A 42,470-nucleotide genomic window follows, 5' to 3' on the forward strand; every position below is an offset into this window, starting at 1 on the left:
TTTTTCGGTAATTCCCAAAAAAATAGCCAAAATCAACAGCCTAGGCAGAGCCTCTTTTAAATACATTCCCAGCCTGGAAGCTGGGAACGAGACGACACAAGCTTTTGGGCTGATATTAGTGCCATTCTGCTCGTACCATTAATTACGAATTACGAATTACGAATTATTTGGTCAAGTATGCTCACCGCGACGGTGGTTCGCAGCTTGTAATAACAGAGATTCTGCAAAAGCGATCGCATCACTTGCAGATTTACCACCAGCTAACTGTGCTAATTCTTCCCGGCGAGTGGTTAAATTATCCAAAGTAGTAACTCTGACAACAGTACGCTGTTCAGCATTTACATTGTTGGCTTTTTTACCCTTACCTGAATTAATAGTTTGCTTATCTACGCGGAAATGCCGATCAGCCATTGCCGCAACTAAAGGCTGGTGGGTAACACATAATACTTGGTTGCGTTGACTTAGCTGGTGTAATTTTTCCGCGATCGCTTGGGCTACCCTTCCCGAAACCCCGACATCAATTTCATCAAAAACCATCGTTCCAGCCACGTCAACTTGAGAAAAACAAGCTTTTAGCGCCAGTAAAAAGCGGCTCATTTCCCCGCCAGAGGCAACTTCCGTTAAAGGTTGCAGTGGTTCTCCAGGGTTGGAACTAAATGTAAAAGTAATTTTATCTGCTCCCATCGCAGTTGGGAAAGCTGGTAATATTTCAACCAGAAACTTCACCTTTTCCATCGCTAGGGGCTTGAGTTCAGCTATCAAACGTGATTCTAAATTAGCAGCCGCCTTACTCCGCAGTTGAGTTAACTGATTACTTGCTTGGGTGAGTTTTTCAAAACACGCCTTTTCTTGCTGTTCTAAGTTTTCAATAGATTGTTCGCTGTCGTTAAGTTGGGCCAATTCCCCTTGGATACGTTGGTAATAAGCGATCGCTTCTGTAAGTGTCGGCCCATACTTGCGGCAAATTTGCTTTAATTCCTGAATCCGTTCTTCCACCTCTTCCAACCGCTGCGGATCGGCTTCCAAACCATCCCCATAAGCATTAATTTGCCTTCCCACTTCCATTACCGCAGCTTGCGCGTCCCGCACCAATTCCAACAGATGTTGTAGTTGGGTATCGTATTCCACCATGTCATTTAATATCGCCTCACTGTCTCCCAATAAATCACCTGCGGCGGGAGTTTCATGATCGTTTTGATACAAAGCCTGATAAACTTTGTAACTCATTTGTTGCAAATCAACGACATGATTTAGGCGTTCCCGTTCTTGTCCCAACTGTTCCAATTCATTAGGCTCACTGAGATTGGCTGCTCCCAATTCCTGCACTTGATAAGTCAGTAAGTCGAGTTGTTGCAACCTTTCCCGTTCTGATGTTCGGCGTTTTTCTAGTGCTAAATGCGCCTGTTGGTAAGTACTAAAGCTCGTGGCAACTTTATGACGTTGCTGCATTAGAGAGTCGCCGCCATATAAATCCAACCAGTCCCGGACTTGGGCAGATTGTCCTACTTGTACCGTTTGACCTTGGGCTGTAATTTCCACCAAGCGATCGCGCATTCCTCCCATAATCTGCCGATTTACCAACACACCATTCACCCGTGATCGACTGCGGATATTACTAGCAGTGGCTGTGATTTCTCGGCTAATGACTACGGAATTTTCATCAAGTAAATCTATTTCTTGTTCGGTCAACCAAGCCGCTAGAGGGGCGTTTGAGGTGAAAGTCGCTTCCACCATCGCCCGACTTGTTCCTGTACGAATGACTCGACTAGAAACTTTACCTCCTAAAGCGGCATCAATGGCATCCAAGATAATCGATTTTCCAGCGCCAGTTTCACCTGTCAACACATTTAGTCCCGCACCAAATTCCAATTCCAGTTGGTCTATTAAGGCAAAGTTTTCGATTCGCAGACAGAGCAACATCAAGCCAAATTCTCCGTGAGGGCAGATGCCGGATACTTCCAATTTACAGGACAATAAGCATGGTTTTTCAGCAACTAGCAATACCTACTACTATTGAACTAGTATGCCCATTTAAGTGTAGCAGACCTATTGTTACTGGCGAGTTGTTACTGGCGAGTCGGGGGAGCAGGACAGCAAGTGGGAAATAACCAATGCCCATGCCCAATCCCTCAACATATTGTTACAATACTTAATGTGATCGTTCTGAACTGGTAGCCTTCTTCATGATTGTTAAGACACTTCCCCCTAGTTCCCAACTGATTCAGGAGGACAGTCGCAACGGCACAAATCGCCGAGGCGAACTGGACGTTATCGATATAGTGCCAGAAGAAAATGGTACACAAGGCTTGGTAGTGCGTAGGCGTAGCCCATCGCAGACATCACCATCCCTCTTAGCTGCTCAAAAGCTCAGGACAACTGCTCAACCGGAGACGCTTTACGATCCCGTAGGCATAGCCGCGCATTACCAAAACAGACCCCTGCAAGTTGTACGGCGGATTTTCGCCGTGTTGGGGCCGACCCTATCTTTTGCTTTTGGGTTGTGGTCGGATAGTAAACGGGGAATTGTCGTCAAAAATGATCGCCGCCGAGCCACTCAGTTACGAGAATTACTGACGCAACTGGGGCCTGCTTACATCAAAATTGGACAAGCTTTGTCCACCAGACCGGATCTAGTTCCTCCTGTATACCTAGAAGAATTAACTAGGCTACAAGACCAATTACCGCCTTTTCCCAACGAAATTGCCTACCAGTTTATCACAGAAGAACTAGGTGCACCTCCAGAAGAGGTTTACGCCGAACTCTCAGCCCAACCAATTGCTGCGGCTTCGTTGGGGCAAGTCTATAAAGGTAAGCTAAAAACTGGTGAAGAAGTCGCTGTTAAAGTTCAACGCCCTGACTTAAGAGAGGGGATCACCATTGACTTGTATATCTTGCGTAATCTCGCTGCTTGGGTGCAGAAAAAGGTCAAACGGGTAAGAAGTGACTTAGTTGGGATTCTTGATGAATTAGGCGATCGCATCTTTGAAGAGATGGACTACATCCATGAGGGCGAAAATGCCGAACGATTTTTTGAGCTATATGGTCACATAAAAGACATATACGTACCGGAAATTTACTGGGAATACACCAACCGTCGCGTCTTGACGATGGAATGGATTAACGGCACTAAATTAACCCAGACAGAAGAAATTAGCGCCCAAGGTATAGATGCTCGTTATCTAATTGAAGTGGGTGTGCAGTGTTCCCTGCGCCAACTGCTAGAACATGGATTTTTCCATGCAGATCCCCACCCTGGTAATTTGTTAGCAACAACTGATGGCAAATTGGCTTATCTCGACTTTGGAATGATGAGCGAGATTAAGCCACCACAGCGTTATGGATTGATCGAAGCGATCGTCCACGTCGTCAACCGCGACTTTGAAGGATTAGCAAAAGACTACGTTAAGTTAGATTTCTTATCACCAGAAACCGATTTAACACCAATTATCCCAGCTTTTGCAAGAGTCTTTGCTGATGCCGAAGGAGCCAGTGTTGCCGATCTTAATATTAAAAGCATCACCGATGAACTATCTGCTTTGATGTACGAATATCCTTTCCGCGTACCGCCCTACTACGCTTTAATTATTCGCTCCCTCGTGACACTGGAAGGTATTGCAATATTTATAGATCCGAACTTTAAAGTCCTCAGCGAAGCTTATCCCTACGTTTCTAAACGCCTGTTAACCGACCCAGCACCGCAATTAAGAGCATCATTGCAAGATTTGCTATTTAAAGATGGCAGATTTCGCTGGAATCGCTTAGAAAACTTGTTAAAAAATGCGCGTAATAGTCAAGACTACGACTTTAATTTAGTGCTGAATCAGGGGATAGAATTTTTGTCATCTGAACGCGGTGCTTTTATTCGTGACAAACTAGTAGATGAATCTGTCAACGGACTCGATGCTTTAGGTAAAAATGTTTTGCATAACTTTACCTCCCTGTTGCGGGAACGGGTAGGATTGACAGCAGTTAATGAAACTCCAGCGGCCACAGTTGAGCAACAACAAACGTTGCAGTATATCAAACGTATATTGGGCATTCTTCAAGAAACAAGAGGCTTTGACCCAGTGCAACTAGCGTCCCAAATTGCCCAGTTATTGGTAAATTCAGATGTACAGCGTTTGGGTCAACAAATTGCTAGCCGCTTCACGCAAAAAGCAGTAGCCAGGTTAATTCGGCAATTATTGATAACGTAGTAAAAGTTATGAGTTAAAAACTTTTTTTAACTCATAAATTATTCACTTTAGCAGTTGTATAGCCCAACTCTTCCAGCTTTTCTAAAACCTTAGTTGCACTTTCAGCAATGCTTTCTTGGTTAGTTTTGCATTCGACTTCAGGACTGAATGGTATTTCATAAGGATCATCAATACCAGTGAAGTGCTTAATTTCCCCGGATCTAGCTTTTTTATATAATCCTTTCACATCTCGCTGTTCACAAACTTCTAATGATGCATTGACGTACACTTCAATGAAAGATGGAATACTTTGGCGCACTTCTTCTCGAATTTTGCGGTAGGGGGAAATGGCTGAAACCAATACAATTACATTATTTCTGGCCAGAAGGCTAGCTACAAAGCCAATGCGCCGAATATTCTCTTCTCGATCCTCTTTACTGAAACCCAACCCTTTGCATAAGTTTTGACGTACCGCATCGCCATCCAGAACTTCAACTCTATATCCCTGTATCCGCAGTTCCTTCTCCACAAATTGACAGATAGTAGTTTTACCTGCACCACTTAAACCAGTGAACCATATTGTCATACCATATTCTTTTTGTCTCATCCTACCTCCGCTGTAGACTTCAAATGGCACACCCAAAAAAGCTTTTTTGGATAATATCAGGTCAAATAATAATTTTATTTTTATAATCCTTTTTTAGCAGGAATTTTGGGCGTCGCTTGGCGACTGGTGTCAGTCTTGCTACTTTTACTCTACTAATTTTGAGCAAAGGAATCGCATTTACACGTATATTGCTTCAATATTTAATACAGCGATTGGCGATGTCTACGATGGGCTATGCCTACGCACTTGCTCAAGCCTAACAACGGGCTTTGTGGCTATAAAAAACAAAAATTGCTAACCTAGGCTTCAAATTCTTGAAGTTTTGACTAAGCTTTATGTTCAGTACATATACAGATTTATTTTAAAGAAATAGTCTTTATTATGACAGTAGTCTATTAAATAAGACTTAGCATTAGGACATTATAAAAAACTAAGTTCAAAATGTTTACAAAGTTAAATACAATGCAGCTTTATAGCTGTGCGAACTTTCATCAGGGGGCGATTCCTTTGGATTGCTTTCCTAGTAAAGGTTTGTTTTTTGACAATGATGGCGCACTTAGTGGTCTATCTCATTAATTTTACAGGGTTCGTTTGCCACGGATGGCATACTTCACAGGCGACCTCAACATTCACGACCTGGAATTTGGCAGATGTGGATTGTTAACACCCACTTTTTCTGCCTTAAGTCCAGACTTCAGCTTTGTACCACGCTGGCATCCCAAATTTATTTCCCAATTAGTATCAGAAGATTGGTGCCACCTGAATGGGTTAGCGATGGTTTTGAATTAGGAACGAAAAGAAATCCGCCAAGCATTTACTGCACCAGTGTTGAACTATTTGCGACCAAGTGCGGTGATTCCTAATGACTAAGAAATCTGTTTAATCAGACCGTAATTGTTGAAATCAAATTTTTAGTTTTTTTCAGAGGTTTTTCATGGCTGAATTCCAAGTCAATACTGAGAACGCTAGTAATCAAAATAACTCCACAGTGGCAATTGATGCAGATGGGGATTTTGTGATTTCCTGGGCTAGTGATGGTCAGGACGGTTCTGGAGATGGGATATATGCCCAACGCTACAACAGTGATGGGGTGGCTCAAGGTAGTGAATTTAGGGCCAATACCACCATCACCGGCAGTCAATCTAACCCCACAATAGCGATAGATGCAGATGGGGACTTTGTGATTTCCTGGGCTAGCAATGGTCAGGATGGGTCTGGCTTTGGAATATATGCCCAACGTTACAACAGTTCTGGGGTGGCTCAAGGGGGAGAATTCAAAGTCAATACCTACACCCTTGACAGTCAATCTAACCCCACAATAGCGATGGATGCAGATGGGGACTTTGTGATTTCCTGGCAAAGTTATGGTCAGGATGGGTCTGGCTTTGGAATATATGCCCAACGTTACAGTAGTGCCGGGGTGGCTCAAGGTAGTGAATTTAGGATCAATAGCACCATTGATGGCTTTCAAAATAACTCCACAATAGCGATGGATGCAGATGGGGACTTTGTTATTTCCTGGCAAAGTTATGGTCAGGATGGGTCTGGATATGGGATATACGCCCAACGCTACAACAGTTCTGGGGTAGCTCAAGGTAGTGAATTTAGGGTCAATGACACTACCGACAACCCTCAATATAACCCCACAATAGCGATGGATGCAGATGGGGACTTTATTATTTCCTGGCAAAGTTATGGTCAGGACGGGTCTGGAGATGGGATATATGCCCAACGTTACAGTAGTGCCGGGGTGGCTCAAAGTAGTGAATTTAGGGTCAATAGCACCATTGATGGCAATCAATCTAACCCCACAATAGCGATGGATGAAGTGGGGAACTTTGTGATTTCCTGGACTAGCAGTGGTCAAGACGGTTCTGGAGATGGGATATATGCCCAACGTTACAGTAGTGCCGGGGTAGCTATTGGGGGGGAATTTAAGGTCAATACTTACATCACTAACAATCAATCTAACTCTACAGTAGCGATGAATGCAGGAGGAGATTTTCTCATTTCCTGGACTAGCGATGGTCAAGACGAGTCTGTTAGTGGGATATATGCCCAACTAAACATTAACGCTGGGGTTCCCCCGACAATCACCTCTGCTTCTGGCTCTGCACTGGCATACACCGAGAACGCCACTACAGCAATCGACTCAGGTATCACCGTCAGCGATGTAGACTCAGACAACCTGGCTAGTGCCACCGTCAGCATTACCAGTGGCTTTATTTCTGTTCAAGACACTCTCGCCTTCACCAACCAAAATGGAATTACGGGCAATTACAACAGCAACACAGGCGTTTTAACCTTAACTGGCAGTTCCACTGTTGCTAATTATCAAACTGCACTGCGTTCCGTTACTTATAGTAACAGTAGCGACAACCCTAATACTACACCTCGTATCATCAGCTTTATAGTTAATGATGGGACTTCTAATAGCACCACCTTTACTCGTAATATTAATATTACGCCAGTAAATGATGTACCCATTGCTACTGCCACCAACTTGGCCCTGGCATACACCGAGAACGCCACTATAGCCATCGACTCAGACATCACCGTCAGTGATATAGACTCCGCTAACCTGTCCAGTGCTACCGTCAGTATTACGAGTGGCTTTATTTCTGCTCAAGACACCCTCGCCTTTACCAACCAAAATGGAATTACGGGCAGCTACAACAGCAGCACAGGTGTTTTAACTTTAACTGGCAGTTCCACTGTTGCTAATTATCAAACTGCACTGCGTTCCGTTACTTATACCAACACCAGTGACAACCCCAGTACTACACCTCGTACCGTCAGTTTTATAGTTAATGATGGGACTGCTAATAGCACCACTGTTACCCGCAATATTAATATTACGGCAGTGAATAGTACGCCCATTACTACTGCCACCAACTCTGCCCTGGCATACACCGAAAATGACACTACAGCCATCGACTCAGGCATAACTGTCAGCGATGCAGATTCACCCAACCTTTCCAGTGCCACTGTCAGTATTACCAGTGGTTTTGTCTCTACTCAAGACATCCTCGCCTTCAGCAACCAAAATGGAATTACGGGCAGCTACAACAGCAGCACAGGGGTTTTAACTTTAACTGGCAGTGCCACTGTTGCTAATTATCAAACTGCACTGCGTTCTATTACTTATATCAACAGCAGTGATAACCCCGCTACTACACCTCGTACCGTCAGCTTTCTAGTTAATGATGGGACTGCTAATAGCACCACCGTTACGCGCAATATTAATATTACGGCAGTTAATGATGCTCCCGTCGCTGTTAACGACAGCATCACCACAAATAAAAACACACCCATTATCATTAGTGGTACTACTCTGTTAGGCAATGATACAGATGTCGATGTTAGTGATGTATTGAATATCACTGACTTCACTCAACCTAGCCAAGGAAGCTTAGTTAACAACAACAACGGTACTTACACTTATACCCCCGTCGACAACTATTATGGCTCCGACAGCTTCACTTACACCATAAGTGATGGGCAAGGAGGCAGTAGCACTACTACCGTTAACTTGACGATTAATGAAATCACCCCTCCGATTAATGGCACTTTAGGTGCAGACAACCTGACTGGTACAGGGATCATGGATATCATCTCAGGGTTGCAGGGCAATGACACCCTCAACGGACTAGGTGATAACGACACCCTCGATGGCGGCGATGGAAATGATTTCTTAGATGGTGGTACAGGAGATGACAGTCTCATTGGTGGTAAAGGCAATGACACTTATATTGTGGACAGCATCGGTGATATTATTACTGAAGCCGCCAGTGCAGGCACAGATTTAGTTAAATCTTCAGTAAGTTGGGTATTGGGAAATAACCTGGAGAACTTGACCCTGACTGGAACCGAGGCAATCAATGGTACTGGTAACAGCCTTAAGAATATTTTGATTGGAAATAGTGCCGCTAACACCTTGAGCGGAGAAGGTGGCAATGATAGCCTCGTTGGTGGTGCAGGCAATGATAGTCTGATTGGCGGTGCAGGCAATGACACCTTGGATGGAGGTTTGGGATCTGACACTCTTGATGGTGGAGCAGGCAACGACATTTACACTGTAGATGATCCGAATGATGTTATTGTTGAAGGCTTAAATGCAGGCACAGATTTAGTCAATTCTTCAGTGAGTTGGGTGTTGGGAAATAACCTGGAAAAGTTGACCCTGACTGGAAGTTCGGCAATTAATGGTACTGGTAACAACCTTAATAACATCCTGATTGGAAATACTGGCGCTAACAACTTGAGCGGAGGAGATGGTAACGACAGCCTCTTCGGTAGCTCAGGTAATGACACTTTGTTGGGCGGTGCAGGTAATGACACCTTGGATGGAGGTGCAGGGATTGACAGTCTTGATGGTGGAGCAGGCAATGACATTTACACTGTAGACAACCTCAGCGATGTTATTGTTGAAGGCTTAAATGCAGGTATAGATTTAGTTAAGTCTTCGGTGAGTTGGGTGTTAGTAGATAACCTAGAGAACTTGACACTCACTGGAAGCTCGGCAATCAACGGTACTGGTAACAGTCTTAATAATATCCTCATAGGAAATACTGGCGCTAACAAATTGAGTGGAGGAGATGGTAACGACAGCCTGATTGGTGGTACAGGTAATGACACCTTGTTGGGTGGTTCCGGCAATGACACTTTGGATGGAGGTGTGGGAATTGACAGTCTTGATGGTGGAGGTGGTGACGACATTTACAGTGTAGACAGCCTCAGCGATGTTATTGTTGAAAGCTTAAATGCAGGTATAGATTTAGTCAAGTCTGCTGTGAGTTGGGTTTTGGGAGATCACCTGGAGCATTTAACGCTGACTGGTAGTAAGGTAATCAATGGTACTGGTAACAGCCTTGATAATATTCTTACGGGAAATGGTGGCGCTAACAACTTGAGCGGAGAAGGTGGCAATGATAGCCTCTTTGGTGGCTCAGGTAATGACACTTTGTTGGGTGGTGCAGATGATGATATCTTGGATGGGGGTGCAGGGATTGACAGTCTTGTTGGTGGAGCCGGCAATGACATTTACAGTGTAGACAGCCTCAGCGATATTATTGTCGAAGGCTTAAATGCAGGCACAGATTTAGTCAATTCTTCGGTAAGTTGGGTGTTGGGAGATAATTTGGAGAACTTGACCCTGACTGGAACCAAAGTCATCAATGCTACTGGTAATAGCCTTGATAATATCCTTACGGGAAATAGTGGCGCTAACATTTTGAGCGGAGGAGATGGTAAAGATCGCCTCTTTGGTGGCTCAGGCAATGATATCTTGGATGGAGGTGCAGGTGACGATGAACTCACCGGTGGAATTGGTCGAGATACGCTAACTGGTGGAACTGGGCGAGATAGCTTATATCTGACTGATACCCGCACTGGTGGCTATGATACTATTACTGATTTTACTGTTGGAGATGATACAATATTCATTTCCAAGGCAGAATTCGGACTGAGCCAATCTCAGGATACTGTACTTGATTCTGGCTTGTTCCTACTTGGTACTATTGCTACAACCGCAAGCGATCGCTTTATCTACAATCAAACTACGGGGAACCTATTCTTTGATAAAGATGGGGTTGGTGGTACAGCACAAGTTCAAATAGCTCAGTTCTCGAATCAGGCAATGCTTACTAATGCAAATATTACTGTGATTGCCTAACTTTGCTTAGACAATTAATCTAGAATCAACCTAATGTAGAGACGCAAAATTTCGCGTCTCTACACGCTTGTGGGTACTGTGGCTTTATAGGCTAATACGCTTGGGTTAAGGGCTACTGGCAACAATTTTGGGTTTTTGAGACGCGATAAATCGCCGTCTCTACAAGTGTTTTGTTGCTCATTCTGAACTGTATTGCTTTATAGGTAACACAACTGCAAACTTTTAACTTTCCTCTTGGGAATAACCATTTTTCTCGCGTTTGAGGCTTTCTTCTAAGGCTTGAATTTGTTCACGTCTGGCTTCCAATTCCAATGAACGCCTTGCTAAGTCTTGGTTTTGCAACGTCAGGGATTGTCGCCAATGTTCTGCTCGCTCGGCTTCGTGCTGCAAAAATTCTGGGGTAATGCCAATGGTGAGGTAGCTTTGTACCAGATGGAGTACCCAGTTGGTGGCGTCTTCTATTCTTTCAATATCGCCTGTAGAGGAAAGTTCCACTAAAACAAGCAAGTTCTCACTCATGATCTTTCCCTTTCCCAACAGAATGAAAGCCTCTTCGGGAATTATCGCCCACAAGTTATCAGCTTCTTGGCGCGCCAATAAGCGTAACTGGTGCTGGTCTAAAAAATCGTTTTTACGCACCTGGGCTAGATATAGCATGAGGGTCGCTTCGCTCCACAATTCAAAATTAAAAATTCAAAATTAAAAAAAATTAATAAAAAATTAAGTGCCAGAATTGATATTTGGATATTGTTAATTGGTAATGGGTAATTGGGAATTATTAACACTCTCATTACCCATTACAGTTATCCTAAGGCACGTAGCCCATGTCTAAGACAACCCTTTCAAACGATCGCGCAAAATTTCTGCTTGCTTCTGTGCTTCTGCTAAGGCGTCCCGCGCTCCCTGTACTACGTCGGCTCTAGCTCTATCTACAAAACTAGGATTGTTTAATCTGGTACTCAGGGATTGAACTTCCGCTTCGGCTTTACTCAAGCTTTTCTCTAGTTTGGCACGCACAGCTTCAATATCCACTACGCCGCTCAGAGGAATTAGCACTTGTATTGTACCAATTACACCTGCGATCGCATTTTCTGATTCTTGTGGTTGTTCTAATTCTCTCTGCGGGAAAAAGCGTCCCCATAACCTAAGTCTCGCTTGAGCAGTTAGTAAATTTTGGCTAATAAACCAAGCTGTGTAACCAAAACCAACTAGTTCAAAGAAAGTTCCGACAATGGGAATGTCATCAATGGCATACCCAACAGCTAAACCCAATCTACCAAAGATAATAGCCACAATAATTAAGCCAATTGTCTTCAAACCCCTTTGAGGTTTTTTGGGAGCAACAGTTTGGTTTTCTTGTTTGTCAGTAATGCTTAAAGTTTCAACCTTAGCCAAATCTTTAATATAAGACTGTCCCGCAGTGAGGATTTCCCGCTCTTTTTTGCTTTCAGTTTGCAAATTTGCTGTTACTTTGACTCCTGGTTTAATATCCGCTTCAGCACGCAAGTTCCGAATTGTACGGATAGTAGCAATCAGCAATTCAAATTGTTCTTCTAAAGCTGGATCAATCAAGTTTGCATCTATCTGGGGATAGATTTGTAATGGTAAAGTTAGCGGTGAATCTGCTGGTTGTTGGGTGAGAGTCTGCCAAATTTCTTCGGTAATATGAGGCATGAAGGGATGAAGCAGTTTCATAATCCCTTCTAGTATGTAGCCGAGGGTTTGCTGTGCTACCCGGCGCGATGCTGGGTCGGCATCTGCTTGCAATCTGGATTTCACCAGTTCAATATACTGATCGCAGAAATCACCCCAGATGAATTCGTAGAGTCCTTTTGCTGCTTCCCCTAAACCGTAATTATCAATGTAATTGGTGGTTTGTTTGATAACTTGATGATACCGCGAGATAATCCAGCGATCGCTCAATTCTGTAGCTACTGGGTTCCCTAATTGTTGCGGTGTCTGTCCATCCAAATTCATCATCACAAATCGGGCTGCATTCCACAACTTGTTTGCAAAGTTGCGGGACGCTTCCACCGATGCTGATTCATCCTTTTTGCGATCGTATTCCAGTCGGATATCTTGACCCGCACCAGCCACTTCTCTAATTAAGGTATACCGCAGGGCATCTGTGCCATATTTGTCAATTAATAACAATGGGTCAATACCATTACCTTTGGTCTTTGACATCTTCTGACCTTTCTCATCCAGCACCAAGCCGTGGATGTAAACGGTTTGGAAAGGCATTTGCTCAGTAAAATGCCCAGCCATCATTGTCATTCTAGCTACCCAGAAAAAGATGATGTCAAAGCCTGTTACCAAAGTTGTAGTCGGGTAGTAAGTTGCTAAATCCTGAGTTTGTTCCGGCCAGCCCAAAGTCGAAAACGGCCAAAGTCCAGAAGAAAACCAAGTATCTAGCACATCTGGGTCTTGTTCTAACTTGACATTTTCGCCAAATTGCGCCTTAGCTTTCTCCCAAGCTTCAGTTTCCGATTTCGCCACCACAAACGGCGTGTTATCGGTAATTTGCCCACCCGTTTCACTGATAGCGTACCAAGCCGGAATTTGGTGCCCCCACCATAATTGGCGAGAGATACACCAATCTTTGAGTTTTACTAGCCAATCACGATAGACCTTTGTCCAGCGTTGGGGGACAAACTCTGGAGAAGTTTGCTGGTCGAGAAATTCGAGAGTGTTGTCAGCTAGGGGGCGAATTTTGACGAACCATTGAGTTGAGAGGAGGGGTTCAATAGGTACTTTACCGCGATCGCTGTAGGGAACGGTATGCTTATAATCTTCTATCTTCACCAGAAAGCCATCTGCCTCTAGGCGAGAAACCACATTCTTTCTGGCAACAAAGCGGTCTTGTCCTTGAAACTCCCCGGCATTGGCGTTGAGAGTGCCGTCTTTATTCATAATGTTGATAAAGGGCAGATTGTGACGCTTACCCATATCAAAATCGTTCGGGTCATGGGCGGGAGTCACTTTCACGCAACCCGTGCCGAAAGTAGGGTCAACGAATTCATCGCCAATGATGGGAATTTCTCGTTGTAAAATGGGCAGAGTTACAGTTTTGCCGATGAGGTGTTTGTAGCGATCGTCATTGGGATTAACTGCTACTGCTGTATCGCCCAGCATCGTTTCTGGTCTAGTTGTCGCCACCTCGACAAAACCGGAACCATCGGTGAGAGGATAGCGGAAGTGCCAGAGATTGCCATTAACCTCTTGATTTTCTACTTCTACATCAGACACAGCCGACTGAGAAGCTGGACACCAGTTAACTAAATATTCACCACGATAAATTAAGCCTTCCTCGTAAAGACGAGTAAATGCCTCGACAACAGCTTTAGATAAACCCTCATCCAGGGTAAACCTTTCCCGTGACCAGTCCACCGAGACACCCAAGCGTCGTAGCTGATTCAGAATCGTTCCCTCAGACTCCGCTTTCCATTGCCAAGCGCGTTCTAGGAACTTCTCACGCCCCAATTCGTAGCGAGTTTTACCCTCTGTCTTGAGTTGCTTTTCCAGCATACTATGCACAGCAATGCTGGCGTGGTCAGTTCCGGGTAGCCACAGGGTATTGCGCCCCCGCATCCGGTGGTAGCGCACAAGAGTATCAATCAACGCACTTTCAAATGCGTGTCCCATGTGCAAACTGCCGGTGACATTCGGCGGTGGGATGACGATGCAGTAAGGTTCGCCGCCTTTGTTGGGGTCAGCTTTGTAAACTTGGTTGTCTTCCCAGAATTTTTGCCACTTGGCTTCAGTGGAAAAAGGGTCGTAGAGACTGGGAAGATTGGGAATGGTTGCGGTCATGCGGGGCAAACTAACTATGGAAGGACTCTAATAAATTTTGCCACAGGGTTGGAGAGGGTTTGATGGAAACGTAGATATCAAGGGTCTGTCTTCTCTGCAAGAGGCTACGCTTTGGCGAAATGTCTCGCAGAGAAGACGCCATCTGTAACCCGGATTTCTCACCACACCTCTCAAAGCCTGCGCTTGTGCAGGGGAGCAAGGGAGCAGGGGAGCAGAGGAGAGTTCAATGTGCCAAGTTCAATCCCCTCTGCTCCTCTGCCCCTCTGCTCCATCAAACGCCTGAAGCTTGTGAGAAATGCGGGTGTAAGTATTGCCATGTTTTTGGGCAACCTAAATACTGAGGTCTCAAAGATTAAGCCCTATGGTCAGCATTCCCGGATATCACGTTAGCAAAGAACTGTACAATGGTTCTCGAACCTTAGTTTATCGTGCTAATCGAGAAACTGACCAAAAATCTGTGGTGATTAAGCTGATGAAAACTGCTTATCCCAGATTCAGCGAATTGGTACAGTTTCGCAATCAGTTCACCATTGCTAAAAATTTGAATCTACCTGGAATCATCCAAACCTATAGTCTGGAACCCTATCAAAATGGCTATGCGTTAGTGATGGAAGACTTTGGGGGAATTTCCTTGAAGGAATGGGGAGTGAGGGGAAGGGTAGAATCTCTGATAGAGTTTTTACGAATTGCGATCGCTCTATGTAATGCATTAGATATTCTAATTCGTTATCGGATCATTCACAAAGATATTAAACCCGCCAATGTTTTAATTAATCCAGAAACTAAAGAAGTTAAGTTAATTGACTTTAGTATTGCATCTCTGCTGCCACGGGAAACTCAAATCCTGATGAGTCCTAATGTGCTAGAAGGGACACTCGGCTATGTGTCTCCAGAGCAAACTGGGAGAATGAATCGGGGAATTGACTACCGTACTGATTTTTATTCTTTGGGTGTAACTTTTTACGAATTACTAACAGGGGAATTACCATTTAAATCGCAAGACCCGATGGAATTGGTACATTGTCATATTGCAAAACTTCCGCCACTTTTAGGAGAGAGGGGAGAGATTCCTCAAGTTCTCTGTGACATTGTGATGAAATTGATGGCGAAAAATGCTGAAGACCGCTATCAGAGCGCATTAGGACTGAAATATGATTTAGAAAATTGTTTGGCTCAACTCAAGGAGACGGGGAAAATTGTAAGTTTCCCAATTGCTCAACGTGATGTGTGCGATCGCTTTATTATCCCAGAAAAACTCTATGGGCGTGAGCATGAAGTTGAAACTCTGCTGAAAGCATTTGACCGCGTTACCAACAATCAGACAGAACTAATGCTGGTGGCTGGTTTTTCTGGTATTGGTAAAACAGCAATTGTTAACGAGGTTCACAAACCCATTGTCCGGCAGAGGGGCTACTTCATCAAAGGCAAATTTGACCAATTTAATCGTAATATTCCCTTCTTTGCTTTTGTGCAGGCGTTTCGAGACTTAATGGGGCAATTGCTGAGTGAAAGCGATGCCCATTTATCAACTTGGAAAAACAAAATTTTACAAGCACTGGGTGAAAATGGGCAAGTCATTCTTGAAGTAATTCCAGAACTAGAACAAATTATTGGTCAACAACCATTTGCAACGCAACTGTCACCAAGTGCAGCACAGAATCGGTTTAATTTGTTATTACAAAGGTTTGTTAAAGTATTCACTACCAAAGAACACCCCCTAGTCATTTTTTTAGATGATATGCAGTGGGCAGATTCAGCATCCATGAAGTTGATCCAGTTACTAATGAATGAGTCAAAAGAAGGATATTTGTTATTAATTGGAGCTTATCGAGATAATGAAGTGTCTGCTGCTCATCCATTGATGTTGACATTAGATGAGATTGCCAAAGCTAATACTACTATTAACAAAATTACATTAGATACTCTAAGTGAAGCAAGTTTAAATCAACTGGTTGCTGATACCCTAAAATGTCCGCTACAAAACACACAATCGTTAACACAACTGGTATATCAAAAAACCAAGGGTAATCCATTTTTTAGTACGCAATTTTTCAAAGCTTTGCATGAAGATCAGCTAATTAAATTTGATTTAGAAACCGGAAGTTGGCAATGTAATATTGCCCAGCTAAAGGCGTTAGCTCTGACAGACGAGGTGGTTGATTTTATGGTATTACAGTTGCGGAAGTTGCCAGAACCAACACAGAATATTTTGAAATTAGCGGCTTGTATTGGTAATCAATTTGACTTAGCAACATTGGCGATTGTTTCTGAAAATTCCGAGACAGAAACAGCAACATCCCTCTGGAAAGCATTACAAGAGGGATTAATTCTGCCACAAAGTGAAATTTACAAATTTTATGTCGGGCGAGAAACACAGGATTTAGTACAAAGTTCGCTAACTGTAAACTATAAATTTTTACATGATCGCGTTCAACAAGCAGCTTATGCATTAATTCCAGAGGATAAAAAACAATCCATCCATCTGCAAATTGGTCAACTGCTATTAAGCAAAATACCCATTAAAAAGCAGGAAGAGAGAATTTTTGAGATTGTTAATCAGTTGAATATTGGTGTAAAGCTAATCACTAGACAGTCTGACAGAGATAAATTAGCACAGTTAAATTTGCTAGCTGGTCAAAAAGCCAAACTATCCACTGCTTATACGAATACGATAGAATATATTAATTGTGGGATTCAGCTATTGAAAACAGATAGCTGGCAACAACAGTATTCACTCACATTAGCCTTGTATGAAGAAGCTGCTTCAGCAGCCTATTTAATGGGTCAGTTTGACCAGGTAGAAGAGTTTGTTAAGCAAGTGCAGCACCATGCTAAAGCCTTACTAGATAGGATTAAATCGATTGAGATTCAAATCCAATCTTATTTAGCTCAGAGTCGTTTTGATGATTCGATTCGGACTGCGATCGCACTGCTAAATCTCTTGGGTGTCAAACTATCTCATCAAGCTAATCAAACGCAAAATTTATTAAGTTTAGCCAAAACAAAATTACAATTTTTAGGTAAATCTCCTTTAAGTTTAATTGATTTACCTGATATGACAGGGGGCAAACAACTGGCAGCAATCCGAATTCTGGCTAGTACGAATTCAACGGCTTATATTGCTCGTCCAGATTTATTGCCACAAATAATTTTGAGCGAAGTCAATTTATCGATGCAGTACGGCAATGCTGCTGCATCTGCATTTGGATATGCCTGGTATGGATTGATTGAGTGTGGCATTCTGGGAAATATTGAGGCAGGCTATGATTTTGGTCAATTAGCATTACAAGTTCTCGAAAAATTCCATAGTAAAGAATTAAAAGCGAGAACTTTTTTCATTGTTCAAACATTTATTAATCACTGGCATCAACCCCTAAAAGACACAATCGCACCGTTAGCTGAAGCCTATCAAGTAGGGTTAGAAACCGGAGATATTGAATATGCAGCTTGGGCTAGCTATAGCTGTAGTTTTCATGGATACTTGATGGGGCAGGAATTGGCTGAGTTAGAAAAACAGATGGGTGACTATGCTGAAGTTTACAGCCATTTTAAACAAGAAAAACCTCAGACATATATTAATTCATTTCGTCAAGCCATCTTGAATTTGTTGGGGCAGTCTACTAATCCTAGTTACTTATCAGGTGCTGTTTATGATGCACAAACTATTCGCCCATTACAACAGCAAGCAGGCGATCGCACTGGATTGAGCTTTAGCTATGCTAATGAACTCATACTTTGCTATCTGTTTGAAAATTATACCGGAGCATCTGAGGCAGCAATTCATGCAATGACCTATTTAGATGGGGTAACATCGGCGGCAGTTGTACCAATAGTTTATTTTTATGAGGCGCTAACTCAATTAATTCTCTATCAAACAGCAACAACTGCCCAGAAAAAACAGATTCTTAAGAAAGTAACATCCCATCAAAAAAAGTTGAAAAAATGGGCGCATCATGCCCCAATGAATCATCAACACAAATTTTACTTAGTTGAAGCAGAACGGCATCGGATTTTGCAACAAAAAAACAAAGCAATGGAACTGTACGATCGCGCCATTTCTCTTGCTAAAGAAAACGGATATATCCAAGAAGAAGGCTTGAGCAATGAGTTGGCTGCCAAGTTATACCTCGATTGGGGCAAAGAAAAAATCGCCCAAGTTTATATGCAAGAAGCTTATTACTGCTATGCCCGTTGGGGTGCGAAAGCCAAAACCGAAGACTTAGAAAAACGCTATCCCCAACTCCTGGTTCCCATCTTACAAGAGCAGCTTAATCCCTTGCAACTAAGATCAACCATTGATACATCTTCATTCCCACATCAAACCATTCACACAAATCTTTCTAGTAGCAGTATTTCTGAAGCCCTAGATTTGGCCACCATCTTTAAAGCCTCACAAGCTCTCTCCAGTGAAATTAAATTAGAGCAATTACTCACTATCTTCTTGCAAGTGATAATGGAAAATGCCGGGGCACAAAAAGCTGCCCTACTTGTACTCCAACAGGAGAACTTAATAGTTGAAGCCGTAGCCACCATCAATGAAGGAGTCACCCTACTATCTGTACCATTGTCAACCAGCGAAGGTATTCCGATTACACTAGTAAACTTTGTCAAACACAGCTTAAAAACCGTTGTGCTGGATGATGCAACAGCAAAAACTGATTTTATCGCCGATCCATATTTCATTCAGCAACAACCTAAGAGTGTGTTGTGTACGCCGATATTAAACCAGGGTAAAATCATCGGGCTGCTATATCTAGAAAATCCGCTGACAATTGGTGCATTTACGAGCGATCGCACTGAAGTCATCCAACTGCTATGTTCCCAAGCCGCCATCTCTCTAGAAAATGCCCGTCTTTATCAAGAATCTCAGAATTATGCCTATCAACTAGAGCGATCGCTGCAAGAACTTGAGCATACCCAATTACAAATGGTGCAAAACGAAAAAATGGCAACCTTGGGCAATTTAGTTGCAGGGGTGGCACATGAAATTAATAATCCCATTGGATTTCTCGAAGGCAGCCTCCACAATGCCGAAGAGTATACTCAAGACTTACTCGCCCATATCCAATTCTTTAAACAATATCATCCCAATCCAGCGATCGCAGTCATTGAGCATGGCGAAAAAATAGACCTAGAATTTCTAATTGAAGACTTACCAAAATTAGTAAGTTCGATGAAGGTGGCTTCGGAACGAATTAAAGACATTAGTACCAGTCTCCGCACCTTCTCCAGAGCCGATACAGCCGAAAAAGTTGCTTGTAATCTTCATGAAGGGATTGAGAGTACCCTGTTGATTTTGAAGTATCGCCTCAAAGCTAACGAAAAACGTCCAGCAATTGAAGTTATCACTGAATACGGAAAATTACCACCAGTTAAGTGTTTTTTAGGACAGCTAAATCAAGTATTTATGAACATCCTTGCTAACGCCATTGATGCCTTAGATACTTCCTGCGAGGGGCTTTCTTTTACTCAAGTGCAAGCCAATCATCAGCAAATACTGATTCACACTGAAGTATCTAGTGACGAGCGCACGGTAACAATTCGCATCAAAGATAACGGTCAAGGGATGCCAGAGGAGATTAGAGCACGGATCTTTGACCACCTGTTTACAACTAAAGAGGTTGGAAAAGGAACAGGATTAGGATTAGCGATCGCTCGTCAAATCGTTGAGGAAACCCATGATGGGCGGTTGAGTTGCAATTCTGTGCTTGGCGAAGGAACAGAATTTGTCATAGAGATTCCAGTGTCTTAATAACTACTAGTGCGATTTCAAAAAATACGGAGATGAAGCCTGTTTTGTTTTAGAATACAGGTCGATGCATTAGCTTTTCTAATCGTGTGCGCCTGATTTTGCCTCCTTTACATTACTTTAGAGACAGGCTCTAAAAACTTAGCTTAATTCTTCTAGTAGAGGAGAGAGCTAATTAAAAATGCGTATACTGCAATTACCAAGCAATAGTTTGATAAGCCCCTAGTTAAAGACCTACTAGGAGCTTTTTTTTAATTGATTATCTATCTTAATTAGGTCATATCCCAAAAACTTAGTAGTAATTAAACTATTCCTTATGGATATTAATAATTAATTCTGATGGTAGATTGAGTCAGGGATGAAGATAGTTAATATGTATTTGTAAGTCAAAAGACGTTTACCAAAATTAACAACAATGAATATTCTTGCTTGGATTGTTTTAGGTCTAATTGCTGGTGCGATCGCAAAAGCTATATATCCTGGTCATCAAGGCGGTGGAATTCTAGGAACAATTGTGTTAGGAATTATCGGTGCTTTTGTTGGCGGTAGTTTAGGTGTATTCTTCAGTACGGGAACCTTATCTCTAGCAGCTCCTAGTCTTAGCATTCCAGGCATTGCAGTAGCAGTTCTTGGTGCAATTGTCGCAGTTTTCTTGTGGAATTTACTAACCAACCGCAGTGCTGTATAAAAGTAAAATTGCGGTAAATCAATGAGCAAGATTTCGCAAATTCATTTAACTATTTTTAACTGTGAATTAAATTAAAAAAAATAGCGTCTCCGTAATTATAGGTAGGCGTTATTTTTTTTGCTCGCAATAAAATAATCAAAATTAGCGCTAGCTAATAGTCCAATACAGTTCATATAAGACCAAAACACTTGTAGAGACGGCGATTTATCGCGTCTTCAATACCCACCAATAGGCTATGTTGCAGCTTAGAGAGTGTTTGCAAGTCAGTAAAGCCTTCATTTTCAGCACAGATAGTGCTAAAAATTCTACAGGTAGGAAGATTAGCGATCGCTAAGTGTAAATTTATTTTAAGAGTGTTAATTAGCTCTAAGAATTCCTATGCCAGCTTTTCTTTCAATGTAATCTGCTAAGTTGATAAAATCTTCACGCGGGTAGCATCTTCCACCAACCAGATCAAAGGCTAATCTACTGGCAGGATTTTCTGGGTTTTCGAGTATATGTATACCCCAGTAGTAAAGTAGGTCACTAGTCTGAATACAAACTTCTTCTGGATCTATACAATGAAATTTATTATCTATTTTGTTAATTTCTTTACAAGTATCAGATTGGAATAATACAATAATCTAACCGCTGTTACGTCTGATTTAAATAAGTATAAATACGCTATAACCTACAGGTTTCATAAAATTTTCAATAAGTTGGACTGGTCGCTGCACACAAACCGACGATGTTTAGTTAAGCTGTAAGCGCTATGATTAAAGTTTATTGAACATCTCTATGCACTGGTTGTTATCTGGGCCGTTGAGTACGGAAGAATTGACGGTTAACATTGCAGGGTTACCTGCATCGTTACAAGGTAAGAAGTTGGTGCAGTTGTCAGATTTTCACTACGATGGTTTGCGGCTGTCGGAAGATATGCTAGAAAAAGCGATCGCAGTTACTAACGAAGCTGAACCAGATTTGATTTTATTAACTGGTGACTACGTAACTGACGATCCGATGCCGATTCACCAACTGGTACTTAGACTCAAACATCTGCAAAGTCGCAGTGGTATCTATGCTGTTCTTGGCAATCACGATATACATTACAAACATGCAAAAGCAGAAGTTACACAGGCGTTAACTAGCATTGGAATTCACGTCCTTTGGAATGAAATAGCCTATCCACTAGGACAAGAATTACCACTCGTTGGACTTGCGGATAGTTGGTCACGCGAATTTCACCCTGCACCAGTTATGAACCAGCTAAACCCCGACACACCATGCATCGTTTTATCCCACAACCCAGATACTGCGGAGATATTACAAGCATGGCGAGTCGATTTACAATTATCGGGTCATACTCACGGTGGTCAAATCGTGATTCCCGGAATTGGTCCTGTGGCATTGTTTTACGAAAAACTTGTAGAAAAAATACCCAAAAAAGTGCGGCGTCGATTCCCATTTTTGGAAGTAAATGTTTCTGTAGTCAGCCATTGGGAATGGGCACAGGGTTTTCATCAGCTAGGAAAAAATCAGTTATATGTCAATCGTGGTTTGGGAACTTACCTCCCAGGACGCTTATTTTGCCGCCCAGAAGTTACTATAATCACCCTACAAGGTGAGTAGATAAATTCAAAATTCAATATAAAAGAATGCAATTACAGCAGGTATTCTGGCTAATGAGTACCTGACAGACATAATTCAAATCAATGAATTAATTGTATCTACAGTAGATGACATAAATTATTGCATTTTATCAAGTTACATTTTAATTTTTGGTAAGCTGTAAGCGCTGGTATGAGGAGTATCGGTTGCCTTATGCATTGGTTGTTTACGGGACATTTAAGAGTAGATAAAATAACGGTTAAGATTGCACAACTTCCTGCATCTTTACAAGGTACAACGCTAGTGCAGTTGTCAGATTTTCACTACGATGGTTTGCGGCTATCAGAAGATATGCTTGAAGAAGCGATCGCAGTTACTAACGAAGCTGAACCAGATTTAATTCTATTAACTGGTGATTATGTAACTGACGACCCCATGCCAATTCACCAACTGGTGCTTCGATTAAAACATTTGCAGAGTCGCTGTGGTATTTATGCCGTACTTGGCAACCACGATATCTATTACAGCCACTCCAAAGCAGAAGTTACACAGGCTTTAACTAGCATTGGGGTGCATGTGCTTTGGAATGAAATCGCCTATCCACTAGGAAAAGAATTACCACTTGTGGGACTAGCTGATTATTGGTCACGGGAATTTTACCCCGCACCAATCATGAATCAACTAGATTCTGTTATACCCCGTATTGTTTTATCCCATAACCCAGATACAGCCAAGATATTGCAACAATGGCGCGTAGATTTGCAACTATCTGGTCATACTCACGGTGGTCACATCGTAATTCCGGGCATTGGTCCCCTAGTACTCTATTACAAAAAGCTACTCAAACAAATTCCCAAAAAATTGCGGCGTTGGGTAACATTTTTCTTGGGAGACTGCTCGAAAGTAGTGCGATATTGGGAGTGGGCGCAAGGGTTTCACAAGATAGAAGAAAATCAACTATATGTCAATCGTGGTTTAGGAACTTATAAACCAGGACGTTTATTTTGTCCGCCAGAAGTGACTGTAATTACCTTAATTTAGTCATTGGTCATTGGTCATTGGTCTAAATAAATGATAAATGATAAGTACAAATGACTAATGACAAAGGACAGCCCCCACTGGTCAGAGTGCAATTTAAATACATAACACTCAAAGCAGAAACCGCCGGAAGCTACGATGGATAGGTATCAGCAGCTTGGGGCGGTTTCTTGAAGATTGGAAAATTCAGAAATAACTAACTCAACTAAGGTGGACAGCATTTGCGATCGCTCTACTCAGAATTGCACATCCTTACATTCCAACTAGGCAGGCATTTTCTGGCTGTGCGTTCTAAAACCTCCAAAACAACTCATTGAACTCAAGGCAAAAACACATTCAATGGATGCCACAACCATAAAGAGCGATCGCAAGAACATTAGAGCAGGAGGCACAGGCTCTAACTTGAAAGTTTTTGTTTAACTTTTAACCTGTTTGTACCTTGCTCTTAATCTAGCATCGTGTTTGTTCGGCTAGGGTACATCTTTACTAAACTTGAGTACCATTAACTTATCGCAATAATTCTGAAATATTGCTTAAAAATTGCCCCACTTGTTACATATTGGCGTTAATGCCAGCATTATCAAGTGGGCTGAAAATTCAGGAGCGGTTATTGAGCAGAACCACCTGTAGTAGCATCACCTGCGGTAGAAGAACCGCTATTAGATGCAGGTGGAGTGGTTTTAGAGGTATCACTTGTCGTGTCTGGAGCGACAGTCTTAGTAGAAGTATCGCTCTGCGAAGTTGGAGTATTACTAGATGGACTCGTGGTCTGGCTCTGTGACGCATTGGGAGTTGGCTGAGTTACAGAAGGTGCTTTTTCTGCCGCAGGTTGCTGGGGTGGAATCGTAATGTTAATGTCTGGTTGGCGAGGTGCAGACGGAGGTGTAACCTGCTGTTGTGGAACAGGAATAGGAACAGGTACTTCCCTAATTCTTTCGATTATCGTTGTTTGTGGTTGAGGAGATGCACTAGGTGTTGCACTACTATTACTCGGTACAGGAACCACGACTGGCACAGTATTGTCAACGGCTGCGTTATTCTGCTGGTTGAAGTACCAGACCCCACCTATAACCAAACCAAGCAGGGAAGTAATAATAATACCCAACAGCAAACCACCACTAGCATTGTTTTCATCACGCTGGGCTAAATCTGCTTGCTGATTGCTACGCTCAGTATTTCGACCTTGTACGTAACCGTTACTAAAAGAGTTTGGATTAGCTGTGCTGTTCTTTACTGTTTCAGTGGTTTGCGTCAAGTCAGTGTGAGTATTACCATTAGCATCAGTGTAAGATTCTTGCTTAAATTCACTGTTTTGGCTTTCGCGTTCATTAGGAATAGGCATAGCTGTTGATTTCACTCCTCGATATTAATGTTGACAAACTAAAGCTTTGTAAAAACAAGAGGTTTTACTCAATTGAAAAATATATGTTGCTGATAAATGTTGAGTTTTATTTGCTACGCGACTGTTGGTGATTCTCAGAATAACCTCTGAGATCAGCAAGTGGCTCTATCTGTAGGAAGTTAATACTTAATCAAGAGAAAGAGTGTCCCAAAGATGGATGTTATTATACTGTTAGATGATGAATTGATAAAAAATCTGGCAATTTACTGAAATCATCTAAATTTTTAATAAATCAAGAATAGATTATGCTTATAAATCATTTATAAAAGAGTGACAGCTTTACTGATGGGGAATAGGGTAATAGTTTTATCCCCGCTGCTACTAGCCAGTGTTTTACCATCTGGGCTAAAGGCAACAGAATAAACTGCATCTTCAGATCCTGAAAAAGTACAGAGTTCATTGCCTGTATCTAGTTGCCATAACTTGATCGTTTTGTCTTTACTACCGCTAGCTATAATTTTGCCATTGGGGCTAAAAGCGACAGAATAGACATGATCAGAATGCCCAGCTAGGGTGCAGAGTTCTTCACCGCTTTCTACGTGCCATAGCTTAATTGTCTTGTCCCAACTACCACTTGCTAAAGTCTTGCCATTTTGGCTGAAAGTGACAGAATTTACCCCTCCAAACCAATCGGAATGCCCTGTAAGAGTTAGGACTTTCTGTTTAGCCAAATGCCAAATTTTGATGGTTTTGTCATTACCAGCACCACCACTGGCTAAAGTTTTTCCATCCGGACTGAATGCAACGGATAAAACGTCATCTGAATGCCCTTTGAATGTGTGTACTTTCTTTTTTGTCTCTATTGACCAAAGTTGAATCGTCTTGTCTTTACTGCCACTGGCTAAAGTTTTTCCATCCGTACTAAAAGTAACAGAGTGAACCTTTTCTTCGTGTCCTGTGAAGGTAAAGATTTCATTCCCTGTTAGGACATCCCACAATTTAATAGTTTTGTCATCACTAGCACTGGCTAGAATCTTGCCATTAGGGCTGAAAGCAACAGAATTTACCCCTCCAGACCAAGAAGACTCTCCATGTCCCTTGAAGGTGCGTGGTTCCTCATGAGTTAAATGCCAAATTTTGATGGTTTCGTCATCACTAGCACTCGCAAAAGTTTGCCCATCAGGGCTGAAGACGACAGACATTACCTTATTTGAATGCCCTTTAAGGGTGCGTACAGATATTAGGCGTTGCATATTTAAGAATACAAAGAATTCAGCAGCAAATCTTACTACACTTAGTATTCCCAGATATAAGTATTATTTAACTCTAGGTCTGGTGTCGCCGTCTGAAGTGTCTTAAACTATATTCGCTTCTTATCTTCAACGCCTATTTAGCCGCAGTAAATTTTTTATCCTCTGACAAAATCTTTCTACCAGAGGTCTAGGTTTTGATACATATCTAGGTGAGCGTGATCTACGTGTACTCCCCGGATTTCTTAACTCTTCTTCTATTTGTGCAGCTTTATTTAAATCTGAAGCGGCTCTATATTCATATCCCAATTGTGAGCAAACTAGCCCACGATATTTATATGCGTCAATGTAGTGAGGATTGAGACGAATTGCGTGGGTAAAATCTGCGATCGCATCCTCATATCTTCCTTCTGTAGCATTATCTACTCCTAAAGTATAGAAAGTTTCTGCATCCCAACGATTGACAGATATTTTTGTGGGATTTTTAGGCGAAGATGAAGATGGATTTTCAGGAATGGGAGGCTCAGATGGACTTTCAGATTTGAGCTTATTGTAAGCTCCGTTGATTGATTTGATTTTTTCCTCAGCTTCCTGTTTTTGCTTTTGATCAACAAAGCGATCGGGATGCCAAATTTTCACCAGTTTACGGTAAGTTCGCTTCACCTGTGCTTGAGACGCACCGGGTTCCAGCCCCAGAATTTCATAAGCCTCATTGATATCGAAGCGTAGACGCTTCGGCTTGTCGTTAGACATCGCGCATACTGAAAAAATCGGCAACTATAATCTATGTTAACTATTCCGATGAATCTTCTCCAATCAACCCAAACGCCCCATTCTGGTTATCACTGGGATGGAAGTAGTCGCCGCTTCTTTGAAGGCTGGTATTATCGCGTCACGTTGCCGGAAATTGGACAGACATTCGCCTTTATGTACTCCATTGAAGACCCCATCGGCGATAAACCCCACAGCGGTGGTGCAGCCCAAATCCTCGGCCCAGATGATGAGTATTTATGTCGTACTTTTCCTGATGTCAACAAATTTTGGGGTAGTCGGGATGTCCTGGGTTTAGGTCATTGGGGTAAAACCAATTTGCAAGTTTCTCCCCTATACCTCCTTCCAGCAGAGTTTAAGCATCATGTACAAGAAGGCTATCAAGCTACAGTCACCTTGAATCAGGGAATAATTTGCGATCGCGCCACCAATAATTATTGCCGTTGGGAGTATGAAATTCAACCAGTATACGGTTGGGGAAATCAAAACAGCATTCAGCAATCAACCGCAGGCTGGCTGTCATTCTTGCAGATTTTTGAACCCGGATGGCAAATTTTGATGGCTCACGGTTTAGCCAGTGGAAAGATTGACTGGAATGGCAAAATCTACGAATTCACTAACGCCCCAGCCTACAGCGAGAAAAATTGGGGTGGTGCTTTTCCTCAAAAATGGTTTTGGATAAATTGTAATTTTTTTGAAGGCGAACCCGACTTAGCATTAACTGCTGGCGGTGGGCGGCGGGGCGTGCTGTGGTGGATGGAATCTGTAGCGATGATTGGACTGCACTATCAAGGCAAGTTTTATGAATTCGTTCCCTGGAATTCACAAGTAGAGTGGGAAATTCAGCCTTGGGGTAGATGGCAAATGAAAGCTAGTAACTCCCATTACGAAATTGAATTGACAGGAACCACCAATCTATCTGGTACACCTCTACGTGCACCCACAGCAGAAGGTTTAAGATACTGTTGCCGAGACACTATGCAAGGAAAGCTAAATTTAGAGTTACGAGAACTAAATGGAAGAAAATCTCAAATAATCCTCAAAGCAGAAAGTCTTCTTTGTGGTTTAGAAGTAGGCGGCGGCTCTTGGGATAATTGTTGGCAGTCTGACTAAAACTACTGCTATAATTATATATGCTTCGCAGTTGGGGTTGTAGCTCAGTTGGATAGAGCGGACGCCTCCTAAGCGTCAGGTCGTGCGTTCAAGTCGCACCAGTCCCGTTTTTCAGGCAATTAACATATAACAATTCATCCGGGCACAGCATTGCTTGTGCACCCACTATTAGTCTGTATTCTATGCAATCGAGAAGAACTAGATAAAGTGGTTACAACCCTTTGATGAATCGTCCGATACAGGTTAGGATAATCCATCAATTAGAAGCAAGACTTTAAGCACGCTTAATCGCGCTGCGACGGGAGAATCGACCAAATTTATTATATTTGGGCAGATTTTTTGGAAGTTTGCTACTCTACTATCAATTGTTTTTTCTTCTAGACAGAGAAAATTTTGGACTGAGTAAATTAAGTTATTGAGCCTTGAATAAGCTACTCTTTACAGGTAAATCTTTTCGTTTTATGGCTTTTGTCCTACCGCTAGCCGTGTGGTGGGGATACAAAGAAGTACAAAACCAATTTGTACAGCCGCAAGCAGTTATAGTGTTGGGTGGTTCAACGAGACGTTTAGAGAGAGAGAAGTTTACAGCAAAATTTGTTAGTGAGCATCCAAATATACCGATTTGGATTACTGGCGGTAGTCCACCTACATTCACCCAACGAGTCTTTACCAAAGCTGGCATTGATCCCAAACGTTTACACTTGGACTACGAAGCAGTAGATACAGTTACTAATTTTACTACGTTGGTGGATGATTTGCAAGCTCGTGGCATCAAGAGTGTTTACTTGATTACTTCAGACTTCCACATGCGCCGGGCTTGTGTCATCGGCGAAATTATTTTGGGTAGTCGGGGTATTTATTTAAAACCAGTGCCAGTTCCTTCAGAAAACCCCCCTGAATCTATCGAAAAATCGATTCGTGATGGAGCTAGAGCCATAATTTGGTTAGCAACTGGTTACACTGGTGTCGATGCTGCGAAAAAGAAACGATAAATCAATTTGGGATTTTGGAAATGAAAATTTTCAAATTCAAAAACTTTATCGATATGAAATAAGACAAACTATTCCAAGTTGGTGACATTTATGGGAGCTTGCATAATCTTGACCTAAGTCAATACAGGCAAATTAAGAGAACTAATGCCAATAATCTTGACATCAACTCAGTAAGAACAGACACTTCAAAGTATAATTTTTGAAAAACTAGCGCAACACTAACCTTCAAACAACACAGCAGCTTGGACTGTTCGGAGTGGTCTAGTATAGTTCGGGGAAAAAAACGCCCCAAGTTCTCCCACAATTTGATACCCTAGCTTAAACAGATTTGAGAAAATTTAAAGCGTGGAAATTCAACTTGGGCGGGGAAAAACAGCTCGCAGAGCTTACGGAATAGATGAAATTGCTCTAGCCCCCGGTAACAGAACACTAGACCCCAGTTTGGCGGATACTAAGTGGCGTATTGGCAATATTGAGCGAGAAATCCCGATAATTGCCAGTGCAATGGATGGTGTAGTAGATGTTCGTATGGCTGTACGTTTGTCACAGTTAGGAGCATTAGGTGTCCTCAATTTAGAGGGGATTCAAACTCGCTATGCTGACCCAGAGCCAATATTAGATCGGATTGCCTCTGTGGGGAAAGATGATTTTGTTGCCTTAATGCAAGAACTCTATGCCGAACCAATAAAACCGGAATTAATTGAACAACGTATTCAGGAAATTAAACAACAAGGTGGGATTGCGGCGGTAAGTGCAACTCCAGCCGGTGCAAGTAAATACGGTGAGGCGGTGGCAAAAGCTGGGGCAGATTTATTTTTTGTGCAGGCTACGGTAGTTTCTACTGCACATCTGTCACCAGAGTCTTTGGTACCACTTGATTTAGCAGAATTTTGCCGTTCCATGCCCATCCCCGTGGTATTGGGGAATTGCGTGACTTACGAAGTCACTTTGAATTTGTTGAAAGCTGGGGCGGCTGGGGTACTGGTGGGAATTGGACCTGGTGCCGCTTGTACGTCCCGTGGCGTGTTGGGTGTGGGTGTGCCACAAGCGACTGCGATCGCAGATTGTGCTGCTGCACGAGATGATTACTACAAGGAAACTGGCAACTATATCCCCATTATTGCTGATGGCGGTTTAATCACCGGTGGCGACATTTGCAAATGCATCGCCTGCGGTGCCGATGGTGTGATGATTGGTTCCCCCTTTGCCAGAGCCGAAGAAGCCCCAGGACGAGGTTATCATTGGGGTATGGCGACTCCCAGTCCAGTCTTACCCCGTGGCACCCGGATTCGCGTTGCCACAACCGGTAGCCTAGAGCAAATACTCATTGGCCCAGCCGGACTAGATGATGGCACTCACAATCTTTTAGGAGCCTTAAAGACGAGTATGGGCACTTTGGGAGCTAAAAATATTAAAGAAATGCAACAAGTGGAAGTTGTGATTGCGCCTTCCCTATTAACTGAGGGTAAAGTTTACCAAAAAGCTCAACAATTAGGTATGGGGAAATAAAGGGAATCGGGAGTAGGGAGTAGGAGATGGGGAGAAATAGCCCCATACATACCTAATGCCCACTCCCCACCTTTCCGGGGTAGGTATTTAAGAAAGGTTATAGATAGTTCACTGCTATGCTGGTTGTTAAGTTTTTGGGCGAAGGATGAAAAGCGTTTGGCACAACCCGCTGATTTACAATTTGAAGTTGCGGATGCTGCCTAGTCTTGCATACACTCTTGGTAGCCAGTGTGTTTAAAGAGAATTTTTTTAGGAAATTATAACATTGGCAATTTGGATGCTATATTAGTAAGTCTAGTAGTGTGTGTACATAATTAATAGTATTTTTGGAATTGACTGTGGCGAATACAAAGTCTGCTCTCAAGCGTGCCGAAATCGCAGAACGTAACCGACTGCGTAATAAAGCTTACAAATCAGCAGTCAAGACGCTGATGAAGAAATACTTTAATGCTGTAGCTGCCTGTACAGCTAATCCTACCCCAGAATTAAAACAAGAAGCACAGGCTCGGTTATCCGAGGCTTACGGCAAAATCGATAAAGCAATCAAACGGGGTGTCCTTCACCCCAACAATGGGGCAAGGAAAAAGTCAAGATTGGCTCACAGATTAAAACCCCTCACACAAACAGCTGAGTAGTCATTGGTCATTTGTCCTTTGTCATTGGTCACAAAACAAAAAGAGAAGTCTGAGCGCCGACTTTCAACGATAGTACAGCTTTAGCGATTCCGTTTCCCCTTAACGGTAAGCAAGCTATTTGCAGCATTTCGTCGATTATCGTCTGCCTCCATCATCCCCAATGGGGTACAAAACTCCCGAAACAACAAATGACGAAGGACAAACAACAAAGGACAAAAGATGCAACTGATAGACACACACGTACATCTCAACTTTGATAGTTTTCAGCCGGATTTAGCAACTGTGCGATCACGATGGCAAGAAGCAGGTGTAGTGCGTTTGGTACATTCCTGTGTTCACCCAGAGGAGTTTTCCAGTATTCAATCCATAGCCCAAGAGTTTCCCGAAATCAGCTTTGCTGTGGGATTACATCCTTTAGATGCTGATAAATGGAATAGTGAGACAGCCGAGAAAATCAAAACTTTAGCTAGTTCTGACTCGAATGTGGTAGCAATTGGGGAAATGGGGCTGGATTTTTACAAAGCTGATAACTACGAGCAACAGTACATGGTGTTCGAGTCGCAGTTGGCGATCGCATCTGAACTCAACTTACCAGTGATTATTCACTGCCGCGATGCTGCTGTCGCAACCAGAGAAGTGTTGCAAAAATGGCGGAAACTCAAAGGAGAAACAGTGCGGGGTGTCATGCATTGTTGGGGAGGAACACCAGAAGAAACTCAATGGTTTCTGGATTTAGGCTTTTACATCAGCTTTAGCGGAACGGTAACGTTCAAAAACGCTAAAGCGATCCAATCCTCAGCTGCGATGGTGAATAGCGATCGCCTACTGATTGAAACAGACTGTCCTTTCCTATCCCCAGTTCCGAAACGGGGTGAGAGACGCAACGAACCTGCTTACGTGCTTTATGTAGCCGAGCAAGTAGCTAAACTGCGTCAGGAAACGGTAGAGGCGATCGCCCATCAAACCACCCAAAATGCCTGTGAATTATTCGGTCTGTCAATATCAGGTGTGCCCTAGTATATTTTGTCAAGTTGTGCTAAAAAAAATATAACTCTAGGGGGACAAAAATATGCTAATATTATTCCCTCAAAAACATTTTGCTTGCGCCATAATGATAAAGGAAGGAATTTAAAACTTTTCGTCTGAATTTTCCGTGCTGTTATGGCTTGGCCATCCCCCCAATCTCTACAAGCGGATGCTCTCCACACATGACTAATCGTGCCAATCCAAATTGAGCTAGACTTTTGCACAACATCAGCTTGGTGTGTATTGAACCTATTGAAAATCGTTAAACAAAATTGCCTTGTGAGTACAATTCAGCAAAATAAAGTGATTCTGATTCAAAGCCAACAAGGTACGGATCATTCCCTCAGTCTTAGGATATCGAGGATATCACTGAGAGTATAAACAGCGGGGTGGATTTAAGACACACCGAATGGAGCTGCGTCAGCAAATTAACGCGCTTTTTGGAGGGGAAGTGAGGAAAGTAGATCAAACTCAGGAATATCTCAGCATATTCTTTTTGAAATGGGGATTGGGCATGAGGCGTGGGGTGCAGAGTGGAAAGACTTTCAGCAACTTCTTTCCTGCTCCTCTGCTCCCACATTTTCTATTTAAGAGCGATTACTCCGTTGTCAAAATGCTAATTCCAGCCAGCTTTAATCGCTGCGTTTGCCCACACCTGTAAACAACAAGTGTGTAAGAAAAAGTTCCCAAACAGCTAAGGACACTGGCTAGCAGTGGGAAGCGTTAAAGAGCAGTGTCCAAGGGAAAAGTTAACCAGGTTGACAAAGGTAGAGGCATGACTAAAGAAACATACATGGAACCCGCCTTTCTATTGCCCGACTTGATTGAAATCCAGCGGTCAAGCTTTCGCTGGTTTTTGGAAGAAGGGCTGATAGAAGAACTTAACTCCTTTAGTCCTATTACAGATTATACGGGCAAATTAGAACTCCACTTTTTAGGTCATAACTACAAACTCAAAGAACCAAAGTACAGCGTCGAAGAAGCCAAACGGCGGGACAGCACCTATGCCGTCCAAATGTATGTTCCCACACGTCTGATTAATAAAGAAACCGGGGAAATCAAAGAGCAAGAGGTATTCATTGGTGATTTGCCTTTGATGACCGATCGCGGGACGTTTATTATTAACGGAGCCGAGCGGGTAATTGTCAATCAAATCGTGCGATCGCCAGGGGTTTATTACAAATCAGAAATCGACAAAAACGGGCGACGTACTTATTCAGCTAGCTTAATTCCCAACCGAGGAGCATGGCTGAAATTTGAAACAGACCGTAACGATTTGGTGTGGGTACGCATCGACAAAACCCGCAAACTGTCAGCACAGGTACTTCTAAAAGCTTTAGGGTTATCAGACAACGAAATCTTTGACGCCTTACGCCACCCCGAATATTTCCAAAAAACCATTGAAAAAGAAGGGCAGTTTTCTGAAGAAGAAGCCCTGATGGAGTTATATCGGAAACTGCGTCCTGGTGAACCACCCACTGTGTTAGGTGGACAACAGCTGCTAGACTCTCGTTTCTTTGACCCGAAACGTTATGACCTTGGTCGCGTTGGACGGTACAAACTCAATAAGAAATTGCGCCTTTCTGTCCCAGACACAATGCGGGTGTTGACTGCTGGGGATATCTTGGCAGCCGTAGATTACCTGATCAACCTAGAATATGACATCGGTAATATCGATGACATTGACCACTTAGGCAACCGTCGGGTGAGAAGCGTCGGGGAATTGCTGCAAAACCAAGTGCGGGTGGGTTTAAACCGCCTAGAGAGAATTATTCGGGAACGGATGACTGTATCCGATGCTGAAGTGCTAACCCCTGCTTCCTTGGTGAACCCCAAACCATTGGTAGCAGCAATTAAAGAATTCTTTGGTTCCAGCCAATTAAGTCAGTTCATGGATCAAACCAATCCCTTAGCAGAACTGACTCATAAACGCCGTCTAAGTGCCCTTGGCCCTGGTGGTTTAACCCGTGAACGCGCCGGTTTTGCCGTGCGGGATATTCACCCTAGCCACTATGGACGCATTTGCCCCATTGAGACACCAGAAGGCCCCAACGCCGGATTGATTGGCTCCTTGGCAACCCATGCGCGGGTTAACCTTTATGGGTTCTTAGAAACACCATTTAGACCTGTGGAAAATGGACGAGTCAGATTTGACTTGCCTCCAGCCTACATGACAGCCGATGAAGAAGACGATCTGCGGGTTGCTCCTGGAGATATTCCTGTAGATGAAACTGGACACATTATTGGTCCACTAGTACCAGTCCGGTATCGTCAAGAATTTTCCACCACAACACCAGAACAGGTGGACTATGTAGCAGTATCTCCTGTTCAGATTGTGTCGGTAGCAACCAGCATGATTCCCTTCTTGGAGCATGATGACGCTAACCGAGCGCTGATGGGGTCGAACATGCAACGGCAAGCAGTCCCCCTGCTTAAGCCAGAGCGTCCTCTGGTGGGTACTGGTTTGGAAGCCCAAGGAGCAAGAGACTCCGGGATGGTGATTGTATCGCGTACCGATGGCGATGTTACTTATGTAGATGCTACAGAAATTCGCGTCCGTCCTAAACCTAACACCTCCGAAATTAGATACACCCTTTCCAAGTACCAACGCTCAAACCAAGACACCTGTTTAAATCAAAAACCTCTCGTCCGCATTGGTGAACGGGTTGTTGCTGGTCAGGTATTGGCTGACGGCTCTTCCACCGAAGGCGGTGAATTGGCGCTAGGACAAAATATCGTCGTTGCCTATATGCCTTGGGAAGGCTACAACTACGAAGACGCAATTTTAATCTCTGAAAGACTGGTGCAGGATGATGTCTACACCTCAATTCACATTGAAAAATATGAAATTGAAGCTAGACAAACCAAACTGGGTCCAGAAGAAATTACCAGAGAAATTCCCAACGTCGGTGAAGATGCCTTGCGTCAGTTGGATGAACAGGGAATCATTCGCATTGGGGCATGGGTAGAAGCTGGAGATATCTTAGTAGGAAAAGTCACACCCAAGGGTGAATCTGACCAACCGCCAGAAGAAAAACTGTTGCGGGCGATTTTCGGTGAAAAAGCGCGGGATGTGCGAGACAATTCCTTGCGAGTACCAAATGGTGAAAAAGGTCGCGTAGTTGATGTGCGCTTGTTTACTCGTGAACAAGGCGATGAACTGCCACCAGGAGCCAATATGGTAGTCCGGGTGTATGTTGCCCAAAAACGCAAAATCCAAGTTGGTGACAAAATGGCAGGACGCCACGGTAATAAAGGGATTATTTCTCGGATATTACCAGCGGAAGATATGCCTTATTTGCCCGATGGTTCACCAGTGGACATTGTACTTAACCCCTTGGGCGTACCCAGCCGGATGAACGTTGGACAAGTATTTGAATGCCTCTTGGGTTGGGCTGGTCAGACCTTGGGAGTACGATTTAAGATTACTCCCTTTGATGAAATGTACGGTGAAGAGACATCGCGCCGAATCGTGCATGGCAAATTGCAAGAAGCACGAGACGAAACAGGGAAAGACTGGGTATATAACCCAGATAACCCAGGCAAAATCATGGTGTATGACGGTCGTACAGGCGAACCCTTTGACCGAGCAATTACCATCGGTGTGGCTTATATGCTGAAGCTGGTGCATTTGGTGGATGATAAGATCCACGCCCGTTCTACAGGCCCATACTCGCTGGTTACTCAGCAACCCTTGGGTGGTAAAGCACAACAAGGTGGTCAACGGTTTGGAGAAATGGAAGTGTGGGCATTGGAAGCCTTTGGTGCGGCTTACACCTTACAGGAATTGCTCACAGTTAAATCTGACGATATGCAAGGACGGAATGAAGCGTTAAATGCGATCGTTAAAGGTAAGGCAATTCCTCGTCCTGGAACTCCAGAATCCTTTAAGGTGTTAATGCGCGAGTTGCAATCATTGGGGTTGGACATTGCCGTTCACAAGGTAGAAACCCAAGCAGACGGCAGTTCCCTAGATGTGGAAGTTGATTTGATGGCAGACCAATCAGCCCGTCGGACACCTCCTCGACCCACCTATGAATCTCTTTCCCGCGAATCGCTGGAAGATGACGAATAAGGAGTGCTGAGTGCTGAGTGCTGAGTGCTGAGTATTAAACAACTCAGTAATTGGCATTTAGCACTTGGATATCTCTTAATTCAAACCTTAAAACTAAATATACTCAAAACTCATAACTCGAAACTCAGCACTTAAGTATGAGACCTGCCCAAACTAATCAGTTTGACTACGTAAAAATCGGCTTGGCTTCCCCCGAACGCATTCGGCAATGGGGCGAGAGAACATTGCCCAACGGTCAAGTAGTCGGTGAAGTAACCAAGCCAGAGACAATTAACTACCGAACTCTCAAGCCAGAGATGGATGGCTTATTTTGTGAGCGCATTTTTGGCCCAGCGAAAGATTGGGAATGCCATTGTGGCAAATATAAAAGAGTTCGTCATAGAGGTATTGTCTGTGAGCGCTGTGGGGTAGAAGTCACCGAGTCACGGGTGCGTCGCCACCGCATGGGCTATATTAAACTCGCTGCACCAGTAGCTCACGTTTGGTATCTCAAAGGCATTCCTAGCTATATTTCCATCCTGTTGGATATGCCCTTGCGGGATGTCGAGCAGATTGTCTATTTCAACTCTTATGTTGTCCTGAGTGCAGGTAATGCCGAAACTTTAACTTACAAACAGCTACTGAGTGAAGACCAGTGGTTGGAAATAGAAGACCAAATTTATAGCGAAGATTCTGTGCTGCAAGGCGTAGAGGTAGGTATTGGTGCTGAAGCGCTGTTGCGTTTGCTTGCCGATATCAATTTGGAACAAGAAGCCGAAAGCCTACGCGAAGAAATTGGCAACGCCAAGGGACAAAAGAGAGCCAAGCTAATTAAGCGACTGCGGGTGATTGACAACTTTATCGCCACTGGTTCCAAACCAGAGTGGATGGTAATGGCAGTCATTCCTGTGATTCCCCCGGACTTGCGCCCAATGGTGCAACTAGATGGTGGACGGTTTGCCACGAGCGATTTGAATGATTTGTATCGGCGGGTAATTAACCGCAACAATCGTTTGGCGCGTTTGCAAGAAATTTTGGCCCCAGAGATTATTGTGCGGAACGAAAAGCGGATGCTGCAAGAAGCAGTGGATGCTTTGATTGACAATGGTCGTCGCGGACGCACTGTGGTAGGGGCAAATAACCGACCCCTGAAATCTTTGTCCGACATTATTGAGGGTAAACAAGGACGTTTCCGACAAAACTTGTTAGGTAAACGGGTTGACTACTCTGGACGTTCGGTAATTGTGGTCGGGCCAAAGCTGAAAATTCACCAGTGCGGTTTGCCTAGAGAAATGGCAATTGAGCTATTTCAACCATTTGTAATTAACCGCCTGATTCGTAGCGGTATGGTAAATAATATCAAAGCTGCGAAAAAGCTGATATCCCGCAATGATCCCAGTGTTTGGGATGTGTTGGAAGAGGTGATTGAAGGACATCCTGTAATGCTAAACCGGGCACCAACATTGCACCGCTTGGGTATTCAGTCTTTTGAACCAATTTTGGTAGAAGGTAGAGCGATTCAACTGCATCCTTTGGTGTGTCCAGCGTTTAACGCCGACTTTGACGGCGACCAAATGGCGGTACACGTCCCTCTTTCTTTAGAAAGTCAGGCGGAAGCGCGGTTGTTGATGTTGGCTTCTAACAATATTTTATCGCCAGCTACAGGTAAACCGATCATCACACCTAGCCAAGATATGGTGTTGGGAGCCTATTATTTAACGGCAGAAAATCCCGGTGCGACAAAAGGTGCAGGAAATTACTTTTCTTCGCTAGAGGATGTAATTATGGCTTTCCAGCAAGATCAAATTGACTTGCACGCCTATATTTACGTAAGGTTTGACGGTGAAATAGAATCAGACCAACCGGATACAGAACCCGTGAAAGTGACGGAAAACGAGGATGGTACTCGCACATTACTCTATAAGTTCCGTCGAGTCAGACAAGACGCGAAAGGCAATGTACTTTCACAGTATATATACACAACTCCTGGCCGGGTTATTTACAACAATGCCATTCAGGAAGCACTAGCAAGTTAATTCGTAATTTCTAATTCGTAATTCGTAATTGAAGAATGAATTACGAATTACGAACTACGAATTACGAATTATTAATTATTGATGACTCAGGACTAATGATTAATGACTAACGAAAAAATGATTTTTCGCAATCGCGTAGTTAACAAAAGTCAACTGCAAAAATTAATTTCTTGGGCCTTTACGAATTATGGTACAGCCCGAACCGCAGTGATGGCGGACAAATTGAAAGATTTGGGATTTCGCTACGCTACCAAAGCAGGGGTTTCCATCAGTGTAGATGACTTGATGATACCACCAACTAAGCGATTGCTCTTAGAAGCAGCTGAGGAAGAAATTCGCGCTACTGAAACTCGTTATCAACGGGGAGAAATCACTGAAGTAGAACGCTTCCAAAAGGTAATCGATACTTGGAATGGTACTAGTGAAGCCTTGAAAGATGAAGTAGTCGTTCACTTCAAGAAGACTAATCCCCTGAACTCCGTATACATGATGGCATTCTCCGGGGCACGGGGTAACATCTCACAAGTCCGGCAGTTGGTGGGAATGCGGGGACTGATGGCAGATCCTCAAGGGGAAATTATCGATTTACCGATCAAAACCAACTTCCGTGAAGGGCTAACTGTGACGGAATACATTATTTCGTCTTACGGTGCCAGAAAAGGATTGGTGGATACTGCTCTACGGACGGCTGACTCTGGTTATCTCACCCGCCGTTTGGTGGACGTTTCCCAGGATGTAATTATTCGGGAATTTGATTGCGGTACCACAAGAGGTCTTGCCATTCGACCAATGACAGAAGGTGCTAAAACCTTAATTCCTCTGGGAACCCGCTTGATGGGACGGGTAATTGGCGAAGATGTGGTGCATCCGGTCACAAAAGAATTGATTGCAGCACGCAATTCGCCAATTCCTGAAGACTTGGCGAAGAAAATTGAAAAATCTGGGGTGGAAGAAGTTGTGGTGCGATCGCCACTAACTTGTGAAGCCGCACGTTCTGTCTGTCAACACTGCTACGGCTGGAGTTTGGCACACGCCAAGATGGTAGATTTGGGCGAAGCTGTAGGGATTATTGCCGCCCAAAGTATCGGCGAACCTGGTACTCAGTTAACCATGCGGACATTCCACACGGGTGGTGTGTTTACTGGGGAAGTGGCGCAACAAGTTCGTTCCAAAATTGATGGGACTGTCAAGCTTCCTCGCAAACTGAAGACCAGAACATATCGTACTCGCCACGGTGAAGATGCCCTCTATGTTGAGGCTAATGGCATCATGCTTTTGGAACCAACAAAAGTAGGTGATGTTACCCCAGAGAACCAAGAGGTTCATCTTACCCAAGGTTCAACACTATATGTATTTGATGGAAATAAGGTAAAACAAGGTCAGTTGTTGGCAGAGGTTGCCCTCGGTGGACGGACAACTCGGACTAATACAGAAAAAGCCGTTAAAGATGTTGCCTCCGACTTAGCAGGGGAAGTGCAATTTGCCGAAGTAGTTCCAGAACAAAAAACCGACCGTCAAGGTAATACAACAACCACAGCCGCACGCGGTGGTTTGATTTGGATTTTGTCTGGAGAAGTTTATAACTTACCGCCTGGTGCAGAATTGGTGGTGAAAAATGGTGATGCGATCGCTGCTAATGGAGTTTTAGCAGAAACCAAGTTAGCCAGTTTACACGGTGGTGTCGTGCGCTTGCCAGAAGCTACCCCAGGTAAGAGTACCAGGGAAATTGAGATTATCACTGCTTCTGTGGTTTTAGACCAGGCAACCGTGACAGTCCAAAGTTCTCAAGGTCGTAATAACTACTTAGTATCTACTGGCAACAACCAAGTATTTAACCTCCGGGCTACACCAGGCACAAAAGTGCAAAATGGTCAAGTGGTAGCTGAGTTAATTGATGACCGCTATCGCACAACCACTGGTGGATTCCTGAAATTCGCAGGTGTTGAAGTCCAGAAAAAAGGTAAAGCCAAGCTGGGTTATGAAGTGGTGCAGGGTGGTACCTTATTGTGGATTCCTGAAGAAAGCCACGAAGTTAATAAAGATATCTCCTTGCTGTTGGTGGAAGATGGTCAGTTTGTAGAAGCTGGCACTGAGGTAGTGAAAGATATCTTCTGCCAAAACAGTGGTGTGGTAGAAGTCACCCAGAAAAACGACATCCTGCGGGAAGTGGTGGTGAAGCCAGGGGAACTGCTGATGGTGGACGATCCAGAATCAGTTATCGGGCGAGATAACACCTTCATCCAACCAGGTGAGGAATTCCAAGGCAACGTCGCTACGGAATTGCGTTATATCCAGTATGTAGAAACACCAGAAGGTCCCGCCCTGTTGAGTCGTCCAGTAGTTGAGTTTGCCGTACCGGATAATCCAGATGTGCCATCAACCACATCGGTAAGTCAAGAAACCGGGCGATCGATTCAGTTGCGAGCTGTGCAAAGACTGCCTTACAAAGATTCAGAACGGGTCAAATCTGTTGAAGGTGTGGAACTGCTGCGAACCCAGCTTGTGCTGGAAATTGAGCAAGAAGGGGAACAAGACCACAATGCCTCACCCTTAGCAGCAGATATTGAATTGGTTCAGGATACTGAAGACCCAGAAGTTCAACGTTTACAACTGGTAATTTTGGAATCCTTGGTAATTCGTCGAGACATTACCGCCGATGCTACTCAAGGTAGCACCCAGACGACACTTGAGGTACATGATGGGTTAACCATTGCCCCCGGTTCTGTGGTTGCACGTACCCAAATCTTGTGTAAAGAAGGGGGAGAAGTGCGGGGTGTTAAAAAAGGAACCGAAAACGTGCGTCGGTGTTTGGTGTTGCGCGACGCTGACAGGCTTCCCATTAATACTAGTACTCAGCCCAAGGTGAAAGTGGGTGACTTGCTAGTAGAAGGTACAGAAGTTGCTCCTGGAGTTTTTGCCCCAGAATCAGGGCAAGTGGTGGATATCAAAAGTGCCGCGGCTGAATCTGGTGGGGAGTCAGCTTTGAGTACTAAAAACTACGTTATTACTACCCGCATCGGTCGCCCTTATCGAGTCAGCCCTGGTGCTGTGTTGCAGATAGAAGATGGCGATTTGGTACAACGGGGTGATAACTTGGTGTTGCTGGTGTTTGAACGCGCCAAAACCGGAGATATCATTCAAGGTTTGCCCCGGATTGAGGAACTACTTGAAGCTCGGAAACCGAAAGAAGCGTGCATTCTATGCCGGCGGGGAGGAGAAGTTAAGGTAGTTTACGCTGAGAGCGGTGATGAAGCGATCGCTATCAAGGTCGTAGAATCAAATGGCGTCGTCACAGATTATCCTCTGGGGCCAGGACAAAATTTGATTGTCCCCGATGGATCTTATGTTTTGGCCGGACAACCCTTGACTGATGGCCCATCCAATCCCCACGAAATTTTGGAAATCTTCTTTAGCCTGGGTTCTGAAGACGGAATCTATGCTTGTGCCAGCATTGCCTTGCAGAAGGTACAGACTTTCTTGGTGAATGAAGTGCAAATGGTGTATCAGTCTCAAGGGATTGATATTTCCGATAAGCACATTGAAGTGATTGTTCGCCAGATGACCAACAAAGTGCGGATTGATGATGGTGGTGACACTACCATGCTTCCCGGCGAATTAGTGGAACTGCGCCAAGTTGAGCAGGTGAACGAAGCGATGGCAATTACAGGCGGTGCTAGGGCACAGTATACCCCAGTATTGTTGGGGATCACCAAAGCATCGTTGAACACCGACAGCTTTATTTCCGCCGCATCCTTCCAAGAGACAACACGGGTACTTACCGAAGCCGCGATCGAAGGCAAATCTGATTGGCTACGCGGATTAAAGGAAAACGTGATTATCGGGCGATTGATTCCGGCTGGTACTGGTTACAATACCTATGAAGAACCAGGAGCGATCGATGATTATGCTGCTGAGATTAGCAGTAGTGTCTTAGATGAAGTTGATGATCCCTTGGATATGGTCTTAGATGACCGCACAGCTCGCACCTATAATTTAGATTCTCCGACTCTTGGGGAATCTGGTTTTGGCAGCAGACGTGCAGAAAGGTCAGTTCTAGATGACGAAGATGAATTAATCGCCGATGAAGTACCAGACGACGACGATTACGAGGAAGAAGAGGAAGACGACGAAGATGATTTCGACGATGAATAGAGACTTGAAATTTCGTGTCTCTATTAAAAGCTAAAAGGTAATATCAAGCCTAGTACGTGGTTTATTACTGTCTTAACAGTAATAAACCACGTTTCATTAGGAGTCTGCTCAATTACCCATAAAAAAACTATCCCACCCCTTGACAAGGCCAGCAATCAATACTATTAACGCGATGTGCGACTTATTGTTTCGTTACACAAGTCGGGTGTATGAACGATTGAAAAGAAAATTCCCACAATCCGCACTGGAGCGAGAAAAT

The 42,470-nt window shown here is 43.6% G+C and carries 22 protein-coding genes and 1 tRNA gene; 16 read left to right on the top strand and 7 right to left on the bottom strand.

The genetic code is table 11. The annotated features are described in order from the left end of the window. Positions 1-171 precede the first annotated feature (171 nt). Positions 172-1,920, bottom strand: coding sequence for a DNA repair protein RecN (recN, locus tag ABF638_RS18255; protein ID WP_435024404.1), 1,749 nt, complete (start codon positions 1,918-1,920; stop codon positions 172-174). A gap of 263 nt (positions 1,921-2,183) precedes the next feature. Here recN and ABF638_RS18260 point away from each other — a divergent pair, with 263 nt between their 5' ends. After that, entirely contained in the window at positions 2,184-4,196 is a 2,013-nt protein-coding gene (locus ABF638_RS18260; protein WP_435024406.1) for an ABC1 kinase family protein, read from the top strand. Between the two features lie 31 nt (positions 4,197-4,227). Here the strand turns inward: ABF638_RS18260 and cysC are convergent, their stop codons facing one another. Beyond that, positions 4,228-4,782: an adenylyl-sulfate kinase gene (gene cysC / locus ABF638_RS18265; protein WP_435024408.1), complete on the bottom strand. Its 555-nt coding sequence runs from the start codon at positions 4,780-4,782 to the stop codon at positions 4,228-4,230. 591 nt (positions 4,783-5,373) lie between these two features. Between cysC and ABF638_RS18270 the strand changes: the two genes are divergently transcribed. Both ABF638_RS18270 and ABF638_RS18275 read left to right on the top strand, forming a co-directional pair. Continuing rightward, the gene (locus tag ABF638_RS18270) at positions 5,374-5,571 is read left to right on the top strand and encodes a DUF4915 domain-containing protein (RefSeq protein ID WP_435024410.1); all 198 of its coding nucleotides are present in this window, start codon (positions 5,374-5,376) and stop codon (positions 5,569-5,571) included. A gap of 145 nt (positions 5,572-5,716) precedes the next feature. Next, on the top strand, positions 5,717-10,456 hold the full coding sequence (locus ABF638_RS18275) for a beta strand repeat-containing protein (protein ID WP_435024412.1): 4,740 nt from the start codon (positions 5,717-5,719) through the stop codon (positions 10,454-10,456). 222 nt (positions 10,457-10,678) lie between these two features. Here the strand turns inward: ABF638_RS18275 and ABF638_RS18280 are convergent, their stop codons facing one another. Together ABF638_RS18280 and ABF638_RS18285 are read right to left on the bottom strand one after the other, a co-directional pair. Beyond that, positions 10,679-11,113: a hypothetical protein gene (locus ABF638_RS18280; RefSeq protein WP_435024414.1), complete on the bottom strand. Its 435-nt coding sequence runs from the start codon at positions 11,111-11,113 to the stop codon at positions 10,679-10,681. 171 nt (positions 11,114-11,284) lie between these two features. Next, positions 11,285-14,269, bottom strand: coding sequence for a valine--tRNA ligase (locus ABF638_RS18285; protein ID WP_435024416.1), 2,985 nt, complete (start codon positions 14,267-14,269; stop codon positions 11,285-11,287). A 361-nt stretch (positions 14,270-14,630) separates the two neighbouring features. Between ABF638_RS18285 and ABF638_RS18290 the strand changes: the two genes are divergently transcribed. The 4 genes from ABF638_RS18290 to ABF638_RS18305 all read left to right on the top strand — a co-directional run bounded on the left by ABF638_RS18290 (position 14,631) and on the right by ABF638_RS18305 (position 23,334). Next, complete coding sequence (locus tag ABF638_RS18290; protein ID WP_435024418.1) at positions 14,631-20,021, top strand: trifunctional serine/threonine-protein kinase/ATP-binding protein/sensor histidine kinase; 5,391 nt, start codon at positions 14,631-14,633, stop codon at positions 20,019-20,021. Positions 20,022-20,433: 412 nt separating this feature from the next. Next, positions 20,434-20,706: a GlsB/YeaQ/YmgE family stress response membrane protein gene (locus ABF638_RS18295; protein WP_094348080.1), complete on the top strand. Its 273-nt coding sequence runs from the start codon at positions 20,434-20,436 to the stop codon at positions 20,704-20,706. Between the two features lie 777 nt (positions 20,707-21,483). Then, complete coding sequence (locus ABF638_RS18300) at positions 21,484-22,314, top strand: metallophosphoesterase (protein WP_435024420.1); 831 nt, start codon at positions 21,484-21,486, stop codon at positions 22,312-22,314. A gap of 192 nt (positions 22,315-22,506) precedes the next feature. After that, positions 22,507-23,334 carry a metallophosphoesterase gene (locus tag ABF638_RS18305; protein WP_435024422.1) on the top strand — a complete coding sequence of 276 codons (828 nt, stop codon included), beginning with the start codon at positions 22,507-22,509 and terminating at the stop codon, positions 23,332-23,334. Between the two features lie 604 nt (positions 23,335-23,938). Here the strand turns inward: ABF638_RS18305 and ABF638_RS18310 are convergent. From ABF638_RS18310 to ABF638_RS18320, 3 genes are all read right to left on the bottom strand, one after another. Further along, positions 23,939-24,673 (bottom strand): hypothetical protein, encoded by a 735-nt coding sequence (locus ABF638_RS18310; RefSeq protein ID WP_435024424.1) that lies wholly within the window; start codon positions 24,671-24,673, stop codon positions 23,939-23,941. 320 nt (positions 24,674-24,993) lie between these two features. Next, complete coding sequence (locus tag ABF638_RS18315; protein WP_435024426.1) at positions 24,994-25,926, bottom strand: WD40 repeat domain-containing protein; 933 nt, start codon at positions 25,924-25,926, stop codon at positions 24,994-24,996. 126 nt (positions 25,927-26,052) lie between these two features. Beyond that, positions 26,053-26,676 carry a J domain-containing protein gene (locus ABF638_RS18320; RefSeq protein WP_435024428.1) on the bottom strand — a complete coding sequence of 208 codons (624 nt, stop codon included), beginning with the start codon at positions 26,674-26,676 and terminating at the stop codon, positions 26,053-26,055. 33 nt (positions 26,677-26,709) lie between these two features. Between ABF638_RS18320 and ABF638_RS18325 the strand changes: the two genes are divergently transcribed. The 9 genes from ABF638_RS18325 (at position 26,710) to ABF638_RS18365 (ending at position 42,211) form a co-directional block, all read left to right on the top strand. Next, on the top strand, positions 26,710-27,807 hold the full coding sequence (locus ABF638_RS18325; RefSeq protein WP_435024430.1) for a tocopherol cyclase family protein: 1,098 nt from the start codon (positions 26,710-26,712) through the stop codon (positions 27,805-27,807). 33 nt (positions 27,808-27,840) lie between these two features. Next, positions 27,841-27,914: transfer RNA gene (locus ABF638_RS18330), tRNA-Arg, on the top strand. A 354-nt stretch (positions 27,915-28,268) separates the two neighbouring features. Further along, positions 28,269-28,799, top strand: coding sequence for a YdcF family protein (locus tag ABF638_RS18335; RefSeq protein WP_435024437.1), 531 nt, complete (start codon positions 28,269-28,271; stop codon positions 28,797-28,799). Between the two features lie 345 nt (positions 28,800-29,144). Next, entirely contained in the window at positions 29,145-30,308 is a 1,164-nt protein-coding gene (locus tag ABF638_RS18340; RefSeq protein WP_069071707.1) for a GuaB3 family IMP dehydrogenase-related protein, read from the top strand. Positions 30,309-30,646: 338 nt separating this feature from the next. Further along, complete coding sequence (gene rpsT, locus ABF638_RS18345; RefSeq protein WP_181930844.1) at positions 30,647-30,943, top strand: 30S ribosomal protein S20; 297 nt, start codon at positions 30,647-30,649, stop codon at positions 30,941-30,943. Positions 30,944-31,162: 219 nt separating this feature from the next. Next, positions 31,163-31,960, top strand: a complete 798-nt coding sequence (locus ABF638_RS18350) for a TatD family hydrolase (protein WP_435024432.1) — start codon at positions 31,163-31,165, stop codon at positions 31,958-31,960. Between the two features lie 784 nt (positions 31,961-32,744). Next, positions 32,745-36,044, top strand: a complete 3,300-nt coding sequence (gene rpoB / locus ABF638_RS18355; protein ID WP_190962001.1) for a DNA-directed RNA polymerase subunit beta — start codon at positions 32,745-32,747, stop codon at positions 36,042-36,044. Positions 36,045-36,181: 137 nt separating this feature from the next. Next, positions 36,182-38,059 carry a DNA-directed RNA polymerase subunit gamma gene (locus ABF638_RS18360; protein ID WP_094342607.1) on the top strand — a complete coding sequence of 626 codons (1,878 nt, stop codon included), beginning with the start codon at positions 36,182-36,184 and terminating at the stop codon, positions 38,057-38,059. Between the two features lie 102 nt (positions 38,060-38,161). Beyond that, a complete protein-coding gene (locus tag ABF638_RS18365) occupies positions 38,162-42,211 on the top strand; it encodes a DNA-directed RNA polymerase subunit beta'' (protein WP_435024435.1) in 4,050 nt (1,349 codons plus the stop codon). The last annotated feature ends 259 nt before the right edge of the window (positions 42,212-42,470 follow it).

Source organism: Nostoc sp. CALU 1950 (assembly GCF_051172895.1).
Taxonomy (GTDB): domain Bacteria; phylum Cyanobacteriota; class Cyanobacteriia; order Cyanobacteriales; family Nostocaceae; genus Nostoc; species Nostoc edaphicum_A.

What these genes read in the sequence shown, in the direction of transcription:
- ABF638_RS18295 (WP_094348080.1), top strand. Translation starts at nt 20,434, where the DNA reads ATGAATATTCTTGCTTGGATTGTTTTAGGTCTAATTGCTGGTGCGATC.
- ABF638_RS18365 (WP_435024435.1), top strand. Translation starts at nt 38,162, where the DNA reads ATGACTAACGAAAAAATGATTTTTCGCAATCGCGTAGTTAACAAAAGT.
- ABF638_RS18310 (WP_435024424.1), bottom strand. Translation starts at nt 24,673, where the DNA reads ATGCCTATTCCTAATGAACGCGAAAGCCAAAACAGTGAATTTAAGCAA.
- ABF638_RS18325 (WP_435024430.1), top strand. Translation starts at nt 26,710, where the DNA reads ATGTTAACTATTCCGATGAATCTTCTCCAATCAACCCAAACGCCCCAT.
- recN (WP_435024404.1), bottom strand. Translation starts at nt 1,920, where the DNA reads ATGTTGCTCTGTCTGCGAATCGAAAACTTTGCCTTAATAGACCAACTG.
- ABF638_RS18320 (WP_435024428.1), bottom strand. Translation starts at nt 26,676, where the DNA reads ATGTCTAACGACAAGCCGAAGCGTCTACGCTTCGATATCAATGAGGCT.
- ABF638_RS18260 (WP_435024406.1), top strand. Translation starts at nt 2,184, where the DNA reads ATGATTGTTAAGACACTTCCCCCTAGTTCCCAACTGATTCAGGAGGAC.
- ABF638_RS18335 (WP_435024437.1), top strand. Translation starts at nt 28,269, where the DNA reads ATGGCTTTTGTCCTACCGCTAGCCGTGTGGTGGGGATACAAAGAAGTA.
- ABF638_RS18305 (WP_435024422.1), top strand. Translation starts at nt 22,507, where the DNA reads ATGCATTGGTTGTTTACGGGACATTTAAGAGTAGATAAAATAACGGTT.
- ABF638_RS18285 (WP_435024416.1), bottom strand. Translation starts at nt 14,269, where the DNA reads ATGACCGCAACCATTCCCAATCTTCCCAGTCTCTACGACCCTTTTTCC.
- ABF638_RS18300 (WP_435024420.1), top strand. Translation starts at nt 21,484, where the DNA reads ATGCACTGGTTGTTATCTGGGCCGTTGAGTACGGAAGAATTGACGGTT.
- ABF638_RS18280 (WP_435024414.1), bottom strand. Translation starts at nt 11,113, where the DNA reads ATGCTATATCTAGCCCAGGTGCGTAAAAACGATTTTTTAGACCAGCAC.
- cysC (WP_435024408.1), bottom strand. Translation starts at nt 4,782, where the DNA reads ATGAGACAAAAAGAATATGGTATGACAATATGGTTCACTGGTTTAAGT.
- rpoB (WP_190962001.1), top strand. Translation starts at nt 32,745, where the DNA reads ATGACTAAAGAAACATACATGGAACCCGCCTTTCTATTGCCCGACTTG.
- ABF638_RS18315 (WP_435024426.1), bottom strand. Translation starts at nt 25,926, where the DNA reads ATGCAACGCCTAATATCTGTACGCACCCTTAAAGGGCATTCAAATAAG.
- ABF638_RS18275 (WP_435024412.1), top strand. Translation starts at nt 5,717, where the DNA reads ATGGCTGAATTCCAAGTCAATACTGAGAACGCTAGTAATCAAAATAAC.
- ABF638_RS18350 (WP_435024432.1), top strand. Translation starts at nt 31,163, where the DNA reads ATGCAACTGATAGACACACACGTACATCTCAACTTTGATAGTTTTCAG.
- ABF638_RS18290 (WP_435024418.1), top strand. Translation starts at nt 14,631, where the DNA reads ATGGTCAGCATTCCCGGATATCACGTTAGCAAAGAACTGTACAATGGT.
- ABF638_RS18360 (WP_094342607.1), top strand. Translation starts at nt 36,182, where the DNA reads ATGAGACCTGCCCAAACTAATCAGTTTGACTACGTAAAAATCGGCTTG.